Origin of the sequence: Mycobacterium ahvazicum, assembly GCF_900176255.2 — a bacterium.
GTDB classification, from domain to species: Bacteria; Actinomycetota; Actinomycetes; order Mycobacteriales; family Mycobacteriaceae; genus Mycobacterium; species Mycobacterium ahvazicum.
Genome location: NZ_FXEG02000005.1, coordinates 283635 through 339766, shown reverse-complemented (window position 1 = coordinate 339766; position 56132 = coordinate 283635). Strand labels below are relative to the sequence as shown.

At 66.9% G+C, this 56132-nt stretch carries 51 protein-coding genes, 1 tRNA gene and 5 pseudogenes (2 of these 57 cut by a window edge); 27 read left to right on the top strand and 30 right to left on the bottom strand.

The window, feature by feature from the left end; translation table 11 throughout:
* On the top strand, positions 1-466 hold the final stretch of the coding sequence (locus MAAFP003_RS22625) for an acetyl-CoA acetyltransferase (protein WP_096289925.1). The gene continues 1070 nt to the left of window position 1, outside the view; 466 of the gene's 1536 nt are visible here — the last part of the coding sequence; its start codon lies off the left edge, out of view; it ends in the stop codon at positions 464-466.
* Between the two features lie 14 nt (positions 467-480).
* On the opposite strand, the gene MAAFP003_RS22620 is transcribed toward MAAFP003_RS22625, so the two are convergent.
* Both MAAFP003_RS22620 and MAAFP003_RS22615 read right to left on the bottom strand, forming a co-directional pair.
* A complete protein-coding gene (locus MAAFP003_RS22620; RefSeq protein ID WP_096289924.1) occupies positions 481-1812 on the bottom strand; it encodes a PPE family protein in 1332 nt (443 codons plus the stop codon).
* A gap of 154 nt (positions 1813-1966) precedes the next feature.
* Positions 1967-2815 carry an LLM class F420-dependent oxidoreductase gene (locus MAAFP003_RS22615; RefSeq protein ID WP_096289923.1) on the bottom strand — a complete coding sequence of 283 codons (849 nt, stop codon included), beginning with the start codon at positions 2813-2815 and terminating at the stop codon, positions 1967-1969.
* 279 nt (positions 2816-3094) lie between these two features.
* Between MAAFP003_RS22615 and MAAFP003_RS22610 the strand changes: the two genes are divergently transcribed.
* From MAAFP003_RS22610 to MAAFP003_RS22585, 6 genes are all read left to right on the top strand, one after another.
* Positions 3095-3940, top strand: a complete 846-nt coding sequence (locus MAAFP003_RS22610; RefSeq protein ID WP_096289922.1) for a DUF5336 domain-containing protein — start codon at positions 3095-3097, stop codon at positions 3938-3940.
* A 39-nt stretch (positions 3941-3979) separates the two neighbouring features.
* The gene (locus tag MAAFP003_RS22605) at positions 3980-5410 is read left to right on the top strand and encodes a cell division protein PerM (protein ID WP_096289921.1); all 1431 of its coding nucleotides are present in this window, start codon (positions 3980-3982) and stop codon (positions 5408-5410) included.
* A gap of 175 nt (positions 5411-5585) precedes the next feature.
* On the top strand, positions 5586-6215 hold the full coding sequence (gene purN / locus MAAFP003_RS22600) for a phosphoribosylglycinamide formyltransferase (protein ID WP_096289920.1): 630 nt from the start codon (positions 5586-5588) through the stop codon (positions 6213-6215).
* Between the two features lie 7 nt (positions 6216-6222).
* Entirely contained in the window at positions 6223-7794 is a 1572-nt protein-coding gene (gene purH / locus MAAFP003_RS22595) for a bifunctional phosphoribosylaminoimidazolecarboxamide formyltransferase/IMP cyclohydrolase (RefSeq protein ID WP_096289919.1), read from the top strand.
* 54 nt (positions 7795-7848) lie between these two features.
* Positions 7849-9234, top strand: coding sequence for a sigma 54-interacting transcriptional regulator (locus MAAFP003_RS22590; RefSeq protein WP_096289918.1), 1386 nt, complete (start codon positions 7849-7851; stop codon positions 9232-9234).
* Complete coding sequence (locus MAAFP003_RS22585) at positions 9227-11209, top strand: vWA domain-containing protein (protein ID WP_096289917.1); 1983 nt, start codon at positions 9227-9229, stop codon at positions 11207-11209. Before MAAFP003_RS22590 ends, MAAFP003_RS22585 begins: the two co-directional genes overlap by 8 nt.
* Here MAAFP003_RS22585 and MAAFP003_RS22580 read toward each other — a convergent pair.
* The 9 genes from MAAFP003_RS22580 to MAAFP003_RS22540 form a co-directional block, all read right to left on the bottom strand.
* Positions 11206-12561 carry a WS/DGAT/MGAT family O-acyltransferase gene (locus MAAFP003_RS22580; protein WP_096289916.1) on the bottom strand — a complete coding sequence of 452 codons (1356 nt, stop codon included), beginning with the start codon at positions 12559-12561 and terminating at the stop codon, positions 11206-11208. The genes MAAFP003_RS22585 and MAAFP003_RS22580 overlap by 4 nt on opposite strands.
* 3 nt (positions 12562-12564) lie before the next feature.
* On the bottom strand, positions 12565-14043 hold the full coding sequence (locus tag MAAFP003_RS22575; protein ID WP_096289915.1) for a condensation domain-containing protein: 1479 nt from the start codon (positions 14041-14043) through the stop codon (positions 12565-12567).
* Between the two features lie 294 nt (positions 14044-14337).
* Entirely contained in the window at positions 14338-14940 is a 603-nt protein-coding gene (locus MAAFP003_RS22570; RefSeq protein WP_096291347.1) for a DUF1707 SHOCT-like domain-containing protein, read from the bottom strand.
* A 74-nt stretch (positions 14941-15014) separates the two neighbouring features.
* Positions 15015-15866 carry an enoyl-CoA hydratase family protein gene (locus MAAFP003_RS22565; protein ID WP_096289914.1) on the bottom strand — a complete coding sequence of 284 codons (852 nt, stop codon included), beginning with the start codon at positions 15864-15866 and terminating at the stop codon, positions 15015-15017.
* 16 nt (positions 15867-15882) lie between these two features.
* Complete coding sequence (locus tag MAAFP003_RS22560) at positions 15883-17049, bottom strand: acyl-CoA dehydrogenase family protein (RefSeq protein ID WP_096289913.1); 1167 nt, start codon at positions 17047-17049, stop codon at positions 15883-15885.
* Positions 17050-19062 (bottom strand): acetyl/propionyl/methylcrotonyl-CoA carboxylase subunit alpha, encoded by a 2013-nt coding sequence (locus MAAFP003_RS22555; RefSeq protein WP_096289912.1) that lies wholly within the window; start codon positions 19060-19062, stop codon positions 17050-17052. It lies immediately after the preceding gene.
* Positions 19063-19067: 5 nt separating this feature from the next.
* Positions 19068-20657, bottom strand: coding sequence for an acyl-CoA carboxylase subunit beta (locus MAAFP003_RS22550; RefSeq protein ID WP_207768623.1), 1590 nt, complete (start codon positions 20655-20657; stop codon positions 19068-19070).
* Positions 20658-20659: 2 nt separating this feature from the next.
* Entirely contained in the window at positions 20660-21808 is a 1149-nt protein-coding gene (locus tag MAAFP003_RS22545) for an acyl-CoA dehydrogenase family protein (protein ID WP_096289910.1), read from the bottom strand.
* Positions 21805-23526, bottom strand: a complete 1722-nt coding sequence (locus MAAFP003_RS22540) for an acyclic terpene utilization AtuA family protein (protein WP_096289909.1) — start codon at positions 23524-23526, stop codon at positions 21805-21807. The genes MAAFP003_RS22545 and MAAFP003_RS22540 overlap by 4 nt, the downstream gene beginning before the upstream one ends.
* 246 nt (positions 23527-23772) lie before the next feature.
* Between MAAFP003_RS22540 and rpmF the strand changes: the two genes are divergently transcribed.
* The 5 genes from rpmF (at position 23773) to MAAFP003_RS22510 (ending at position 28473) form a co-directional block, all read left to right on the top strand.
* Positions 23773-23946: a 50S ribosomal protein L32 gene (gene rpmF, locus MAAFP003_RS22535; RefSeq protein ID WP_036471323.1), complete on the top strand. Its 174-nt coding sequence runs from the start codon at positions 23773-23775 to the stop codon at positions 23944-23946.
* 63 nt (positions 23947-24009) lie between these two features.
* Positions 24010-24693 carry a two-component system response regulator MprA gene (gene mprA / locus MAAFP003_RS22530; protein WP_096291346.1) on the top strand — a complete coding sequence of 228 codons (684 nt, stop codon included), beginning with the start codon at positions 24010-24012 and terminating at the stop codon, positions 24691-24693.
* Positions 24693-26261: a HAMP domain-containing sensor histidine kinase gene (locus tag MAAFP003_RS22525; protein WP_096289908.1), complete on the top strand. Its 1569-nt coding sequence runs from the start codon at positions 24693-24695 to the stop codon at positions 26259-26261. Before mprA ends, MAAFP003_RS22525 begins: the two co-directional genes overlap by 1 nt.
* A gap of 74 nt (positions 26262-26335) precedes the next feature.
* Entirely contained in the window at positions 26336-27913 is a 1578-nt protein-coding gene (locus MAAFP003_RS22515) for a S1C family serine protease (RefSeq protein ID WP_096289907.1), read from the top strand.
* Entirely contained in the window at positions 27913-28473 is a 561-nt protein-coding gene (locus MAAFP003_RS22510; RefSeq protein WP_096289906.1) for a MogA/MoaB family molybdenum cofactor biosynthesis protein, read from the top strand. The genes MAAFP003_RS22515 and MAAFP003_RS22510 overlap by 1 nt, the downstream gene beginning before the upstream one ends.
* A gap of 32 nt (positions 28474-28505) precedes the next feature.
* Here MAAFP003_RS22510 and mscL read toward each other — a convergent pair whose 3' ends face one another.
* From mscL to MAAFP003_RS22490, 4 genes are all read right to left on the bottom strand, one after another.
* Positions 28506-28967: a large-conductance mechanosensitive channel protein MscL gene (mscL, locus tag MAAFP003_RS22505; RefSeq protein ID WP_096289905.1), complete on the bottom strand. Its 462-nt coding sequence runs from the start codon at positions 28965-28967 to the stop codon at positions 28506-28508.
* Between the two features lie 65 nt (positions 28968-29032).
* Positions 29033-29710 (bottom strand): SAF domain-containing protein, encoded by a 678-nt coding sequence (locus MAAFP003_RS22500; RefSeq protein WP_096289904.1) that lies wholly within the window; start codon positions 29708-29710, stop codon positions 29033-29035.
* A 66-nt stretch (positions 29711-29776) separates the two neighbouring features.
* The gene (locus MAAFP003_RS22495; protein ID WP_096289903.1) at positions 29777-30115 is read right to left on the bottom strand and encodes an FmdB family zinc ribbon protein; all 339 of its coding nucleotides are present in this window, start codon (positions 30113-30115) and stop codon (positions 29777-29779) included.
* Positions 30116-30204: 89 nt separating this feature from the next.
* Entirely contained in the window at positions 30205-30795 is a 591-nt protein-coding gene (locus MAAFP003_RS22490) for a 5-formyltetrahydrofolate cyclo-ligase (protein WP_096289902.1), read from the bottom strand.
* Positions 30796-30871: 76 nt separating this feature from the next.
* On the opposite strand from MAAFP003_RS22490, the gene MAAFP003_RS22485 reads away from it, so the two are divergent.
* From MAAFP003_RS22485 to MAAFP003_RS22465, 5 genes are all read left to right on the top strand, one after another.
* Positions 30872-31786, top strand: coding sequence for a UTP--glucose-1-phosphate uridylyltransferase (locus tag MAAFP003_RS22485; RefSeq protein WP_096289901.1), 915 nt, complete (start codon positions 30872-30874; stop codon positions 31784-31786).
* 107 nt (positions 31787-31893) lie between these two features.
* Positions 31894-33186: a molybdotransferase-like divisome protein Glp gene (glp, locus tag MAAFP003_RS22480; RefSeq protein WP_096289900.1), complete on the top strand. Its 1293-nt coding sequence runs from the start codon at positions 31894-31896 to the stop codon at positions 33184-33186.
* 21 nt (positions 33187-33207) lie between these two features.
* A complete protein-coding gene (locus tag MAAFP003_RS22475; protein WP_207768594.1) occupies positions 33208-33861 on the top strand; it encodes a GNAT family N-acetyltransferase in 654 nt (217 codons plus the stop codon).
* Positions 33862-34120: 259 nt separating this feature from the next.
* Positions 34121-35146, top strand: coding sequence for a divisome protein SepX/GlpR (gene sepX / locus MAAFP003_RS22470; protein WP_096291344.1), 1026 nt, complete (start codon positions 34121-34123; stop codon positions 35144-35146).
* Between the two features lie 50 nt (positions 35147-35196).
* Positions 35197-35269: transfer RNA gene (locus tag MAAFP003_RS22465), tRNA-Ala, on the top strand.
* 183 nt (positions 35270-35452) lie between these two features.
* Here MAAFP003_RS22465 and MAAFP003_RS22460 read toward each other — a convergent pair.
* The 3 genes and pseudogenes from MAAFP003_RS22460 to MAAFP003_RS22450 all read right to left on the bottom strand — a co-directional run.
* Positions 35453-35784, bottom strand: a pseudogene (locus tag MAAFP003_RS22460) (NAD-binding protein); the annotation flags it as partial.
* 63 nt (positions 35785-35847) lie between these two features.
* Positions 35848-36334: pseudogene (locus tag MAAFP003_RS22455) on the bottom strand (aldehyde dehydrogenase family protein); the annotation flags it as partial.
* Between the two features lie 224 nt (positions 36335-36558).
* Entirely contained in the window at positions 36559-37170 is a 612-nt protein-coding gene (locus MAAFP003_RS22450; RefSeq protein ID WP_096289899.1) for a TetR/AcrR family transcriptional regulator, read from the bottom strand.
* A gap of 117 nt (positions 37171-37287) precedes the next feature.
* Between MAAFP003_RS22450 and MAAFP003_RS22445 the strand changes: the two genes are divergently transcribed.
* The 4 genes and pseudogenes from MAAFP003_RS22445 (at position 37288) to istB (ending at position 41689) form a co-directional block, all read left to right on the top strand.
* Positions 37288-38451: an aromatic ring-hydroxylating oxygenase subunit alpha gene (locus MAAFP003_RS22445; RefSeq protein ID WP_423790951.1), complete on the top strand. Its 1164-nt coding sequence runs from the start codon at positions 37288-37290 to the stop codon at positions 38449-38451.
* Between the two features lie 61 nt (positions 38452-38512).
* Positions 38513-40135 carry an acyl-CoA synthetase gene (locus tag MAAFP003_RS22440; RefSeq protein WP_096289897.1) on the top strand — a complete coding sequence of 541 codons (1623 nt, stop codon included), beginning with the start codon at positions 38513-38515 and terminating at the stop codon, positions 40133-40135.
* Between the two features lie 255 nt (positions 40136-40390).
* Positions 40391-40882: pseudogene (locus tag MAAFP003_RS22435) on the top strand (Mu transposase domain-containing protein); the annotation flags it as partial.
* A pseudogene (gene istB, locus MAAFP003_RS22430) lies at positions 40882-41689 on the top strand (IS21-like element helper ATPase IstB). The pseudogenes MAAFP003_RS22435 and istB, both read left to right, overlap by 1 nt.
* 286 nt (positions 41690-41975) lie before the next feature.
* Here istB and MAAFP003_RS22425 read toward each other — a convergent pair.
* From MAAFP003_RS22425 to MAAFP003_RS22410, 4 genes are all read right to left on the bottom strand, one after another.
* A complete protein-coding gene (locus MAAFP003_RS22425; RefSeq protein WP_096289896.1) occupies positions 41976-42575 on the bottom strand; it encodes an RES family NAD+ phosphorylase in 600 nt (199 codons plus the stop codon).
* Positions 42572-43231, bottom strand: a complete 660-nt coding sequence (locus tag MAAFP003_RS22420; RefSeq protein ID WP_096289895.1) for a hypothetical protein — start codon at positions 43229-43231, stop codon at positions 42572-42574. The genes MAAFP003_RS22425 and MAAFP003_RS22420 overlap by 4 nt, the downstream gene beginning before the upstream one ends.
* 72 nt (positions 43232-43303) lie before the next feature.
* The gene (locus MAAFP003_RS22415; RefSeq protein WP_133160882.1) at positions 43304-43555 is read right to left on the bottom strand and encodes a hypothetical protein; all 252 of its coding nucleotides are present in this window, start codon (positions 43553-43555) and stop codon (positions 43304-43306) included.
* A 148-nt stretch (positions 43556-43703) separates the two neighbouring features.
* Complete coding sequence (locus tag MAAFP003_RS22410) at positions 43704-44189, bottom strand: hypothetical protein (RefSeq protein WP_133160881.1); 486 nt, start codon at positions 44187-44189, stop codon at positions 43704-43706.
* A gap of 118 nt (positions 44190-44307) precedes the next feature.
* Here MAAFP003_RS22410 and MAAFP003_RS22405 point away from each other — a divergent pair, with 118 nt between their 5' ends.
* Positions 44308-44928, top strand: coding sequence for a MerR family transcriptional regulator (locus MAAFP003_RS22405; RefSeq protein ID WP_096289892.1), 621 nt, complete (start codon positions 44308-44310; stop codon positions 44926-44928).
* 248 nt (positions 44929-45176) lie between these two features.
* Positions 45177-45377: a hypothetical protein gene (locus MAAFP003_RS22395; protein WP_096289891.1), complete on the top strand. Its 201-nt coding sequence runs from the start codon at positions 45177-45179 to the stop codon at positions 45375-45377.
* Positions 45378-45381: 4 nt separating this feature from the next.
* On the opposite strand, the pseudogene MAAFP003_RS22390 reads toward MAAFP003_RS22395, so the two are convergent.
* The 7 genes and pseudogenes from MAAFP003_RS22390 to MAAFP003_RS22360 all read right to left on the bottom strand — a co-directional run bounded on the left by MAAFP003_RS22390 (position 45382) and on the right by MAAFP003_RS22360 (position 53118).
* Positions 45382-46976 (bottom strand): annotated as a pseudogene (locus MAAFP003_RS22390) (molybdopterin-dependent oxidoreductase).
* 58 nt (positions 46977-47034) lie between these two features.
* Positions 47035-48063, bottom strand: a complete 1029-nt coding sequence (locus MAAFP003_RS22385) for a dihydrodipicolinate reductase (RefSeq protein ID WP_207768622.1) — start codon at positions 48061-48063, stop codon at positions 47035-47037.
* A 143-nt stretch (positions 48064-48206) separates the two neighbouring features.
* On the bottom strand, positions 48207-49256 hold the full coding sequence (locus MAAFP003_RS22380; RefSeq protein WP_096289889.1) for a cation diffusion facilitator family transporter: 1050 nt from the start codon (positions 49254-49256) through the stop codon (positions 48207-48209).
* A complete protein-coding gene (locus MAAFP003_RS22375) occupies positions 49253-49651 on the bottom strand; it encodes an ArsR/SmtB family transcription factor (protein WP_096289888.1) in 399 nt (132 codons plus the stop codon). The genes MAAFP003_RS22380 and MAAFP003_RS22375 overlap by 4 nt, the downstream gene beginning before the upstream one ends.
* 60 nt (positions 49652-49711) lie before the next feature.
* A complete protein-coding gene (locus MAAFP003_RS22370) occupies positions 49712-50557 on the bottom strand; it encodes a mycofactocin-coupled SDR family oxidoreductase (RefSeq protein WP_096289887.1) in 846 nt (281 codons plus the stop codon).
* A 53-nt stretch (positions 50558-50610) separates the two neighbouring features.
* Positions 50611-51093 carry a DUF732 domain-containing protein gene (locus MAAFP003_RS22365; RefSeq protein WP_096289886.1) on the bottom strand — a complete coding sequence of 161 codons (483 nt, stop codon included), beginning with the start codon at positions 51091-51093 and terminating at the stop codon, positions 50611-50613.
* Between the two features lie 75 nt (positions 51094-51168).
* The gene (locus MAAFP003_RS22360) at positions 51169-53118 is read right to left on the bottom strand and encodes a heavy metal translocating P-type ATPase (RefSeq protein ID WP_096289885.1); all 1950 of its coding nucleotides are present in this window, start codon (positions 53116-53118) and stop codon (positions 51169-51171) included.
* A gap of 99 nt (positions 53119-53217) precedes the next feature.
* Between MAAFP003_RS22360 and MAAFP003_RS22355 the strand changes: the two genes are divergently transcribed.
* Complete coding sequence (locus tag MAAFP003_RS22355; RefSeq protein ID WP_096289884.1) at positions 53218-53571, top strand: ArsR/SmtB family transcription factor; 354 nt, start codon at positions 53218-53220, stop codon at positions 53569-53571.
* Positions 53572-53680: 109 nt separating this feature from the next.
* The gene (locus MAAFP003_RS22350) at positions 53681-53932 is read left to right on the top strand and encodes a hypothetical protein (protein ID WP_096289883.1); all 252 of its coding nucleotides are present in this window, start codon (positions 53681-53683) and stop codon (positions 53930-53932) included.
* 20 nt (positions 53933-53952) lie between these two features.
* Here MAAFP003_RS22350 and MAAFP003_RS22345 read toward each other — a convergent pair whose 3' ends face one another.
* Positions 53953-54711: a class I SAM-dependent methyltransferase gene (locus MAAFP003_RS22345; protein ID WP_096289882.1), complete on the bottom strand. Its 759-nt coding sequence runs from the start codon at positions 54709-54711 to the stop codon at positions 53953-53955.
* A 152-nt stretch (positions 54712-54863) separates the two neighbouring features.
* Here MAAFP003_RS22345 and MAAFP003_RS22340 point away from each other — a divergent pair, with 152 nt between their 5' ends.
* Positions 54864-55826 carry a permease gene (locus tag MAAFP003_RS22340; RefSeq protein WP_165796471.1) on the top strand — a complete coding sequence of 321 codons (963 nt, stop codon included), beginning with the start codon at positions 54864-54866 and terminating at the stop codon, positions 55824-55826.
* Positions 55823-56132, top strand: partial view of a TIGR03943 family putative permease subunit gene (locus MAAFP003_RS22335; RefSeq protein WP_096289880.1) — the start only. 392 nt of this gene lie beyond the right edge of the window; 310 of the gene's 702 nt are visible here — the first part of the coding sequence; the start codon lies at positions 55823-55825; its stop codon lies off the right edge, out of view. Before MAAFP003_RS22340 ends, MAAFP003_RS22335 begins: the two co-directional genes overlap by 4 nt.

Here is a 56132-nt window from a genome sequence, read left to right as displayed (position 1 = left end):
GACCCTGACCGGTGGATTGCCGTACTTCGGCGGCCCCGGCAACAGCTACTCGCTGCACGGTATCGCCGAGACAGTCACGCAAATGCGAGACAGGCCAGGGCAATTCGGCCTGGTCGGCGCCAACGGAGGCATCATGAGCAAGTACTCGGTCGGCATCTACTCGACCAGACCGGTGGACTGGCGCACCGACAACTGCGCGGCGCTGGAAAAGGAGATCGATGCGCTGCCGAAGGTCGAGGTCACGAAAACGCCCGACGGCGCGGCGAGGATCGAGACGTACTCCGTGCGCTACGACTGGCCGATCCGCACCGGCATCATCGTCGGCAGGCTCGCGGCGGACAACAGCCGGTTCATGGCCACCACCGACGACGAGGATCTCGTCGCGTTGATGTGCAACGACGATCCGCTGGGTGCGGAGATCTCGGTGTGGACGACCGACAACGGCAACCGGGCTTCGCTGGGGTAGGTACGGCGCCCGAGTTAACCGGCAACTGGCGCCGCATCGGCGGCGAGGTCGGCGCCAGATACGCTGCGCGCCAAGTCCATGAGGCCATCCACACTGAGCTGCGGCTGGATGCCTGAGGTTCCCGCCAGGCCGGGTGCGCTCATGCCCGGCGGCGCGATTGCGCCGGGAGTCGCCGCTGCCGGCGCGACAGGGACAACAGACGAGCCGGTGGACGTGATGCTGAGATGACCCGCGGCGATCGCGGCTTGGATTCCGGCAGTGTCGGTGGCGCTAGCGGTCACGATGCCGCTGTGGATGCTGGTGACGGCTCCCCCGAGCTGAAGGTTCGCTCCACCAGAGACGGTGACCAAGCTATTGGCCAGGGCGAGCGAGCCGCCATGGACGGCGAGCACACTCTGGTTGACAGTCAGTGTCGCGCCGGAACCGACACTAAGGGAGCCGGTGTTGACGATAACGCTTCCGCTGAGGCCAGCGATGTTGAGGGCGCCTCCCGACGCTACGGTGAGAGATGCTCCCGCCTGCAGATGGAGGGTGCCGTTGACGATCAGGGTTCCGCCCTGTGCGATGGTCAAAACGTCGGTGGCGTCGAGGATCTGGATGATGCCGTTGCCGCTGAGGCTGCCCTCGATGGTGTACGTGAAGGGGCCGTTGGCATTGTTGATGATCGTGATGCCGCCGTAGGTGGCGATGTCCCCCGGGCCGACGGTGAAGCTCCCGGTGTTCTGGAGCTGCGCCAATTGGACCAGGGATTGGGTGCGGGCGGTGGTGGTCTTGGCGGTGGTTTGGGCCACCGAGCGGGCCTGGGCGTCCTGCCCGGCCGGGTTGGTGGTTTGCGGCGGCTCGGTGAACGGGGTCAGGGTGCTCGCGGGCGTCGACGCGCCGGCGTAGGCGTACATCGCGTCGGCGTCTTGGGCCCACATCTCCATGTACTCGGCTTCGGTGGCCATGATCGCTGCGGTGTTCTGCCCGAGGAAGTTGGTCGCCACCAGTGCCGTCAACTGCGCCCGGTTGGCTGCGATCAGCGGCGGGGGCACCGTCATGGCGTACGCCGTCTCGTAGGCGGCCGCCGCGGTGTAGGCCTGGTTCGCGGTTTGTAGTGCTTGGGCGGCGCTAGTGGTCAGCCATTCAAAGTAGGCGTTCGCTGCGGCCGTCATCAGCATCGATGAGGGGCCCGTCCATGCCTGGGCGGTCAGCCCGGACACCGCGGCGGAGTAGCCGTTGGCAGTGGATTCCAGCTCGGCGGCCAGCGCATCCCACTCCGCGGCAGCCGCCAACATCGGCCCTGACCCGGGGCCGGAATACAGCAACCCGGAGTTGACCTCCGGAGGCAACAACAACCAATCCATGGGCGCTCGATCTCGTCACAACATACGGCCTGCAAACGTGCCGGTAATTGTGCGCAGATTCGACGACGATTCGACCCGGGACTGACTACTGCAATTTATGTCCGGTTCGGAGACCGACTACTGCATGCACCGTACGGGTGTGCAGCTGACCGCCTCAGACCATCGACGAGAGCTTGCCCGCCAAACGTTCGACGTAGGCGGCGACCTCGTCCGCGGACTTGTCCGGCAGGCCGAACAGCACCTCGGTCACCCCGAGCTCCGACCAGTGCGCCAGTTTCTCGGGCACCGGCTTGAAGTCCAGCGCCACGATCTGGGGGGCGCCATCGCGCCCGGCGGCCGCCCAGGTGTCCTGCAACAGCTTCACCGGCTCGTCGATGTTGAAGTCGCGGGGTGTGGTGATCCAGCCGTCCGCGCTGCGCGCGATCCACTTGAAGTTCTTTTCATTGCCTGCGGCGCCCACCAGCACCGGAACGTGCGCCTGCACCGGCTTGGGCCAGGCCCAGCTAGGGCCGAACTTGACGAACTCGCCGTCGTAGGAGGCTTCCTCTTGTGTCCACAGCGCGCGCATCGCTTCGAGATACTCGCGCAGGCAGGTGCGCCGGCGTCCGGCCGGCACGCCGTGGTCGGCCAGTTCGTCGGTGTTCCAGCCGAATCCGACACCGAGGCTGACGCGGCCACCGGACAGGTGGTCCAGCGTGGCGATGCTTTTCGCCAGCGTGATCGGGTCATGCTCGACCGGCAGCGCCACCGCGGTGGACAGCCGCACGCGCGTCGTCACCGCGCACGCGGCGCCCAAGCTCACCCACGGGTCCAACGTGCGCATGTACCGGTCATCGGGCAGCGACTCGTCACCCGTGGTCGGGTGCGCGGCCTCCCGCTTGACCGGGATGTGGGTGTGTTCCGGCACGTAGAACGTCTTGAAGCCGTGGTCGTCGGCAAGTTTGGCGGCGGCCGCCGGAGAGATGCCACGGTCACTGGTGAAGAGCACTAGCCCGTAATCCATGCACAGAATTAGAACGTGTTCTACCTGTGCCGAGCAACCCGCCCCCCGCGGAGTCCCTCGCGGACGGGGTGCCGCGGCGATCCGCCCTGGTCGCACGCGGGGGCCGGTCGCTCCGGCATGCCCGCCCGAACGTGCGCTAGCGTGGTGGATCGATCGCGCGTAACGCAGGCGCGGGCACGTCTTGGCAGTCGAGTACGGCGGGCCTTGGAAGCACAGCGTCGCACCGCAAAGGTGGGGTGGCGCCTGTCGAGGTAAGGCACTGAAGCAACAGGAGGAGTCATGACCTACTCGCCCGGGAGTCCCGGTTATCCCCAAGCGCAGCCGGGTGGCTCCTACCCCGGTGCCACCCCTTCGTTCGCGAAGACCGACGACGGCGAGAGCAAGTTGCCGTTGTACGTCAACATCGCGGTGGTCGTGCTCGGCCTGGCGGTGTACCTGCTGAACTTCGGGCCGACCTTCGTGCTCAGCTCCGACCTGGGTCCGGCCGCCGGCGGACGCGCGGGCGACGCCGGCACCGCCGTGCTGGTCGCCGTCCTGGCCGCGCTGCTCGCCGGGTTGAGCCTGCTGCCCAAGGCCAAGAACTACTCGGGAGTCGTGGCCGCCGTCGCCGTCCTGGGTGCGCTGCTGGCGATCGCCGAGGTCATCAACACCCCGTCCGGGTTCGCCGTCGGCTGGGCGATGTGGCCGCTGGTTGCGGCCAGTGTGCTGCAGGCCGTCGCCGCGGTCGTCGCGCTGCTGCTGGACGCCGGCGTCATCACCGCGCCGCCGCCGCGGCCCAAGTACGACCCTTACGCTCAGCAGTACGGTCAATACGGTCAGTACGGTCAGTACGGCGGTCAACAGCACGGCGGCTACTACGGTCAGCAGACGCCGCAGCAGCACAACCCGCAGTCGGGATATGGATCGCAATACGGCGGCTACAACCCCTCGAGCCAGGCCCCGACCCAGGGTGCGATCCCGACCGGCGGCTTCGGCGCCCAGTCTCCGCAGTCCGGGCCGCAGCCAGCCGCGCAGCAGCAGGGCCCCTCGACACCGCCCACCGGCTTCCCGAGCTTCAGCCCGCCCCCCTCGGTCGCCGCTGAGCAGCCCGGGGACCAGTCGCCCTCTGGACCGGCCCCCTCCTAACCGCGAGTTCTCGCGCCTCGTAGGCCACGTGCGCCAAGAGTGAAAAGGGTGCCAGAGAGCGGGGACAACCGGGCAGCGGGCGCTCGCCAGGCGCGTGACCTCGTCCGGGTCGCGTTCGGCCCGGCGGTGCTGGCACTGGTCGTCATCGCCGCGGTCACGTTGCTGCAGCTGTTGATCGCCAACAGCGACATGACCGGCGCGCTCGGGGCGATCGCCAGCATCTGGCTGGGCGTGCACAAGGTGCCGATTTCGATCGGCGGCCGCGAGCTCGGTGTATTGCCGCTGCTGCCGATCCTGTTCATGGTGTGGGCGACCGCGCGTACCACCGCGCGGGCCACCAGCCGTTATTCCTCCTGGCTCGTGGTCCGTTGGGTCGTCGCGTCGGCGCTGGGTGGCCCGCTGCTGATCGCGGCGATCGCGCTGGCCGTCATCCACGACGCGTCCACGGTGCTCACCGAGTTGCAGACACCCAGCGCCCTGCGCGCATTCGCCAGCGTCGCGGTGGTGCACGCCATCGGCGCCGCGATCGGGGTGGGATCCCGGGTCGGCCGGCGGGCGCTGGCGGCGGCGTCGCTGCCCTTCTGGCTGGCCGATTCGGTGCGTGCCGCGGTCGCCGGCGTGCTGGCGCTGGTCGGACTCTCCGGCTTGGTGACGGCGGGATCGCTGGTTGTGCACTGGGCGACGATGCAGGATCTCTACGGGATCACCGATTCCATCTTCGGCGAGTTCAGCCTCACCGTGCTCTCGATTCTCTACGCGCCCAACGTCATCGTCGGAACCTCGGCGGTCGCGGTGGGGTCCAGCGCACATATCGGATTCGCGACGTTCAGTTCGTTCACCGTTTTCGGCGGTGACATTCCGGCGCTGCCCGTGTTGGCCGCCGCGCCCACGCCGCCGCTGGGGCCGGTGTGGGTGGCGCTGCTGATCGTCGGCGCGTCGTCCGGTGTGGCGGTCGGCCAGCAATGCGCCCGGCGTCCGCTCCCGCTGCTTGCAGCGCTGGCCAAGCTGTTGGTTGCCGCGGTGGTCGGAACGCTGGTGATGTCGCTGCTGGCATTCGGCAGCAGCGGCCGGCTGGGCAACTTCGGCGACGTCGGGGTGGACCAGGGCACCCTGTGGATCGGCACCTTCTTCTGGTTCGCGGTCATCGGCTGGGTCACGGTGGTGATGGCCGGCGGGGTCAGGCCGGTCCGGCTCGGCAGGCTCCGGCGGCCCAAACCGAAGCGTGCGCCCGTACCGCCGGCCGAAGAACCGAAGGATTTCGCGGACGTGTTTTCCGAGCCCGTCGAGCACGAAATGTTTCTCGAAGACGAGGAGGAGTTTGCGGAGCCTTCGTTGGACGAACCGCCGTTGGACGAACCGCTGCCCCGCGAGCCATTGCCCGGCGAGCCCGCGTTCGACGAGCCCGCGGCCGGGGTGCCCGAGCCCGACGAACCGGAGCGCAGCGCGACCGAGCGCGATCGTCCGGACTAGCCGGTTGCGGTGTTCGGCCGGTCGTATCGTCGGCCGGGCGCCGTCGTCGCGGCCTGATTGCCCGACTCCTCCCGCGTCGCGCGGCGACGCGCATCGTCGTCGGGCTGCGGCCTGATTGCCCGACTCCTCCCGCGTCGCGCGGCGACGCGCATCGTCGTCGGGCTAGGCTCGCGATGTGGTCGAACCGCTGCGCGTGCCCCCGAGTGCGCCGGCGCGACTGGTGGTGCTGGCGTCGGGCACCGGATCGCTATTGAATTCCCTGCTGGCCGCCGCCGTCGACGACTACCCGGCGCGGGTGGTCGCGGTCGGCGTGGATCGCGACTGCCGGGCCACCGAGATCGCCGCGGCCGCATCGGTGCCGACCTTCACCGTCCGCCTCGGCGACCACCCCGATCGGCAGGCCTGGGACGCCGCGATCACCGAGGCCACCGCCGCGCACTCGCCCGATCTGATCGTCTCGGCCGGTTTCATGAAAATCCTTGGACCGCAATTCCTTTCGCGATTCGTCGGCCGCACACTGAACACGCATCCGGCGCTGCTGCCGGCCTTCGCGGGAGCGCATGCCGTTCCCGAAGCGCTGGATTACGGTGTGAAGGTCACCGGCTGTACGGTGCACCTGGTAGATGCCGGCATGGACACCGGGCCGATATTGGCGCAGGAGCCGATTCCGGTGTTCGACGGCGACACCGAAGAAACGTTGCACGAACGCATCAAAGTCATCGAACGGCGATTGCTGGTGGACGTGGTGGCCGGGGTCGCGACCCGCGGCGTGACCTGGATCGGACGAAAGGCGACCTTGGGATGAGCACAGCATGAGCACCGACGAGTCAAGAAGGCCGATTCGCCGCGCGTTGATCAGCGTCTACGACAAGACCGGCCTGATCGAACTCGCTCAGGGGCTGAGCGAGGCCGGCGTCGAGATCGTCTCGACCGGGTCGACCGCGAAAACCATTGCAGACAAGGGGATCCGGGTTACACCCGTGGAGGAGCTGACCGGCTTCCCCGAGGTGCTCGACGGACGGGTCAAGACCCTGCACCCGCGCGTGCACGCCGGGCTGCTGGCCGATCTGCGCAAGCCCGAGCACGCCGCGGCGCTCGAGGAGCTCGGGATCGCCGCCTTCGAGCTCGTCGTCGTCAACCTCTATCCGTTCAGCCAGACCGTCGACTCCGGCGCGGGCCTGGACGAATGTGTCGAGCAGATCGACATCGGCGGGCCGTCGATGGTCCGGGCGGCCGCGAAGAACCACCCGAGTGTGGCGGTCGTGGTGGACCCGCTCGGCTACGACGGGGTGCTCGCGGCGACGCGCAACGGCGGATTCACTCTCGGCGAGCGCAAGAAGCTGGCGTCGCTGGCCTTCGCGCACACCGCCGAGTACGACATCGCCGTGGCGAGCTGGATGGAGTCGACGCTGGCGCCCGAGCATCCGGAGACCACCTTCCCGCGGTGGTTCGGCCACAGCTGGCGCCGCTCGGCGATGCTGCGCTATGGCGAGAACCCGCACCAGCAGGCCGCCCTGTACCTCGACCCTGCGGCGTGGCCGGGGCTGGCGCAGGCCGAGCAGCTGCACGGAAAAGAGATGTCCTACAACAACTTCACCGATGCGGACGCGGCCTGGCGGGCAGCCTTCGATCACGAAGACACCTGTGTGGCAATCATCAAGCACGCCAACCCGTGTGGGATCGCCATCTCGTCGGTGTCGGTCGCCGACGCTCATCGCAAGGCCCACGAGTGCGATCCGCTGAGCGCCTTCGGCGGCGTCATCGCCACGAATACTGAAGTGAGCGTTGAGATGGCGGAATACGTCAGCACTATTTTCACCGAGGTGATCGTCGCCCCGGCGTACGCGCCGGATGCCCTCGATGTGCTGACGCGCAAGAAGAACATCCGGGTGCTGGTGGCCTCCGAGCCGCTGGCCGGTGGCGCCGAGCTGAAACCGATCAGCGGGGGACTGCTGATGCAGCAGCGCGATCAGCTTGACGCGCACGGCGACAACCCGGCCAACTGGACGCTGGCGGCCGGATCACCGGCGGACCCGGCGACGTTGAGCGACCTGGTGTTTGCGTGGCGCACCTGCCGCGCGGTGAAGTCGAACGCGATAGTGATCGCTTCCGGCGGCGCCACCATCGGCGTCGGTATGGGTCAGGTCAACAGGGTCGACGCGGCTCGGCTGGCCGTGGAAAGAGGTGCTGACCGAGTCGGTGGTGCGGTCGCGGCCTCCGACGCGTTCTTCCCGTTTCCGGACGGGTTGGAAACGCTGGCGCGCGCCGGCGTCAAGGCCATCGTGCACCCCGGCGGCTCGGTGCGCGACGACGAAGTCACCGCGGCCGCCGCGCAAGCCGGTGTCACCTTGTACCTCACCGGCGCACGCCACTTCGCTCACTAGCGCGCACTAAAGCCGGTGCGCATGACGCACCTGTGTATCGCGACGTAGCGTGGAGTGGTGACATCACCGAGCAATCTGCCCCGAACCGTCGGCGAGCTGCGTGCGACCGGCCATCGCGAACGGGGCGTCAAGCAGGAAATCCGCGAGAATCTGCTGACCGCGCTGGCCGAGGGTGACGACATCTGGCCGGGCATCCTCGGATTCGAGGACACCGTATTGCCCCAGCTGGAGCGGGCGCTGATCGCGGGTCACGACTTTGTCCTGCTCGGCGAACGCGGCCAGGGCAAGACTCGACTCCTGCGTGCGCTGACCGGGCTGCTCGACGAATGGACGCCGGTGATCGGTGGCGCAGAACTCGGCGAGCACCCCTATACGCCGATCACGCCGGAGTCGATCCGCCGGGCGGCCACCCTCGGCGACGACTTGCCGGTGGAGTGGCGGCACCGCAGCGAGCGCTACACCGAGAAACTGGCCACCCCCGACACCAGCGTCGCCGACCTGGTCGGTGATATCGACCCGATCAAGGTGGCCGAGGGCCGCAGCCTCGGGGACCCGGAGACCATTGCCTACGGCCTGATCCCGCGCGCCCACCGCGGCATCGTCGCGGTCAACGAACTGCCCGACCTCGCCGAGCGCATCCAGGTGTCGATGCTCAACGTGATGGAGGAACGTGACATCCAGGTCCGCGGCTACACGCTGCGCCTGCCACTGGACGTGCTGGTGGTCGCCAGCGCCAACCCCGAGGACTACACCAACCGCGGGCGCATCATCACCCCGCTCAAAGACCGCTTCGGCGCCGAAATCCGTACCCACTACCCGCTGGAGCTGGACGCGGAGGTCGGCGTCATCGTTCAGGAAGCGCACCTGAGCGCACAGGTGCCCGATTACCTGAACCAGGTGATCGCGCGGTTCGCCCGCTACCTGCGCGAGTCCAACTCGGTCGACCAGCGCTCCGGCGTCTCGGCGCGGTTCGCCATCGCCGCCGCCGAGACCGTCGCCGCCTCGGCCCGCCACCGCGGCGCGGTACTCGGCGAGAGCGACCCGGTGGCCCGAGTTGTGGACCTGGGCACCGTGATCGACGTGCTGCGCGGCAAGCTGGAATTCGAGTCCGGTGAGGAAGGCCGCGAGCAGGCGGTGCTCGAGCACCTGTTGCGCCGCGCGACCGCCGACACCGCGTCCCGCGCGCTCGGCGGCATCGACGTCGCGCCGTTGGTCGCCGCGGTGGAAGCCGGCTCCGCGGTGACCACCGGCGAGCGCGTCTCCGCCAAGGACGTGCTGGCCGCCGTTCCGGGGCTGCCCGTCGTCGAGCAGATCGCCGACCGGCTGAATGCGGAATCCGAGGGCGAACGGGCCGCGGCATTGGAACTGGCGCTGGAAGCGTTGTACCTGGCCAAGAGAATCGACAAGGTATCCGGGGAGGGCCAGACCGTCTATGGCTAAAGGGCATTCCTCGCGATACTCGGCATACACCGGCGGGCCCGACCCGCTGGCGCCGCCGGTGGATCTGCGCGAGGCGCTCGAGCAGATCGGGCAGGACGTGATGGGCGGCACCTCCCCGCGCCGGGCGCTGTCCGAGCTGCTCCGCCGTGGTACCGAGAACATGCGCGGCGCCGACCGGCTGGCCGCCGAAGCGAACCGGCGCCGACGGGACCTGTTGCGCCGCAACAACTTAGACGGGACACTGCAGGACATCAAGAAGCTGCTCGACGAGGCGGTGCTGGCCGAGCGCAAGGAATTGGCCCGCGCGCTCGACGACGACGCCCGCTTCGGCGAACTGCAGCTCGATGCCCTGCCGTCCTCGCCGGCCAAGGCGGTCCAGGAACTGTCCGAGTACAACTGGCGCAGCCAGGAGGCCCGCGAAAAGTACGACCAGATCAAGGATCTGCTCGGCCGCGAGATGCTCGACCAGCGCTTCGCCGGGATGAAGGAGGCGCTTGCGGGCGCCACCGACGAGGATCGCCAGCGTGTCAACGACATGCTGGACGACCTCAACGACCTGCTGGACAAGCACAATCGCGGCGAGGACACCCAGCAAGACTTCGACGACTTCATGGACTCCCACGGCGAGTTCTTTCCGGAGAACCCGCGCAACATCGACGAGCTGATGGACTCGCTGGCCAAGCGGGCCGCCGCCGCGCAACGCTTCCGCAACAGCCTGAGCCCCGACCAGCGCGCCGAACTGGATGCCCTGGCGCAGCAGGCTTTTGGCTCTCCGTCGCTGATGAACGCGTTGAACCGCCTCGATGCGAACCTGCAGGCCGCCCGGCCCGGTGAGGACTGGATGGGTTCCGAGCAGTTCTCCGGCGACAACCCCTTCGGCATGGGCGAAGGCACCCAGGCCCTGGCCGACGTGGCCGAGCTGGAGCAGCTGGCCGACCAGCTTTCGCAGAGCTATCCCGGCGCCACGATGGACGACGTCGATCTGGATGCGCTGGCGCGCCAGCTGGGTGATCAGGCCGCGATCGACGCGCGGACCCTGTCCGAGCTGGAACGGGCGCTGGTTAATCAGGGCTTTTTGGATCGTGGTTCCGACGGCCAGTGGCGGTTGTCGCCCAAAGCGATGCGAAGGCTCGGCGAGACCGCGTTACGTGATGTGGCACAACAACTTTCGAGTCGCCGAGGTGACCGCGAGCTGCGGCGTGCCGGGGCAGCGGGCGAGCTGACCGGCGCGACCCGGCCGTGGCAGTTCGGTGACACCGAGCCGTGGAACATACCCCGCACCCTGACCAATGCGGTGTTGCGGCAAGCGGGAACCTCGACTCTCGACGGCCCGGACGCGCGGTTGAACATCACCGTCGACGACGTCGAGGTGTCCGAGACCGAGACGCGCAGCCAGGCCGCGGTGGCGTTGTTGGTCGACACCTCGTTTTCCATGGTGATGGAGAACCGCTGGCTGCCGATGAAGCAGACGGCGCTCGCGCTCAACCACCTGGTGTGCACGCGGTTCCGGTCGGATGCCTTGCAGATCATCGCTTTCGGCCGGTACGCCCGGACCGCGTCCGCGGCCGAGCTCACCGGCCTGGAGGGGGTTTACGAGCAGGGCACCAACCTGCATCACGCGCTGGCGCTGGCGGGCCGTCATCTGCGGCGTCATCCCAACGCGCAGCCCGTCGTGCTGGTGGTGACCGACGGCGAGCCGACCGCACATCTCGAGGATGTCGACGGCGACGGGTCGTCGGTGTTTTTCGATTATCCGCCGCACCCGCGGACCATCGCGCACACCGTGCGTGGCTTCGACGATATGGCGCGGTTGGGTGCACAGATCACGATCTTCCGGCTGGGCAGTGACCCGGGCCTGGCGCGGTTCATCGACCAGGTCGCGCGACGGGTCGAGGGACGCGTCGTGGTGCCCGATCTCGACGGCCTGGGTGCCGCGGTGGTCGGCGACTATCTACGATCTCGGCGCCGTCGCTAGCGCGATGCCGCGCTGGCGGTGCGCCAGCCCGCGATGGCGGTCAGCGAGAATTCGCTCAACGCGCTCGAGATGTGTTCTCTGAGATCATCATTCGAGTTGTTGCGGCCCAGCTCATAGGCCAGGAACGAGACGAACACCTGCCCGTGCACTCGCCCCGACAACAACGCGAGCGCGCCGTTGGTGTTGTACATCGTCGCGGCGGTGACGCCCGGGTACACCGACTTCATCGCGAAGTAGTCGGCGTCGGTGCCGTCCGGCCGGTTGGCAGCCGGGTCGATCGCGCCGAGATTGGACGACACGACGGTGGTGGCGCTGCCGGTGACCACACTGATCAGCCGCCGGAAGACCGGCTTAGGAATCAGGGGGATCAGCGGTAGCAATGCCCACCGCTCGTCGGGCAGCTCCTGACTGCGGATCAGCGATTGCTTGATCGCGGCGCGGATTTCGCCCAGACCGGTCGCCGCGGTCGGCGGTCTGACCGTGACGTCGACATTGATCACGGCGTTGGCGCGGGTATCGTCGGCGGCGCGCTCGTTGAGCGGCATCCCGACGTTGACCGAGCCGTCCGCCGCGACCCGGCCCACGCGCTGGGCGAGATAGGTGGCCAAGCCGGCGAGGAGCGCGTTGCTGGTTCCGCCGAGCGCCTCTGCGCGGGCGTCCCAGTCGTCGGCGTCGAAGAAGAGCATCGCCATGGGCAACGAGATGCTTTGGTCGGGTCCGCTGGGCGGCGCGGGGCGCTTCTTCGCCGACTTGGCGGGGGCACTGTCGTTGGCCTGTCGGGCCATTCGCGCGGCGGCGACGATGGCTCGCCCCATATCCGTTGTGTCGCGCGCGGTTTGGCGTGCGTCCTCGCGCAGCGCCTGCCACCGTCGCCGCGACGCCGCGGCCGGCCAGGTGATCGCGTCGTCGCGTCCGCACGCTGCGTCGGCCAACGCCTCGCAGAGCCCGACACCGTCGGTAAGGCAGTGCGTGACAACGAAACTCACTACCGCGCCGCCGTCGGTCAGCGGCAACATCGCCAGGTGCCAGCCGGGTCCGTGTTCGGCGTCCGGCCGGTAGCTCGCCTGCGTTTCGAGCCATGCGTCGATCTCGTCACGCGGCCGGGCCGTTGTGGCGATCTCGAGGCTGGGACGGTCGCCGGACCTCACCCAGCGGTGCCGGCCGAACGGCAAGGGGGACCGTTCGATTCGGCGTGACAGCCGTCCCCGGCCCAGGTGGTGGTGGAAACGCCGCAGACCATCGACGTCGATGGCGTGGTCGTACACCCAGATACATTGCAACACACTGGTGGTCGCGGTCGCCCGCTCGCCGAGAAAGAGCGTCTGGTCGGCCAAGTCCAGCACATTGCTCATATTCTAAGCCGCCTCGTCGTCGTCTTTCGTCGGGGAAAGGGCATACAGGCCACCCGAACTCGCCTCAGCCGCAACGACGCTCGACTGCTCCAGGGCCTTGCCCGCGATGCGGGAGAAAATCCGATTCAGGGTCTCGACGTATTGGTGCGCCGACTCCCTGGCGACCTCGTTGTCCGGGAACGAGATCGTGACCGTGGTTCGCTCGGCGTGCCGGTTGATCCAGACATTCACTCCGCCGTGAGACAGACTGTCGCCGTAGGTGCCGAAGTTCGTCTCTGCCCACAGCCCGGCCAGGGGAATCTTACGAAAGTCGAGGAAGGACAGCATCATCGGTAGCTGCGATGGCAGCTTGATGCCCAGCTCATCCGGTGTCGCGAGCTCCAAGACCCGCTCGACCGGCACATGAGCGAGATCCTTGGCCGCATCGAACGACTTCTGGGCGGCCCGGGCCGCCTCGGGGAACGAGCCGCCGGCGGTCGGCACGACAACCGGAACCATGCTTGCGAACCATCCCACCGTCATCGTGTCGATGCCCTGGGTCCGGGTGTCCCTGGCGGTGAATCCGCGATGAATCTCGTTGCCGGTCAATATATAGTCGGCCAACGCGGTGCACGCCAGAACGCCGCCGAGGAACCGGGCGCCGGCCGCGATGCAGGCGGCGTCGAACGCCTCCGTTCCGGCGGCGTCGAGCAACTCGACGGTCACCAAGTCGCCCGCGCTGCTGGTCCAGGTGTCGCCCAGGGGCAGCGGGAAACTCGGCCAGTTACCGTCGGCGTCGCGTGCGAACGCGATCCAGTCCTTGATCTCCGGCGATTCCAGGGTCAGATCCGCAACCTTCTCGCGCTGCCGCGTGGTGTAGTCGCGGTAGCTTCGGAGCTGGGGAGGTGTGGCGGGCTGGTGCGCCGCGCCCGCCGACAGCTCCTGATAGGTCAGGTGAATGTCGAAGAAGATGACGCCGGCGGACAAGCCGTCGATGTGCAGATGGTCGACGCTGGCGTAGAAGGTGAAGTAGTCGGCGTGCTGGATGATGCCGAAGCTGAAGCATCCCCATTCGAGCGTTTCGCGGGTCGTCGTCAGGACATGGGTGCGCACCTGGTCGGGGGTCATATGTCCCCACGACACGGGGACCAAATCAATGTCTTCCGGGTCCTCGATGGGGCGGCGCACGATCGCGCCGTCTTCGAATTCGAACCAGTTGTGATATGTGTCATGGCGACGGACATGGGAGTTGACCGCCGTCGTCATGATCGGAATGTCGCACGTGCCCGCGATATCCCAGGCCACGACCATCAGCCGCGGTAGCTGCCTTTCCATGGCCCTGCCGTGAAACGCGGCCCAGAGGTGTTGGGCCTGCTGGTAACTCGGGGCGAGAGCGCTTCGCTGGGCGGTGCGGGCCGCCTCATGCGCCGTCGGTACGGCGGTCCACATGGTCAGCGGACCGTGTGGCGGCTGCCATTCGTTGATGTTCCCCAGTGCGACCATTCTTGCGCCTCGCTGTGCGTGATGCCGGCATTCGTGGCGGCTCGGGAGGGGCGGAACTACCGTTGTCACATCGTTTTTCGCGCAGTCTTGATAAGCCTTTGCGCTGGAATTCGTGCGACGCGCGTTCCCGATACTTCGGGGCCCAACCCTGTGGCGTCGCTTGCACCCCCTGAGCCGCTGCTCTGGACGCTAGTCGACGGGCGTCACGTTTTCGTGGTTTTGCGAAGATACGCAATCCCACGCATTTGCGAAACGATGCCAGTAGCCTTGACGCCCTCAACCGGTCCGGCGGGTTTACCCATGGGGTCGGCGGGCTTTGCGCTTAATGCCCACACCGCCCCACAGCGAGAAGCCGTGGATATTCACCCGCGGCGCGCCCGGCGTACCCTGGCCGACGATATTGCGGTCGAAACCACCCATGACGCCGCGGCCGTGGATCTCGACATTGACCTCGGGCGGCAACAGGATGTTCTGCGCACCCATGATCGAGACCACGTGGATATCGACTTCGGTCGACGTGAAGTCGGCATAGCGCAGATCCACCACCCCGCTGCCCCACAGCGTGAACGTGGTCAGCTTCTTCGGGACGTTCCAGCGCCCCCGCCGCTCGAATCCACTCAGCAGCGCGAGCAGCAGGGTGGAGGGCGCCGGATTCTGCTTCCCGCCGCGGCGCGGGCTTATCGGCGCACCCGGCAGATCGGCCCGGAGCTGATCCAGTTCTTCGTACGTCGTGGCCGCATACGCCCTGGTCAGACGGTCTTCGTAGTCCTTGAGCTGCAGGCGACCCTGCTCGGCCGCGTAGGCGAGTAATTGCGCAATTTGTATGCGATCGGTATCGGCCGCACGCGAGAAATCCTCACGCGCGTCCTTCGCATCGTGCTGCGCTGAATCGCTCATCATCCACGAGCGTACGACGTACAACTTTTGCTGCAAGAGGGTTGGCTAAATCGCAACCAACCTCCTACGCATGCCTAATTGCGATCGGCATCGTCGGTGGCCGCGGGCGGCGCCCAACTCGGTGGACGTTTCTGCAGGAATGCGAGCATGCCTTCGCGGGCCTCGTCGGAGACGAACAGCCGGGCGGATTCCTCGGTGAGCCGCTGCGCGTCGCGGTCGAACCCGTCGAGCACCGCGGCCGTCGTGAGCGCCTTCGACGCGGCCAGACCCTGGGGCGATCCGCGGCCGATATCGGCGACCAGTTCGGCCACTGCGGCATCGACATCGTCGGCTGCGATCGTGACCAATCCGATCGCCGCGGCCGCGGCCGCATCGAACGTCTCGCCGGTGAGGTAATAGCGCGCGGCCGCCCGCGGCGACAACTTCGGCAGCAGCGTCAGCGAGATGATGGACGGGGCCACACCGATGCGCGCCTCGGTGAGCGCGAAGGTGCTGCGCGGTCCGGCCACCGCGATGTCACAGGCGCCGACCAAACCGAATCCGCCCGCACGCACATGACCGTCGACCGCGGCGATGACCGGCAGAGGCGAGGAGACGATGGCCCGCAGTAATGCGGTCATCTCGTTGGCCCGCGCCGCGGCCATGTCGTATGCCGACGGTGGCGACCCGCTTCGCCCGGCTTCGCCGCCCTCGCGATCGCCACCCGGGTTGCCGGCGCCGGCTTCGCTGAGGTCCGCGCCGGCGCAGAACGTGCCGCCGGTGTGCCCGAGCACCACCACGCGCACGGCCGGATCCGCCGCCGCGTCGCACAGACCCTGGTGCAGCTGGGTGACCAGGGTGGTCGATAGCGCGTTGCGGTTGTGCGGTGAATTCAGCGTCAGCCGGGCCAACGGTCCCGCGACGGCATATTCGACGAGGGTAGTCATTCAAAAGACCCCGTCATCAGTAGCTTCGGGGCAGGCCCAGGGAGGTCTGCGCGACGAAGTTCAGCACCATCTCGCGGCTGACCGGTGCGATCCGTCCCAGCCGGGCCGAGGCGAGCATCGCGGCGACGCCGTACTCCTTGGTCAGACCATTGCCGCCCATCGACTGCACGGCCTGATCCACCGAACGGGTAGCCGCCTCGGCCGCAGCGTATTTCGCCATGTTGGCGGCCTCGGCCGCACCGAAGTCATCACCGGCGTCGTAGAGCGTGGCGGCCTTCTGCATCATCAGTTTGGCGAGCTGGACCTCAATGTGGCACTGCGCCAACGGGTGTGACAGACCCTGGTGCGCGCCGATCGGGGTTCCCCACACCTGGCGGGTCTTGACGTAGTCGGAAGCCTTCTCCAGTGCGAAGCGGCCCATGCCTACCGAGCTCGCCGCACCCATGATCCGCTCGGGGTTCAGGCCCGCGAAAAGCTGTGCGATCGCGGCATCTTCGGCCCCGACGAGCGCATCGGCTGGCAGCCGGACGTCGTCCAGGAAGACCTGGAATTGACGCTCGGGGCTGATCAGCTCCATCTCGATCGGCGTGTAGCTGAAGCCGGGCGCGTCGGTGGGCACCACGAACAACGCCGGGCGCAGCTTGCCGGTCTTGGCCTCCTCGGAGCGTGCCACCACCAGCACGGCCTGCGCCTGATCGACGCCGGAGATATAGACCTTCTGGCCCTTGAGAATCCAGTCGCTGCCGTCGCGGCGCGCGGTGGTGGTGATCTTGTGTGAGTTCGACCCGGCGTCGGGTTCGGTGATCGCGAACGCCATCGTCATCGTGCCGTCGGCGATGGAGGGGATCCAGCGCTTCTTCTGCTCTTCGGTGCCGAACTTGCTGATGATGGTGCCGTTGATCGCCGGGGAGACCACCATCAGCAACAGCGCGCTGCCCGCGGCGGCCATTTCTTCCATAACCAAGGACAGCTCGTACATGCCGGCGCCGCCGCCACCGTATTCCTCCGGCAGGTTCACGCCGAGGAAGCCGAGTTGGCCTGCCTCTGACCACAATTCATCGGTGTGCTCCTGGGCGCGCGCCTTTTTCAGGTAGTACTCGCTGCCGTATTTGGACGCCCAGGCGGCCACCGACTTGCGCAGCGCCTGGCGCTCCTCGCTTTCGATGAAGCTGGTATCGGTCATTTACGAATCTCCTTTTACTTGGCCGTTCTCCGGCGCTTCGACTATTGCCAGGACGGCGCCGACTTCTACTTGCTGGCCGCTCGTGACGGCCAGGGAGCTGAGTACGCCGTCTGACGGCGCGGTGATGGTGTGCTCCATCTTCATCGCTTCCAGCCAGATCAGCGGCTGGCCGGCCGTTACGCTGTCGCCCACCTGTGCGCCGAGCCGGATGACGTTGCCGGGCATGGGCGCAACCAGCGATCCCTTGGCAACCGACGATCCCGGCTCCGGGAACCGGGGCACCGCGTTCAGATGAACCGGTCCGCGCGCCGAGTCGACGTAGACGTCGTCGAGGTTGGGGCCGTAGCGGGCAACCGCGAATCGGCATGCCACGCCGTTGGCGTCGGCCAGCACCACTTCGTCGGGTGCCGACGAGACCAGATGCACGGCCTCGTCCCCGGCGAGCACCAATCCGGTTCTGGTGAACCGGTATTGGATTCGGTGTTCGTTGTCCTGGTCGTCGGTGTACGTCTTGACCTGATATCCCGAAGTGAGGTTGCGCCAGCCGCTGGGCAGCGAGCCGAACGCCACGGCGGCCGCACGATTGTGTGCGGCATCGGCCAGGGCCGCGGCGATTGCCGACAACCGCACCACGCCTTCGTCGCTCAGCGGTGCCGACAGCTGCGCCAGGCCGTGCGTGTCGAAAAACGCGGTGTCGGTCGCACCGTCGAGGAATGCCGGATGCCGTAGCACGTTCACTAACAGCTCGCGGTTGGTGCGCAGCCCGTGCAGTCGTGTCCGGGCCAACGCGTCGGCCAGTACCAGCGCGGCTTGCCGGCGGGTCGGTGCATACGAGATGACCTTCGCCAGCATCGGGTCGTAGTGGATCGACACCACCGATCCGTCGACGATGCCAGAGTCCAGCCGGATGCCGGTGCGCTGTCCCAACGAGGCGAATTGTGCCCGGCTGCCGGGCACATCGATGGTGTGCACCAGGCCGGCCTGGGGTTGCCACCCGCGTGCGGGATCTTCGGCGTACAGACGAGCTTCTATCGAATGCCCTTGGGCGGCAGGAGGTTCGGCATCGAGGCGGTGGCCGTCGGCCACCGCGAGCTGCAGTTCGACGAGGTCGAGCCCGGTGGTCTCTTCGGTGACCGGGTGCTCGACCTGCAGCCTGGTGTTCATCTCCAGGAAGAAGAACTCGCCTTGTCCACCAGGCGAGTCGTCGGCGAGGAACTCTACCGTCCCGGCCCCGGCGTAGCCGATGACGCTGGCGGCCAGCCGGGCAGCGTCGAAAAGCTTGGCCCGCATGCCCGGAATGCGTTCCACCAACGGCGACGGCGCCTCTTCGATGATCTTCTGGTGGCGCCGCTGAATCGAGCACTCCCGTTCTCCGACCGCCCACACCGTGCCGTGGGTGTCGGCGAGGACCTGAACCTCCACATGGTGGCCGGTCGGCAGGTAGCGCTCGCAGAATACGGTCGGATCACCGAAGGCAGACTGCGCTTCGCGCTGAGCCGCGGCGACTTCGCCTGCCAGAGCGGATAACTCGTGGACCACCCGCATACCGCGGCCGCCGCCTCCCGCGGAGGCCTTGACCAGCACCGGCAACTGCGCCTGGGTGACCGCGTCGGGGTCGAGTTCGTCGAGCACCGGCACCCCCGCCGACGCCATCAGCTTCTTGGACTCGATCTTGGAGCCCATCGCCCGTACCGCGTCCACCGGCGGCCCGATCCAGGTCAGGCCCGCGTCCGCGACGGCGGCCGCGAAGTCGGCGTTCTCCGAGAGGAATCCGTAGCCGGGATGTATGGCGTCGGCGCCCGCGGCCCGCGCGGCGGCGATGATGGCCTCGGCATTCAAGTAGTCGTTGGTCTTCGCCAAGCGCACCCGGGCGTCGGCTTCGGCGACGTGCGGGGCCGCGGCGTCCGGTTCGGTGTAGACCGCGACGGTTCCCAGACCGAGCCGGCGGCAGGTGGCGAAGACTCGGCGGGCGATCTCGCCGCGGTTGGCAACGAGTACTCGAGTGATTCCCATGGGGCTCACATCCGGAAGACGCCGAAGTTCGACGTCCCCTTGATCGGGCCATTCGCGATGGCGGACAGACACATTCCCAGTACGGTGCGGGTATCGCGGGGGTCGATCACCCCGTCGTCGTAGAGCATTCCAGACAAGACCATCGGCAGCGACTCGGCCTCGATCTGTCCCTCGACCGCGGCTCGCATCGCGGCGTCGGCGTCCTCGTCGACCTGTTGGCCGCGAGCTTCGGCGGCCGCCCGGGCCACGATCGACAGCACGCCGGCCAGCTGGACACCGCCCATCACCGCGGATTTGGCGCTGGGCCAGGCGAACAGGAATCGGGGGTCGTAGGCCCGCCCACACATGCCGTAGTGGCCCGCGCCGTAGGACGCACCGATCAACAGCGAGATGTGCGGGACGGTCGAGTTGGACACGGCGTTGATCATCATCGATCCGTGCTTGATCATGCCGCCCTCTTCATAGTCCTTGCCGACCATGTATCCGGTGGTGTTGTGCAAGAACAACAGTGGCGTGTCGTAACGGTTGGCCAGCTGAATGAATTGGGTGGCCTTCTGTGATTCCTCGCTGAACAGCACACCGCGATGGTTGGCCAGAATCCCGATCGGGTAGCCGCACAACGTCGCCCAGCCGGTCACCAGCGACGAGCCGTACATCGGCTTGAACTCGTCGAATTCGGAGCCGTCGACGACCCGCGCGATCACGTCGCGTGGGTCGAACGGGATGCGCAGGTCCGACGACACGATGCCGATCAGCTCCTCCGCGTCGAACAGCGGCTCCGTCACGGGCCGCGGCACCGGCCCGAGCTTGCGCCAGTTCAGCCGGGTCACCACCCGGCGCCCGATGCGGATCGCGTCGAGCTCGTCGACGGCGAAGTAGTCGGCCAGACCCGAAGTGCGGGCGTGCATTTCGGCGCCGCCGAGGGACTCGTCGTCGGACTCTTCACCGGTGGCCATCTTCACCAGCGGGGGACCGGCCAGGAACACCTTCGAGCGTTCCTTGATCATCACGACGTGATCGGACATGCCGGGGATGTAGGCACCGCCGGCGGTGGAGTTGCCGAAGACGAGCGCGATGGTCGGAATGCCCGCCGCCGAGAGCCGGGTCAGATCGCGGAACATCTGCCCGCCGGGGACGAAGATCTCTTTCTGGGTGGGCAGGTCCGCGCCGCCCGACTCCACCAGCGAGATCACCGGCAGCCGGTTCTGCAGCGCAATCTGGTTGGCCCGCAAGATCTTCTTGAGCGTCCAGGGGTTGCTGGTGCCGCCCTTGACGGTCGGGTCGTTGGCGACGATCAGGCACTCCACGCCCTCGACGGCGCCGATGCCCACCACCACGCTGGCCCCCAGGGTGAAGGAACTGCCGTAGGCGGCCAGCGGGCTCAGCTCGAGGAACGGCGAATCCGGGTCCAGCAGTAGCTCGATGCGCTCGCGGGCGGTGAACTTGCCGCGGGCGTGGTGGCGCGCGGTGTACTTTTCTCCGCCTCCGGCCAGCGCCTTGCCGTGCTCGACGTCGATCTCGGCCAGCTTGGCGAGCATGGTTTCGGCCGCGTCGGCGTACGTGGACGCCTTCGGGTCGAGGGTGGACTGCAGCACGGTCATGATTGGAATCCCAGCAGTTTGGCGGACAGGGCGGTCAGGATTTCGGTGGTACCGCCGCCAATGCCCAGGATTCGCATGTCCCGATATTGGCGTTCGACTTCTGATTCGGCCATGTAGCCCATGCCGCCGAACAATTGAACGGCTTGATTGGCCACCCATTCACCGGCCTCGACGGCGGTGTTCTTGGCGAAGCACACCTGCGGGATCAGGTTCGTCTCACCGGCCAGCTGGCGCTGCACCACATCGCGCGAATAGACGCGGGCGACATCGATGCGCCGGGCCATCTCGGCCAGGGTGTTCTGCACCGACTGGCGCGAAATCAGTGGGCGACCGAACGTCTCGCGGTCGCGACACCAAGCCACGGTGATGTCCAGGCATCGCTGTGCACTCGAATACGCTTGCGCGGCAAGGCCGATCCGCTCAGAGACGAACGCCTGCGCGATCTGGGCGAATCCGCTGTTCTCAGCGCCGACCAGGTTGGCGACCGGAACCCGGGCATCGACGTAGCACAGCTCGGCGGTGTCCGACGAACGCCACCCCATCTTGTCCAGCTTGCGGCTCACCTCGAAGCCCGGTGTGCCCTTCTCGACCGCCAGCAGCGAAACCCCTGCTGCGCCAGGCCCTCCGGTGCGCACCGCGGTGACGACATAGTCGGCGCGCACCCCGGAGGTGATGTAGGTCTTGGCGCCGTTGACCACGTAGTGGTCGCCGTCACGCACCGCGCTGGTGCGCAAATGCCCGACGTCCGAACCGCCGCCGGGTTCGGTGATGGCCAGTGATCCGATCTTCTCGCCGGCCAGCGTCGGCCGGACGAACTCCTCGATCAGCCGCTGATCGCCCGAGGCGATCATATGGGGAACCGCGATGCCACAGGTGAACAGCGACGCGAAGACACCGCCCGGGCCGCCGGCCTGGTGGAACTCTTCGCAGATGACCACCGCGTCGGCGCCGTCGCCGCCACCGCCGCCGGCGGCTTCGGGTAACCCGGCGCCGAGCAGCCCGGCCGCCCCGGCGCGCCGGTGCAATTCGCGCGGCAGATCGCCGGTGCGTTCCCACTCGTCGACGTGCGGCAGAATCTCGCGTTCGGTGAAGGCGCGCACCGTCTTTCGCAGCTGTTCGCGCTCCGGGGTGTTCCAGATATTCACAAAAGCCCTTCCGGGATTTCGACGTGGCGGCTGCGCAGCCATTCACCCAGTCCCTTGGCCTGGGGATCGAACCGTGCCTGATAGGCGACGCCCTGTCCGAGGATGCCCTCGATCACGAAGTTCACCGCACGCAGGTTGGGCAGCACGTGACGGGTGACGTCGCAGTCCGCTGCCTCCGGCAGCAGCTCCTTGAGCAGTTCGACCGTCAATGTGTTGGCCAGCCAACGCCATTGGTCCTCGGTGCGCACCCAAACCCCGACGTTGGCCGAGCCGCCCTTGTCGCCGCTGCGGGCGCCGGCGATGCGGCCGAGGGGTGCGCGCCGGGTCGGCCCGGCCGGCAGAGGTTGCGGCAACGCCGGGGAAGCGGCAGGGGCCAGCTCCAAAGTCTGGCTGGCACAAGGGATATCGGTGCGCGTGCCGTCGGAGTGCACCGCGATATGCGGCACGACGGTGGCCTCGACGTAGCCCGCGTGGAAGACGCCGTAGACCTGGCCATCGCCCGGCGGGGCGGTGACGTGGAAGCCCGGGTAGCTGGCAAGCGCCAACTCGACTGCCGCCGAGGAGAATTGGCGTCCGACATTGGCGGGGTCGGGGTCGCGGACCACACAGTGCAGCAGCGCACTGGCGGCTTCCTCGGTGTCGGCATCGGGGTGGTCGGTGCGCGCCAGCGTCCACTGAAGCTCCGCGGGTTTGACGGTGAGCCCGGCCTCGAGCTGGCGGCGCACCAGCTCGGCCTTGGCCTCGATGTCGAGCCCGGTCAACACGAAGGTCATCGCGTTGCGGAATCCGCCGATGCTGTTCAGCGACACCTTCAGCGTCGGTGGCGGCGGCTCACCGACCACGCCGCTGATGCGCACCCGGTCCGGGCCGTCGGAGGACAGCTCGACGGTGTCCATCCGCGCGGTGACGTCCGGGTTGGCGTAGCGGGCGCCGGTGATCTCGTAGAGCAGCTGCGCGGTGACGGTGTCGACGCTGACCAGCCCGCCGGTGCCGGGGTGTTTGGTGATCACCGAGGATCCGTCCGCGTTGACCTCGGCCAAAGGAAAGCCCGCATGAAAAAGGCTAGACAGGTCGGGCACTTCGGTGAAAAACGCGTAGTTGCCGCCGGTGGCCTGCACGCCGCATTCGATGACGTGACCGGCGACCACCGCGCCGGCGAGTTCGTTGTAGTCGGTGCGGCCCCAGCCGAAGTGGGCGGCCGCGGACCCGACGATCACCGAGGCGTCGGTGACCCGGCCGGTGACGACGACGTCGGCTCCGTCGTTCAGGCAGTCGACGATGCCCCAGGCACCCAGGTAGGCGTTTGCCGTCAGCGGCGTGCCCAGCCCCAGTTCGGCCGCGCGCGGCTGCAGATCGTCGCCCTCGACGTGGGCCACTCGGGCGGTGATGCCCAGCCGTTGCGCCAGGGTGCGGATCGCGTCCGCCAGCCCGGCGGGGTTGAGGCCGCCGGCGTTGGCGACGATGCGCACCCCGCGGTCCCGAGCCTCGCCCAGACAATCCTCGAGCTGAGTCAGGAAGGTCTTGGCGTAGCCGCGCTCGGGGTGTTTCATCTTGTCGCGGCCCAGAATCAGCATCGTGAGCTCGGCCAGGTAGTCGCCGGTGAGGTAATCGACGTCTCCGCCGGTCAGCATCTCGCGCATGGCCGCCAGCCGGTCGCCGTAGAACCCCGAGCAGTTCGCGATCCGGACAGCACCGGATGAGCCAGAACCAGAGGCCATGGGCGTCCTCCATTCGGGATTTCCGGTGCTCAACCAACCAACCACCCGGTAGGTTAGCGGGTACCGCCGGTGTCACGTCAAGGATGCCCGTTCCGGCGCTGCCGTCATAGCCGCGCAGGCCGTACCGCCCATTTTGGCCACCAGCAGGTCACCGACTATTCTGGAGCGCAATCGTCGCCGTCGGCCGCAGAGGTCATGCCGCGCGACGGACGACCGAAACCCCAGACCGAGGAGTAAGGCCCGACCATGGCCACACCCAAGCGCAGGATGTCGCGCTCGAACACCCGCAGCCGCCGCTCGCAGTGGAAGGCGGAAAAGACCGAGCTCGTCGGAGTGACCGTGGCCGGCCAGAAGCACAAGGTGCCGCGTCGACTGCTCAAGGCGGCACGCCTGGGCCTGATCGATCTCGACCGACGCTAATCTCGGCAAATACCCGGCGCGCCTCTCAGGCCGCTCTCAGGCCCTAGGACGAAACTAGTGGCCGTGCGCATTCTTGTCGTCGATGACGATCGCGCGGTCCGCGAATCGTTGCGCAGATCGCTGTCCTTCAACGGCTACTCCGTCGAGTTGGCCCATGACGGGGTGGAGGCGCTGGAGCTCATCTCCAGCGACCGCCCCGACGCCGTCGTGCTCGATGTGATGATGCCGCGGCTGGACGGTCTCGAAGTCTGTCGGCAACTGCGCAGCACCGGCGACGACCTGCCGATCCTGGTGCTCACCGCCCGCGACTCGGTGTCCGAGCGGGTTGCCGGCCTGGACGCCGGCGCCGACGACTACCTGCCCAAGCCGTTCGCCCTCGAGGAGCTGCTGGCCCGGATGCGGGCGCTGCTGCGCCGCACCAAGCCCGAGGACGCCGAATCGGTCGCGATGACGTTCTCCGATCTGGCTCTGGACCCGGTGACCCGTGAAGTCACCCGAGGGCACCGCCGGATCAGCCTGACCCGCACCGAGTTCGCCCTGCTGGAGATGCTGATCGCCAACCCGCGCCGGGTGCTCACCCGAAGCCGCATTCTCGAAGAGGTGTGGGGATTCGACTTTCCCACCTCGGGCAATGCGCTGGAGGTCTACGTGGGCTACCTGCGCCGCAAAACCGAAGCCGAAGGTGAACCGCGCCTGATCCACACGGTGCGTGGCGTCGGCTATGTCCTGCGGGAGACCCCGCCCTGATGATCCGGTTCCAACGACGTCGGCGCGCGCCCCTGCGAGCCCCCAGTTCGTTGTCGTTGCGGTGGCGGGTCATGTTGCTGGCGATGTCCATGGTGGCGATGGTTGTCGTGCTGATGGCGTTCGCCGTCTACGCGGTGATCGCGGCCGCGCTCTACAGCGACATCGACAACCAGCTGGACAGCCGCGCGCAGCTGCTGATCGCCAGCGGTTCGTTGGCCGCCGACCCGGCCAAGGCCATCGAGGGCACGGCGTATTCGGACGTCAACGCGATGCTGGTGAACCCCGGACATTCGATCTACACCGCCCAGCAGCCGGGCCAGACCCTGCCGGTCGCCGAGCCGGAGAAGGCGGTCATCCGCGGCGACCTGTTCATGTCCCGCCGTACCGCCTCCGACCAGCGCATCCTGGCGATCCACCTGCCCAACGGCAGTTCGCTGCTGATCTCCAAGAGCCTGCGGCCCACCGAGGCGGTGATGACCAAACTGCGCTGGGTGCTGCTGATCGTCGGCGGCATCGGGGTCGCGGTCGCCGCGGTGGCCGGCGGCATGGTCACCCGGGCGGGGCTGCGGCCGGTCGCCCGGCTGACCGAGGCGGCCGAGCGGGTGGCGCGCACCGACGACCTGCGGCCCATCCCGGTGTTCGGCAGTGACGAATTGGCAAGGCTCACTGAGGCATTCAACTTGATGCTGCGCGCTCTCGCGGAGTCGCGGGAGCGGCAGGCGCGGCTGGTCACCGACGCCGGACACGAATTGCGCACCCCGCTGACATCACTGCGGACCAACGTCGAACTGCTGATGGCGTCCATGGAACCGGGGGCGCCGCGGCTGCCCGAGCAGGAGATGGTGGACCTGCGTGCGGATGTGCTGGCGCAGATCGAGGAATTGTCCACGCTGGTAGGCGATTTGGTAGACCTCACCCGCGACGACGCGGGCCAGGTAGTACACGAACCGGTCGACATGTCCGAGGTCATCGACCGCAGCCTGGAGCGGGTTAGGCGGCGGCGCAACGATATTCACTTCGATGTCGACGTAATCCCGTGGCAGGTCTACGGCGACAACGCCGGCCTATCGCGGGCGGCACTGAACCTGATGGACAACGCCGCCAAATGGAGTCCGCCGGGCGGCCACGTCGGTGTCCGGATGCGCCAACTCGACCCGTCGCATGCCGAGTTGATCGTCTCCGACCTGGGCCCGGGTATCCCGCCACACGAGCGGCGCCTGGTGTTCGAGCGGTTCTACCGGTCGACGACGGCGCGGGCCCTGCCGGGATCGGGGCTGGGGTTGGCCATCGTCAAGCAGGTGGTGCTCAACCACGGCGGGCTGTTGCGCGTCGAAGACACGGTTCCGGGCGGTCATCCTGCGGGAACATCGATCTACGTGCTGCTTCCGGGTCGGCCACTGCCGGTGTCGGCGTATCCGGCGGCCGGCACCGAGAGCGGGGCCTCGGTCGGTGAAGCCGCCGGCGAAGCCAAGACCGATCCCGCCGTTCGCACAGATGACGGCGCAGCGAACTCTCGGGAATCGGCGAACGTTATCTCAGTGGACTCTCAGTCCGCACGCGCAAGGTAGAGGCAGTTAGTGTTGACAATCGAGCCAAGTCGAGCTCGACAGCACCCCAATTAGAGGAAGAGCGACTTAGCGCTATGACGAATGACCCGAGGTATTCGCCACCGCCTCAGCAGCCGGGATACCCGAGCGCGCCTAACCAGCCCTTTGAACCGGGTGGAGCTCCCGCGTACGCCCAAGGGCATCAGCAACCGTACAACCAGCCGTACGACTGGCGGTACCAGCAAGGCCAGCAGTCACAACCGTCGCAGACCTCGCAATACCGTCGGCCGTACGAGCCGTTCGGTGACACCGGGGCGGGCGCGGTACCCAGCGGCACCGGGCCGGGCCGGATCCCCGGCGGTACCGGCGCGGGCCCGATTCCTGGAAGCACCGGCGCCGGACCCATCCCCGGCGGCTCGGGAGTAGGGCCGATCCCCGGAGCCACCGGCACGGGCCCGATCCCCGGCATGCTGCCGCCGATGGGGCCGCCGCGACCGCAGAAGCGAGGCCGCGCCGGCCTGCTGATGGCCGGTGCGCTGGCGATCGCGGTGGTGTCGGCCGGCATCGGCGGCGCCGCGGCCACGGTCGTCGAACTGGGGACGCACTCCACCACCGCCAGCGGTAGCAGCGGACCGTCGGGCGCCACACCCGGCGTTCCGGCGGCCAACATGCCGCCCGGCACCGTCGAACAGGTCGCCGCGAAGGTGGTGCCCAGCGTCGTGATGCTGGAGACCGACCTCGGTCGGGCATCCGAAGAGGGGTCCGGCGTCATCCTGTCGTCCGACGGGCTGATTCTGACCAACAACCACGTCATCGCCGCGGCCGCCGCCCCGCCGAAGGGACCCGGTGGCCCGACGCCCAGCAGCCCGACGCCCGGAAGCCCGCCGCCCGGCGGGCCGGGTGGTCCCGCGCCGAAAACGACGGTGACCTTCTCGGACGGCCGCACCGCGCCGTTCACCGTGGTGGGTGCCGATCCCACCAGCGATATCGCCGTCATTCGCGTGCAGGGTGTCTCCGGCCTGACCCCGATCGCGATGGGTTCCTCGTCCGATGTGCGGGTCGGCCAGCCCGTGATGGCGATCGGTTCCCCGCTGGGCTTGTCGGGCACGGTGACCACCGGGATCATCAGCGCCCTGAACCGGCCGGTGTCCACGACCGGCGAGTCGGGCAACCAGAACACCGTGCTGGACGCGATTCAGACCGACGCCGCGATCAACCCGGGTAACTCCGGCGGTGCGCTGGTCAACCTGCAGGGGCAGCTGGTCGGCATCAACTCGGCGATCGCCACCCTGGGTTCGGATTCGCCGGACGCTCAAAGCGGTTCGATCGGCCTCGGTTTCGCGATTCCGGTCGACCAGGCCAAGCGCATCGCCGACGAGCTGATCAGCACCGGCAAGGCGTCGCATGCGTCGCTGGGCGTGCAGGTGACCAGTGACAAGAGCACGCCGGGCGCCAAGGTCGTCGACGTCGTGACCGGCGGCGCGGCCTCGAACGCGGGCGTGCCGAAGAACGTGGTCGTCACCAAGGTCGACGATCGTCCGATCAGCAGCGCCGACGCGCTGGTCGCCGCGGTGCGCTCCAAGGCGCCGGGCGACAAGGTATCGCTGACCTTCCAGGATCCCGGCGGTGGCAGCCGGACCGTGCAGGTCACCCTCGGCAAGGCGGATCAGTGATGAGAGTCGACGAGCCTCTGAACGAGCCCCTGTCCGAGCTCGGATATACGGTTGCACCCATGGATACGGGTGCGGAATTGGTAGTCGGCCGGGCTCTGGTCGTGGTGGTCGACGATCGCACCGCCCACGGGGACGAAGAAGACCACAGCGGGCCGCTGGTCACCGAGCTGCTGACCGAGGCAGGATTCGTGGTCGACGGTGTGGTGGCGGTCGCGGCCGACGAGGTCGAGATCCGCAACGCGCTGAACACCGCGGTGATCGGTGGGGTGGATCTGGTGGTGTCGGTCGGCGGCACCGGAGTGACCCCGCGCGACGTCACCCCGGAGGCCACCGTCGAGATCCTGGACCGGGAAATCCTGGGCATCGCCGAGGCCGTCCGGGCCTCCGGGCTGTCGGCGGGAATCATCGACGCCGGGTTGTCCCGCGGTCTGGCCGGCGTGTCCGGCAGCACCCTGGTGGTCAACCTTGCCGGTTCCCGGTACGCGGTGCGCGATGGCATGGCGACGCTGAATCCGCTCGCCGCACAGATCATCGGGCAGTTATCGAGCCTCGAGATCTAAAGTCGCGGGCGTCTCGTGCAAGCCGCGGGGACCTACAGCGACTCGGCGTCCGCGCGCGGCCCGTATTCGGGCGGCGGGGTGGTGCCCGCCCCGCCGTGCCGGCCCGACGAAGCCCCGCCGTTGGTCTGCGCGAGTAGGTCGCGGATCTCGGTCAGCAAGACGACCTGGGCGTCGTCGGCCTGCTCGACCTCGCCGCGTTTGCGGAACGTGTTGTAGGGCAGCACGACCAGGAAGTACACCACCGCGGCGACCAGGACGAAGTTGATCGCTGCGGACACCAGCACGTTGAGGTCGATCGTCTGGCCGCCACCGATGCTGATTTTCAGGATGCCGACATCGGATTGCTGGTTGACGCCGATCCGGTTGATCAACGGCTGAATGATGCTGTCGGTGAACTTGGTGACCAGGCCGGTGAATGCCGTACCGATGACCACCGCGACGGACAGGTCGACGATATTGCCCCGCGCGAGAAACTCCTTGAACCCCTTGAGCATTCGACGTCCTTTCTGGGCTGGACATAGTTTGCTGCGGGTGCTCTGGCGAGCGGGGTGTCAGGCACTCAGTGCAGGGTGAGGGTGACTGCCTGCCCTAGCACCGAGCCTGCCACCGTGTTCGCCACGCGGGCCGGCAGCGCAACTAAGACTACGCGGTCATTATCGGCGGCCTGGACTTTCTGCTTCGGCGACACGAGCACGACGACGGCATCGGTGGCCACCACCACGCTGGTCGCCTGGGTGCCCGGCCGCGAATCGGTGGGCGCGGCGAGCACGTCGACCACGTCGCCGGCACGCACCAGGTCGATCAGCGCGCTGTCGGCCAGATGCAGCGGCACGATGCGCGCGCCCGGCCCGGTCTTCGATCCGATCGCGGCTTCGGCCAGCCGGCTGCCCAGCAGCCGGACGTCGGTGAGCACCTCACCCCGACGCGCCGGACCGGCCAGCATCGAACCCACCACCGCGCTCAGGTCTGCTTGTGACCCCTCGGGAAGTGTTGTCGCCAAACGCTTTTCGACCCGAACATCGTCGGAGGTCAACGCCGTGCCGGGAGTCAGGTCACGCGTGGCCACCACCGCGTCGACGCGATCGCCGTCCGGATTCGAGCGCACCGCCGCGACCGCGGCCAACACGACGAGCCCGCCCGCCGCCACCCGGCGGGCCAGTACGGTCCGGGTCCAGTCCGGGCGCAGCGACGCCGATAATCGCTGAAGTAGCGCCGGATTCAGCGATGGTTCTGCCACGCCGCAACGGTAGGCCCGGCGGGCAGCGCAACGCGCCCCAACGGGATGGGTGCTGTGGATAACCCGCTAGCTGGCCGCGGCCGACGTCGTGGATTTCTCGCTGGACGAGGACTTGTCGCTCGAGCTGGACTTCTCGCTGGACGAGGACTTCTCGCTCGAGCTGGAGCTCTCGGAAGATCCGTTGGTCGACGAGCCGTTGCTCGAGCTGGACGACGACTTTTTGCCCGACTCGCGGCTGTCGGTGCGGTAGAAGCCGCTGCCCTTGAACACGACGCCGACGGAGTTGAACAACTTGCGCAGTCGGCCCGAGCACTTCTCGCACGTGGTCAGGGCGTCGTCGGTGAAGGCCTGTACGACGTCGAAGCGATCATCGCATTCGGTGCACGCGTAGCTGTAGGTCGGCACTCCAAAACCTCCGTTAGATAAGCTTGTTAGCACTCTACAGTGCCTGAGTGCTAAAACAGCCATGAAATCCGTCTCATTCCCGGGCGTTATCACCCCGTGGGCAGCGCCACCACGCCGCGCCCGGGGGTGATCACGTGGGTCATCGGCACATCGTGCGGTTCGGCCGGCAACTCTTCGACGAACTCCTCGTCACGCACCATCGCGATCAGCCGTGCCTGCGGGTTTCTGGCATCCAGCGAGCGGTCGTAGTAGCCCCGGCCGCGGCCCAGCCGCACGCCCCGGTGGTCCACGGCCAGCGCCGGAACCACCACCATCTCCGCCTCGGCCAGGACAGACTCCGGCAGCCACGGCTCGGGCGGCTCGAGCAGGCCCCAGCGGCCGCGGACGAGCCCACCCGGCCGGTACTCGGCCCAGCGCAGCCGCATCGGGATGCCGTCACCGGTGGTGCGCGCGACGGGCAACAACACCCGCCGCGCGTGGCGCAGCAACATGTCCAGCATTTCGACCGAACCCGGCTCGGTACCCACCGGGACGTAGGCGCAGACGGTGCTGCCGCCGCTCACCGCGAGGGCAAGCTGCTCGTTGAGCATCCGCGCCTGGGCGGCGTGCACGTCGTCGGCGACCTGACTTCGAGCCGCCAGCACCTGCTCGCGCAGTGTGGCCTTGGTCGAAGTGGTCATGCATCAACGATGACAGCACGGGTATTCGGCCTGCCATGCAGCGGCGGCCACCCCTCTGAGCGCTATGGTGTGAACGATGTCACGGCCAGATGAAGTCCCGATCCCGTACACGGCGATCGTCCCCGCAGCCGGTCTGGGCACCCGTTTCCTGCCGGCCACCAAGACGGTGCCCAAAGAGTTGCTGCCCGTCGTCGATACGCCCGGTATCGAGCTGGTCGCCGAGGAAGCGGCCGCGGCCGGCGCCGAGCGGTTGGTGATCATCACCTCGGAGGGCAAGGACGGCGTGGTCGCGCACTTCGTCGAGGACCTGGTGCTGGAGGGCACGCTCGAAGCGCGCGGCAAGAAGGCGATGCTGGCCAAGGTGCGCCGGGCGCCGGCGCTGATCAAGGTCGAATCGGTGGTGCAGGCCGAACCGCTCGGGCTGGGACACGCGATCGGTTGCGTGGAGCCGACGTTGACGCCCGACGAGGACGCCGTCATGGTGCTGCTGCCCGATGACCTGGTGCTGCCGACCGGCGTGCTGGAGACGATGGCCAAGGTGCGCGCCGAGTACGGGGGCACGGTGTTGTGCGCCATCGAGGTCACGCCCGAGGAGATCAGCGCCTACGGTGTTTTCGACGTCGAGGCCATCCCCGGCGCCGGCAATTCCGACGTCCTCAAAGTCAACGGCATGGTGGAAAAGCCCAAGGCCTCCGAGGCGCCGTCGTTGTACGCCGCGGCCGGCCGCTACGTGCTCGACCGCGCCATTTTCGACGCGCTGCGCCGCATCGACCACGGCGCCGGCGGCGAGTTACAGCTCACCGATGCGATCGCGCTGCTGATCAAAGAGGGCCACCCGGTGCATGTCGTCGTGCACCGCGGATCTCGACACGACTTGGGAAATCCCGGCGGCTACCTCAAGGCTGCGGTTGACTTTGCATTGGATCGTGACGACTACGGCCCGGAGTTGCGGCGGTGGTTGGTGGCGCGATTGGGCCTGAACGAGCAGTAGCCGGCCGCCATACCGGGCCCGGAGAACCACCGGGCGATCGGGGTCGGTCTTTTTCACCGGGCCCGATACGGCGCGCCCGTCAGGGTGACGGCAGGGAGGCGCGGCGAGTGCGTTCGGTTGAGGAGCAGCAAGCCCGGATAACGGCGGCCGCGGTAGCCCCGCGCCCGATCCGGGTTGCCATCGCGGAGGCGCAGGGATTGTTGTGCGCCGAGGAAGGCGTGACCGAGCGGCCGCTGCCCGGCTTCGATCAGGCCGCGATCGGCGGCTACGCGGGGCGCAGCGTCGACGTACTGGGTATCGGCGAGGTGGGCGTCGACCTTGCGCTCGACGAACCCGGCGAGCCGATGGCCGACGAGGACAGCCCCGGCGGGCTGGTCCTGCCGGTGATGGGGACCATCGAGGCCGGGGCGCGAACGCCGAGCCGGCTGCAGCCACGCCAAGCCGCCCGGGTGCAGACCGGGGCGCCGCTGCCCACGCTGGCCGATGCGGTGCTGCCGTTGCGGTGGACCGACGGCGGCACGTCGAAGGTGCGGATTCTGCGCGGAGCACCGTCGGGTGCCTACGTGCGGCGCGCCGGCGACGACGTCCAGCCCGGCGATGTGGCGGTACGGGCCGGGACGATCATCGGCCCGGCTCAGGTGGGATTGCTCGCCGCGGTCGGCCGCGAGCGGGTCCTGGTGCACCCGCGTCCGCGGGTGTCGGTGATGGCGGTGGGCGGCGAGCTGGTCGACATCTCGCGCACGCCGAGCAACGGGCAGGTCTACGACGTCAACTCCTACGCGTTGGCGGCCGCGGCCCGGGATGCCGGCGCGGAGGTCAACCGGGTCGGCATCGTGCCCAACAACCCGCAGGAGCTCGGCGAAATCGTCCAGGGCCAGATCAATCGCGCCGAGGTCGTGGTGATCGCCGGGGGAGTCGGGGGCGCGGCCGCCGAAGCGGTGCGGGTGGTGCTGTCCGAACTCGGCGACATGGAGGTCGTCCGGGTCGCCATGCACCCGGGGTCGGTGCAGGGCTTCGGGCAGCTCGGGCGCGACGGCGTGCCGGTCTTCTTGTTGCCGTCGAATCCGGTCAGCGCCTTGGTGGTCTTCGAGGTGATGGTGCGGCCACTGATCCGGCTGTCGCTGGGCAAGCGCCAGCCGATGCGGCGGATCGTGCAGGCCCGCACACTGTCGCCGATCACGTCGGTGGCCGGGCGCAAGGGTTACCTGCGCGGCCAGCTGATGCGCGACCAGGACAGTGGCGAGTATCTGGTGCAGGCGTTGGGTGGCGCCCCGGGGGCGTCGTCGCATTTGCTCGCGACGCTGGCTGAGGCAAACTGTCTAGTTGTGGTTCCCAGTGGTGCCGAACAGATTCGCACCGGTGAGATCGTCGACGTCGCGTTCCTGGCCCAGCGCGGCTGACTCCGACGACTGCGCACGCCCGTGAACCTCTTGCGCTCTAGCGCCCGTCACCCCGGTTGGCCGTCGTCGGTGGGGCCGCTGCGGGTCGCGGCCGGTGTGGTCCGGCTGCGCGCGGTGCGGATGCGCGACGGCGCGCAGTGGAGTCGTCACCGGTTGGCCGACCGGGCGCATCTCGAGCCGTGGGAGCCCACCTCCGACGGCGACTGGGCGCTGCGGCACACTGTCGCGGCCTGGCCGGCGCTGTGTTCTGGCCTGCGTGCCGAGGCCCGCAACGGGCGCATGCTGCCGTACGTGATCGAACTCGACGGGCAGTTCTGCGGACAGCTGACCATCGGCAACGTCACCCACGGCGCGCTGCGCTCGGCGTGGATCGGCTACTGGGTGCCGAGCTCGGCGACCGGCGGAGGAGTGGCCACCGGCGCGCTGGCGCTGGGCCTGGACCATTGCTTCGGGCCGGTGATGCTGCACCGGGTGGAGGCCACCGTGCGCCCGGAGAATCTCGCGAGTCGGGCCGTGCTGGCCAAGGTCGGCTTTCGCGAGGAGGGCCTGCTGCGCCGCTATCTCGAGGTCGACCGGGCGTGGCGCGACCATCTCCTGATGGCGATTACGGCCGAGGAGGTCTACGGATCGGTGGCATCGACGCTGGTCCGTGCCGGATATGCGCGCTGGGCGTAAATTCTTCCCTTCTTGTGCGCGGCGAGATTGCCGTCACGGCTGTGATCGGCGCCTGACTGCGACCATGACCGCAATCTCGACGTGCGGGAACTCGCCGCCGAAGACAAATCGCAATATTTCTGTGGCTCACGTGACATATGTGGCGTGTGATGCTTGATTGAGGCAAATTACAGGTGTGTAATTGCGCTGGTCACAGGTCCCGACCGCGCAGGTCAACGATCGGCCTCGCGGGGATCCGGACCAGAAGGAGCAGGTCATCATGCCAAGCATCCCGCAGTCGTTGTTATGGATCTCACTGGTGGTGCTCTGGCTGTTCGTGCTGGTACCGATGCTGATCAGCAAGCGTGACGCCGTGCGACGCACCAGTGACGTGGCGCTGGCAACCCGGGTGCTCAACGGCACCGGGTCCCGCCTGCTGCGGCGCAGCGGTCCGGCCTCGGGCCACCGCAGCGACCCGCACTGGCAGCCGGAAGACTCGGCCGACGACGACGAGTTCGACGATGCGGAGCGTGACGACCTCGCCGGGACCGACGATGAACACGATGCCGAGACCGAGGAACTGCGCCCCGCCCGTCCGGTGGTGATGAGGATGGCGGCCGCCGAGCCGGCCGAGCCCGACTACCTGGACGTCGACGTCGTCGAAGACTCCGTCGCACTCCCGGTCGGTGCCAGCGCCGCGGCCACCGAACCCCAGCTCGCGGCCGTCGACGAGGACGAGCACGAGCAAGCCGACGATGAGCACCCCGACGACGAGTACGAATACGTCGAGGACTCGTCCGGCTTGGAGCCGGAGGCCGAGGACGAGGACCCGGGACTGCGCGAGCGGGTGGTCCCGTCGAGCGCCCAGCGTCGCCGCCGCTTCGACACCAAGACCGCGGCCGCCGTCACTGCCCGCAAGTACGCCTTCCGCAAGAAGGTGTTGATGGTGATGGCCGTCATCTTGGTTGGCTCGGCGACCGCGGCGTTCGAGATCAGCCCCACCGCCTGGTGGGTGTGCGGCGTGGCCACCGCGATCACGGTGCTTTACCTGGGCTATCTGCGCCGGCAGACCAAGATCGAGGAGAAGGTCCGTCGTCGCCGCACGCAGCGGATGACCCGCGCGCGCATGGGTGTGGAAAACACCCGCGACCGCAACTACGACGTGGTCCCGTCGCGGCTGCGCCGGCCCGGCGCGGTGGTCCTGGAGATCGACGACGAGGACCCGATCTTCGAGCACCTGGACTACGCGATGCCGCAGCAGCACTACGGCTGGCCGCGGGACCTGCCGCGCGCCGTCGGCCAGTAGTGCCGTTGGTGCTGGCGCCCTTGCAGAACTGGTAGCCTCTAGCGGGTCAAGGGGCTATAGCGCAGTTGGTAGCGCGTCTCGTTCGCATCGAGAAGGTCAGGGGTTCGATTCCCCTTAGCTCCACTTTGCGATGAGTGGAGTCATGGGTTACACCTGAGTCGCGTCATCGGTTACAGATCGCCCCGGCCATCGGCCGGGGCGTTTTTGTTGGTTGCGCCAGTAGTTGTGGTCGGGGTCGATGGATCAATGGCATTTTGAGCGACTTTGGTTGAGCCGTTTGACGGTCCCGCCAGCCCGCCAGTGGTGAAGGCCTCCGCTTCCGGCTATAGCGTTGAGCGCGAAGCTATTTCCGCTGCCGCGTGATACTACTTCGCTGCGACGGCCGGGGACACGTCGAGGGATTTGGCTAGCGACAGAGCGCTGGCCGCTGTGCCCAAGTTGGCGGTGAACAGCAGATTGTTCAGCACCTTAGTGATTTGCCCGCAGCCGAGGGCGCCGAGGTGCACGACAGAGTCCGCGTAGGTGTAACACCGGTCGGCACGGTCGACAACATCGGCATCACCACCGGCCATGACCAGCAGACGGCCCTGCGCCGCGGCCGGCCCGCCACCGCCGACCGGCGCGTCGATGAACGAAATATCCGGCGCGCCATGGGGCCGACCTGACTGCCCAGCCCGATGAATCCGACTCTCACGCAACGCTCAACTCATGCCAATGCGGATGTTTTTGATCCGCTGAAACTCACGCAGGCCATCGAGGCCGCCGGTGCGACCGAACCCACTGTGCTTGTAACCGCCATAGGGGCCCTGGGGTTCGATGTCGCTGAATTTGTTGACCCACACTGACCCGGCTTCGAGTTCACGCGCGACCCGATGGGGCGGTTGAGGTCGCGGGTGTGCACGAAGGCGTTCAAACCGTAGGAAGTGTCGTGGCGATCCGCACTGCTTCGTCGTCGTCGCGAAATCTGATGAGGGAGATCACCGGTCCGAATGTCTCGGTTTGCGCCAATTCCGAGGAGTTGTCCACGTCGCCGACGGCGGTGGGTTCGATGTAGTAGCCGCGCGCGAGTTCACCTTCGATGCGCTTACCTCCGGTGAGAAGCTCGCCGGCGCGGGCGCACACGGCGTCATCGAACGCCTGCAGGATGCGGTCGGCGGCGGCCTGGCTGATGACGGGTCCGAACATCACCGAGGCCCGTCTGGTCTGGTGACATTCTCTACGAAACCACCTTCGTCGGGATCGAATACCGCGACGGCGCACGGCGGACGCTGTAGCCAGACATCGAGGAGTGCACAGCCCTGCCGCTTTCCTATTGTATGAATTGTCCGGCGAGACAAAGGATTCAAGCAGGTGGAGCATTACCGCTACGACGACGCCCGTCCTATGTTAGCTATTTTCATGAGTGGTTGTGGTCAGTCGATGCCCGCTCGGCAGTGTGCTTGAACAGCAGGGGCAACCCAACGGTGCAAGTACGCACGCAGCTCCTCGCCACGACGTTGTGGCCGTCCGGGATCGATGATCAACGACTGCAGTATGCGCAGCATGAACTCGACGAGCTCTTGGAGGCTGTCGTCGTCGAATCCCGCGCCCGCCCAGTCGACATTGAACCGATTGAGGATCGATCGGCCGAAGGAAACAGATACCTCCGCCGTCACGCCGGCAGTGAAAGCGCTTGCCTTGCCGGGCTGCATGACCATGCCCAGGTATCTGTCGTGGGGAAGTTGCTCGAGCGTGTAGGCAATCCCCTCCACAACGGCGTGGGTGGGCGAAGTCAGAGGTTGCAGGTGAGCAGCGAGGTGATCGAGAAACGCAGAGACAGCCGATAGCGCTGTGGCGTGTAGTAGCGCCTCTAACGTGGGGAAGTACCGGTACAGGGTGGGTCGAGTGATGCCGAGGGATTCGGCCACCTGGGACACGCTGACCGTTCCCTCGGCGTCGATCGTGCGTCGGGCGGCCGCCCCCATGCGGGCGGCCGCCTCGTCGTCGTCGGCGGGAATGTCTCCGGCCCAGCCATGTCTGCGCATCCGTGCATCGTCGCATTCTCTTAGTCCGAGGCAATGAACCCACTTGACTTTACAGTTGGTATTAGATGTATTGTCCGAATAGGAGCCCGCATCAGCCAAGGAGCACCGATGACATCGATGATTGAGCCAACCGTCAACGGCCACGACGAGAGCCTGACCCGTCGGGCACTGCGCTTTGCACTGGATAAGACCACGCAGATGGCCGACAGCGAGCTGCGGGTGCCGCTGCACTACTACCGCGATCCAAAGATCACCGAGATTGAGGAGTCTCAGATCCTGCGGCGGGTGCCTCTGGCGATCGTGCCGTCGGCGCAATTGCCCAAAGCCAACGATTACGTGGTGCGATCGGTATTGGGCGATTCGTTGTTGGTCACCCGAGATCGTCACGGCGAGAGCCACGTGTTCCTGAACTACTGCCGTCACCGTGGCGCGATGCCTGCCTGCGGAACGGGCAACGCGTCACGATTCACCTGCCCGTATCACGCGTGGTCGTACAAGAACACCGGGGACCTGTTCGCGGTGCCCGGCAGCAGCGGCTTCGCCACGATGAACAAGGCCGACTACGGCCTAGTCGAGCTGCCCAACCAAGAACGCCACGGCTTCATCTGGGCGGTGTTGAGTGCCGATGCAGACATCGACGTCGACGCCCATCTCGGTGATATGGCACCCGAACTGGCCCTGATGAACTATTCCTCGTACGGCTATCACACTGAACGCGAGTTCGAGTCCGACGTGTCCTGGAAAGGCGCACTCGAGGCATTCGCCGAGGGCTACCATTTCCCATTCGTCCACGGGCAGAGTGTGATCGGACAGAACACCATCGCCAACACCTCGGTGTACGACGAGTTCGGAAAGCACCATCGGCTGGGGTTTCCCTTCAATTGGATCGTCAACCTCGACAACGACCCCTCGGGAGCCTGGGACCCGTCAGCGAACATGGGCGTGATCTATTGGATCTATCCAAATCTCGTCCTGGCCAACAGCCCGCTGGGTGTGGAAATCATCGACATCCTGCCGGCCGGCGCCCCCACCCGCTGCACCGTGCGGCACAGCTGGATGGGTCGCGTGCCCGCGGCCAACGACGAGATGCGCGCCGTCTACGACGAAGTCTACGAGAACGTGCATGCCGCCGTGCGTGACGAGGATTTCACCATGTTGCCCCAGTGCGGCGAGGGCGTTCGGCACGGACAGCACGACCATATGATCATCGGCCGCAACGAAATTGGTGTGCAACACATGATCCGGGTCTTGGCACAGGAACTCGGTGTCGCACTGCAATGAACACTTTCCTGACCGAGTCGAGTCTCTTGGTCCGCGCAAGGCGGCGGGGAGGATCCACGCAATGGCACTGAACATCGCAGATCTTTTCGAGCACGCCGTAGACGCAGTACCGGACCGCACCGCCGTCATTGCGGGGCCCCGCACCCTGACCTATGCCCAGATCGAAAACGAAGCCAACCAACTGGCGCATCTGCTGCAGTCGAACGGGATCGGTCACGGCGACCACGTCGGGGTTCTTGCCCCCAATACGGCTGAACACGTCGTTGCAATTCTCGCCCTGTTCAAGATTCGCGCGGTCCCGATTAACCTGAACTATCGCTACACCGCACCAGAACTGGCGTATGTCTTCGACAACGCCGACCTCGTCGGGCTGTGTTTTGACGACTCGCTCGGACCACTGGCGTCGCAGGTGCTGACACAGCGGGAGCCACTGCGGGTGCTGGTCTCCATGGGCGCCGGCATCGTCAACAACCCGATGCCCGAAGCGCTGGCCTACGCCTCAGCTCGTGACGAATTCAGCACCGAAAGAGACTTCGGTCAGCGTTCGCCCGACGATCTCTACGTTCTCTACACCGGCGGCACGACCGGATACCCCAAAGGCGTCGTATGGCGCCACGAGGACATCTGGCGAACACTCGGCGGCGGCACGAACTTCATGACCGGCGAGCTGCTCGACGAGTACGACCAATCCACCCAAGCCGCCACGAACCCGCCCATTATGGCCTTCGCGGTCAGTCCACTCATGCACGGTGCGGCCGTCTGGGGGACTCTCATGCATCTTTTCTCCGGTCACACCACCGTGCTGATCGATAAATTCGAGGCTCACGCCGTCTGGGAACTCATCGACCGCCACGGCGTCCAGACGGTGTTCATCACCGGAGATGCCATGGCACGCCCCCTTATCGAGGCTTTCGACACCGGGCGACACTCCGGCGCCTCGCTGGCCGCTGTTGCCAGCAGCGCCGCGTTGTTTAGTCCCGCGGTCAAGAAACGCTGGATCGATGCGTTCTCCCGCACCGTGTTCACCGACTCCATTGGCGCCTCCGAAGTCGGTTTCACCGGCACGACCATCCTCGAACGAGACAATCTCGCCGGCGAAGGACCGTTGGTCCAGATGGCGGCGCAGACCATCGTCGTCGATGACGATCTCAACATCCTCGACCCGGAAGAACACGTGGGACAAACCGCGCGCGTCGCCCGAGCCGGCCACATTCCGCTTGGCTATTACAACGATGAAGAGAAGTCTCGCACCACATTCTTCGAACGCGACGGCATCCGCTTCTCGGTTCCCGGCGACTATGTACGCATCGAAGCCGGGCGCCGGCTGCGGCTGCTCGGTCGCGGCTCCAACTGCATCAACACCGGCGGGGAGAAAGTCTTCGCCGAAGAAGTCGAGCAGGCTCTCAAATCCCACCCAAATATCTACGACGCCATCGTAGTAGCCGTACCCGACCCGCGCTGGGGCCAACGCGTCGCCGCCGTAGTACAGGCTAGAGATGGTCTCCGAGTGACGATCGAATCGATTCACACCCACCTGCGAACAATGATCGCCGGCTACAAACTCCCGCGAGACATCACATTCGTCGATGCCGTGCCACGCCACGTCACCGGCAAAGCCAACTATCCCGAAGCCCGCAAGATCATGCTGGCCAGTTTGGAACCCACCCAACAGCCGACTCACTGAGCTGCCCGCCCGGGAACGACCTGAAACACTCCGCCGTGGCGCCACCCTCATCGATGAACATCGTGGCGACATAAGGCCGACCTCAGCATCGACAGGCGCCCCGGCCAAAGCCATCGAACACGTTGCAGCACAAGAACCTACCAGCGCTGCGAGGGTAGCAGCGCTGACATCAACCGATGGGGTTCTGAGTGCATGGCCCGTCAAGGAAGCTCCGGAACACCACCAATCGAGCTTGCGCCTGCCTGGCCGCAATTTTTTGCCTCCCCGTCCGATTTCAACACCCAGATGACCGACTGGCTGGCCGTGGTCAACACCCGCAACCGTCGGGCGCTCGGCTGTGCGCCGACTGACCGGATCGAGGCTGATCGGGCAGCGATGCTCGGGCTACCGCCGGTGGCGCCGGCCACCGGCTGGTGCTCATCGCTGCGGCTGCCGCGGGATCACTACATTCGCCTGGACGGCAACGACTACTCGGTGCACCCCGCAGCGGTCGGGCGGCGGGTGCTGGTGCGCGCCGACCTGGATCGGGTGCAGGCGTTCTGCGATGGGCAGACCGTCGCCCAACACGACCGGGTCTGGGCGACGCATCAGACGATCTCCGATCCGGTGCATGTGGAGACAGCGAAGATGTTGCGGGGCAGACGGATCCAGATACCACCACCACCTTTGGAGTCCGAAGTGCCGGTACGGGATCTGTCGTCGTATGACATTGCGTTCGGAGTCGACCTCGATGGCGGGGCCGCCTAATGGCCACCACCAAGACCACCGCCACTGCAGGCCGGGACGTGACTGCTGAGTTGGCCTATCTGACCTGGGCGCTGAAAGCACCTACCTTGCGTGAGTCCATCGCCCGGCTGGCCGAACGCGCTCGCGCGAAGAACTGGACCCACGAGGAATACCTGGCGGCATGTCTGCAACGCGAAGTCTCAGCACGTGAATCCCACGGCGGTGAGGGACGAATCCGGGCCGCACGATTCCCCGCGCGAAAGTCGTTGGAGGAATTCGACTTCGACCATGCCAGCGGGCTCAGACGCGACACCATCGCGCACCTGGGAACCCTGGACTTCGTCACCGCCCGCGACAACGTCGTCTTCCTCGGCCCACCCGGAACTGGCAAGACGCATCTGGCGATTGGGCTGGCCATGCGGGCCTGCCAAGCCGGCCACCGCGTCCTATTCGCCACGGCAGCTGAATGGGTGGCCCGCCTGGCCGAAGCCAACCAAGCCGGACGCATCCACGCTGAGCTCACCCGACTCGGCCGCTACCCGCTCATCGTCATCGGCGAAGTCGGATACATCCCCTTCGAACCCGAAGCCGCCAACCTGTTCTTCCAACTGGTCTCGGCCCGCTTCGAACGCGCCAGCCTCATCGTCACCTCCAATCAAAGCGTTCGGCCGCTGGGGCGAAGTATTCGGCGACGACGTCGTGGCCGCCGCCATGATCGACCGCCTCGTCCACCACGCCGAAGTCATCACCCTGAAAGGAGACAGCTACCGACTCAAAGACCGAGACCTGGGCCGCACACCTGCCGCAGCGGCCACCACTGAGGAATAATCACCAACCACCACCGGACAGGGGGTCAATTTTCACCTGCCGCCAGGGGATCAATTTTCAGCCGCCGTCGACAATGCATACGAGCCGCGCACATTCGGGCCTTGTCGACAGTCTCCTTCGAGCGTTGAGGGTTAGGTGCCGCGACAAGCGTTCGATATCGGCTCCGAAAGCTATAGGAGACCTATAACTAAGCCTGGTACCCAGCTGATGTGGCTGGGGCAGGCGGAGGACGTCTCCGGGGCGACACAAATAACGTCTCCCGCTGCGGAGATGTTCGACGCTGCCGCTACCAGCGCGTTGCAGGCGGATCATCGAACAGATCGTATCGGCCTGTGGCGTTCCACTGGTCTGCCGCGCTGTGCGGGGTGCCGCGCCATCGGACGTGCGCCGCGACCTCGGCCGCTGGACGGGCTCCGTCTGTCAGGTGCCCGGTTGGAATGTCTTCGGGCGCGACGGGAAGGCCCAGAAACGGAATCAGCAGACGGACATCGAAGAGGATCAGATTGTGAGTTCCTGGAAGCGCGGCCGAAGGCACGATCATCGCGTCTGCTCCGTTGCGACGAACGGCCGCGGCTAATGCTTGTGTCGGGGCGTAATCGTCACCGACGAGCTCGTCGGGCGTGAGTCCGTAGGTGGCGCAGTCGTCGAAGTCCACACGTGTCGGCTCGATGTTGACGGTCGCTGTCCACAAATTCAGGAGTAGGTCGTCTGGATCTCCAGTTGGACCAATGTGGTGGCGGAGCATTTCAGCTGCAGGGCCGAATGGATGAAGGCAGAGGTACTGGACGGTGTCGAGGCTCGCGCGGTGGAAACGGCCGTCGCTTGGGCTTGGGAACGCCCACCATGGCGTGTCGTACGAGGCGTGCCGAAAGATCGTTAATCTCATGTGGTCATTGCGCGGGCCTCAGTCGCGATGGCAAGGAGCCGCGGGTAGCACAGTGGGTCATCGAGTAGGTCGATTGGTCGTTGGCCGAGCATTGGATGCTCCCGATAGAACCATGCGACTACTCCTGGGCCGGTAAATGAGTGGCGCAGCTGGTTTACGACCTGGCCGACTACGCGGATGCGGGCGGCGTCTTCGGCGGCAGGACCAGTCCCGTCATTTGCGAGCCAGCGCTGCAGTTGCCGAATGGACACTCCAAGTAACTCGGCGAGGGTCTTTTGAGGGGTTGCCAAGACTTCGGCGGTGTTTGCCAACACGACCCCGACTGGCGCGTCATCGCTGAAAGGCTGGTTTTCCACAATGTCGCGTAGCGCATGGCGGAACTGCTCTAACGCGATGCGCACATCTCGGCGCCGCTGTTCGGCGTCGTCATGGCGGAGCGCTTTCTCTGCACGGAACGCGGCGGCCCACAGACTCGTGGTCAGGTACGGGTCGGCTTTGAGACGTGACGGCCTCGCAGCATCCAGTCTGCGATCCAAGCTGTCGATCAGTAGGCCAACTTCTTCCGGCACTGTCGCAGAGCGCTGCAGCAGCTTGGTCGTGTCGTTGACACTCTGGAGCAGGTCACTGAGCTCGCTTTCCAGCAGTGTCGTAGTCATGTCGCCATGATACGACAAATTTACGCAAGCTGCATGCTCGTTTCGTGGAGGTCTTGCCGGTTTCGGCGACGATCACCTGGGCGAGGTCGTCGATGCAAGCGGCGATGATGCGGCGCCACGCGTCCAGCCGGCGCGGCGACCGGCATAGGACAGCCCGGACCACCAGTCCGACGCGGTCCGCGCTCGAGCGACGATGCGATCGACATCGGCCCGAGAATGTATGGGGTAGTTCGCCAACGCCGATCCGTCACGGGGGTCGAACGACGTGAACACGCTGTCCTGCAGCGCCGGGTCGTCCACCGACCCTTTCGTCGATGTGGTCATGGTTGCTTCGTTCTGCTCACGCGTTGCGCGGCTTGAGTTCCGTTGCGGTCACGCCTCACGGACGCCCGTGTTGATTCTGTCGCGCCCAACCGCTTTATACAACTAGTTGCAGAAAAATATTGATGCGCCGGGTGACCCTGATGTGGGGTCAGGCGGCGCTACGAGCCAACGACTGTGCGTATCCGATCGTCTCCTCGTCCACATGCGCCTGGATCGAGTAGCGCATGCCGGCGAAGAGGCCCATCACCCGCATCCACGCGGGCACCTCGAGCTCGACGCGACAAGTAAACCGTGATGTCGAGTCCGTCACCGGGGTGACCGACATGACCCAGCGCACGCCGAGTGTCGCGGGCAGCACGTGAGTCAGGTAGATGCGACTCTTCGGCGAAACCATGACCACCTCGGAGGGCTTGCTGGAGTCTTCGCGGTAGTGCTGGACCAGGAGGTGGCCGCCGATCGACTCGACGTTGACCATGCCGCGCGTTCCGCTTTCGACGAAGGTGCCCGCGGCGCGATGCCCCTTGGCGCATCGCTGGTACTCGCGGTCGGTCATGCCAAACAGCCACTTCGGGACGTCGAGGCGATTCGCCGGCAAGTCGATGGTTGTGTGCTGCTCAAACTCCATTAAGACCATGTGTTTCCTTTCAGAGACTGGCGCTGCGGACCGTGAGGTCCGCAGGGTGACGCCGACTGGATAGCATCACGATCCAATTATGGATAGTGATAGTATCCAATGTCAAAGGAGGAACGGTTTGCGTATCTCACATCTGTCCGCCCGCACCGGCGTGTCGATCCCGAGCATCAAGTTCTACCTGCGCGAAGGTCTGCTGGACGCGGGGGAGCGGACGTCGCGCACCCAGGCGGAATACGGCGAGCGGCACGTCGACCGGCTCCGAGTTATCAAGGCGCTCAGCGAGGTACCCGGCCTGTCGATCAACCGGATTCGAGACATCCTCGCGTTGATCGACAACCCCGGCGAGGACCTCCTCGGCGCGCTCGGGTCGGCGAGCAAGCAGTTGCCGCCCTACGCGGACGACAATGTGTCGCTGCAGGATTCGGCCAATGAAGTGCTCACCAGGCTGAGCGGGTCCGCCGATCGCGAGATCGACGCGCTCGGGCAATTGGGCCATGCGTTGCAGACCGCGCAGGCGGCAAACCTGCCCGTCTCCGATGAGCGGCTGGAGGTTTACCGTGAGCACCTCGGCGCGATCGCGGCCTACGAAATCGCCACCATGCCAACCGAACCGTCCGACGCGCTGACCTACGCCGTCATCGGCACCGTGTTGTACGAGCCGCTGCTGCTTGCGCTGCGGCGGATAGCACTGCAAGAGGAGGCTACCGCGGCGCTGAGCGGCCCGGGCAATGCCAAATAGGTTCGCCCATAGTCGCTGTCGTAGTGAGGGCGGGGGGTCTTAGTCACCGACTTCGGATGCAGACCGCCGGGGGGTCTGCTGCACGGACTGGTGACACTGGCCGCCACGGGGCGCCTGCGTGCCAACCACGTCAGCGAACGTGTGCACCTGTTGGTCGAGCGGTTTGCCGGCAGCGAGCGACCGTCGCGATAGCGGCGGCGGTTCCGGCGCGGGTGGGACGTCGACGCAATGGTGCCTAGGCTTCTGGTATGAGTAGGGGTTTCGTCGTCATGTTCGCGGTCGGATTGCTCGTCGCGGTGTTCGGTCTGATCTGGGCGCTGCAGGGATTCGGGGTGTTGGGTGGTAGCCCGATGAGCAACACCACAACTTGGTCGATCATCGGTCCGATCGCGGTGCTGATCGGCATCGCGATCGCGGTATTCAGTTGGCGCAAGCTTTCGTCGAAATAGCTCGTCAGTTCTCCGTCACGGTGAAGTTCACCGTGTGCCAGCCGGTGGCGCCGTCGGGGACACTGGGAACTTGATCCGCGGTTTGGGTAGCGCCGGAGTTGTCGGTGGCCCGCACTGTAATGCTATGATTCCCAACGATTTTCGCCTGCCAAGGGAAGCTCCACAATCGCCACGTCGCATTGGAATAACTGGCGCCAAGTTCGGCGGGCTGCCATCCACCGTCGTCGATGCGGACCTCCACGGCCCGCACCCCCCGATTCTGTGCCCACGCCACACCGCCGAACACGACGGATCCTCTCGGCAGTTTCTGGCCGTCCGCCGGCACGTCGACGCGCGACTCGGTCTTGATCGGCGCCTGCGCCGCCCAGCCGAACCGCGTCCAGTACGCCTTTGCTTTGTCGAATCGAGTCAGCTCCAAGTCGACGACCCACTTGGTGGCGGACACATACCCGTAGAGCCCGGGCACCACCAGCCGGGCCGGATACCCGTGCTCGACCGGCAGCGGCTGACCGTTCAGGCCCACCGCGAGCAGCGCGTCGCGACCATCGGTGAGGGCCTGCACCGGCGTGCCCGCGGTGAATCCGTCGATCGACGTGGAGAGCACCATGTCGGCGTTTGAATGCACCCCGGCCGCCGCAAGCAGGTCGGCCAGCCGGTAGCCCGTCCACACGCCCGTCGAAATCAGTTTTCCACCAACGGGGTTCGACACACAGGTCAACGTCGCCACCGTCTCCACGACATCGAAACGGGACAGGTCGTCAAAGCTGTAGGTGGCTTCGCGGTCCACCATGCCGTGAACGCGCAGCCGCCAGTCGCCGTGGCTGAGTTGGGGAACACTAAGCGCGGTGTCCACCCGATAAAAGTCGCCGCTAGCGGTGACAAAGCTCGGGAGCGTGACGCCTTTCGGTTGGACGTCGGCGGGGATGGGTGGAGCCGGTGCGCGGGGGGGGGGGGGTGGGGCCTGGCTGCGTCGGATGTGTATAAGAGCCGGGGTGGAGCCGGTGCGCGGGGGGTGGGGAGTGTGACGGCGTTGCGGTCGGCGGCCACCGAATGCACCAATCGTGTGACGACCGCGCCCACCACACCGCTCACCACGCCGAATCCGAGCAATCCGTACACCAGCACCGCGCGCCGGCGTGCGTCCGGCTCGTCGCCGTCCGGGTCCCGCGGGGCGAACCGGCGGGTGAGCAAGCGCAGGGCCGCGACGCCGCTGACCGCACCCGCGACCGTGGGGATCGTGTCGGGCAACGTCGCGCCCTGCCGGGACAGCACCGCGGCGCAGCCGAGGATGCCCGCCGCGGCGATGACCGCGCTGCCGACGGGACGCCGCTTGGTTTCGAAGCTGCCGGCGACCGCAGCGATGGTCGCGATCACCACGAGCACGACGATCCCCAAGAAGGCCTTGTCCAGCGAGCCCAAGGTCTGAATCGCCCATTCTTTGACGGGCCCCGGGGTCAGGTCGACGACCATGGAACCGACCGCGGCGCGCGCATCCGCCCGCGCGCCGAACGGGATGGCCACCAGCGCGGCGACCCCGAGCGAGACCGCCGCGGCGGCGACCCCCGCGATCATCCGCTGATTCGACGTCGCGGCAGCCATCGGACCAACTCTACTCGCGTTCACTCAGCACACCGCAAAAACCTTGCCGGGCAGCCGATCACGCCTTGGTCGTGTTGCCGAATCCGACGTGGCTGTGAATCAGGGGCAGCGTCGCCGCCGTGGCGAAGCCCGCTGGGGCTGCGCAGATCGCGGCCACGGCGTTCAGCACCTGCATGCCGGTGGCCACGCTTGCCGAGCGGACGTGCTCCTCCATACTCGCGGCGCGGGTGAAGCTGGCCAGGCAGAAGAAGTGGGTCCGCATCGAGGGGTCGCCCTCGATCGTCAGCGTCCACCCGTCCTGGGGTTTGGGCCAATCGTCCGGGTATTCGCCGCCGACGGTCCACAATGTTTCGATCTGGACCAGCACCTCGCCGTTGCGCCGGCCCGACCACTTCCACCGTTGCCCCGCAGTGGTTCCCGCGCGCAGCACATGATCGAAGATCTGATGATCCTCGCGGGCGGGAACGGCCTGCACGGTCGCGGTGACCTCGTCGATGTCGGCGTTGAGCGTGTCGGCGAGGAACCAGACCTGTTCGGTGAAGATCCCGCTGTTGAAGGCCAGGAACTCGCTGGCTTGCGGGCTGATCTCCTCGATGGGTTGGCCAAAACGCATGTTGTCGAACGTGATTGACGTGCTTTCGTAGACCGACCAGTCGGCGCGCTCCTGAAGCGTGATCTTGTCGATGGTGCGGCACATGCCGGACAGGGTCAGCGGCAGTGCGCCGGAGAGGTTCCCGGGGTTCAGCCCGCTGCCGTGCACCGTGGTGTCACCGGCCCGGCACGCCTCCAGCACCCGATGGCGGTCGGCCGGTACGATACGGCGCGGATGGAACAGGAATGCCGTCGTCGCAACGTTTTTCCCGCCGGCGAGCAGCTCGCACACCTCGTCGAGGTTGGTGTTGCGCGGCGTGTAGAGCACACAGTCCGCGTCGAGCTCCATGATCTTGTCGGCGTCGGTGGTCGCGGCGACGCCGATCGGGTCGCGGCCCACCAGGGTGCCGACGTCGACTCCGTCCTTCGCGTCGGAATACACCCGGGCGCCGACGATCTCGAGATCGGGTCGATGGTCGATGATGGTCGTGACCATCTCGGCGCCCACCGTGCCAACGCCCCAGGGGACGACGCGCAGTGGCCGATGTGGCTGGCGATCACTAGCTGGCGTCATTGCCGTCTTTCTGTAGCCGAAAGTGTGGTCGCCATAGACGATAGAGTGCCGCGGCACTTCACTGTTCAGTGGTGATGGGCGTGCGACGCGATGCTTTCGCGATGTTGCTGGGCCGCGTTGGTGCCGCCGGCGGGATAGGCATGAATCATCGCGGTGGTCAGCTTGGGCACGGCGTGAATCAGATCGTGTTCGGATTCGTGTGCGATTTGGTGTGCCGCAGCCAAACTCAGCGCCGGGTCGATGTCGAGTTCGGCATCGGCGTGTAGGCGGTGCCCGATCCAGCGCATCCGCACACTGCGCACTGCACGCACGCCGGGCCGGGCGGCCAGCGCGGCTTCGGCCGTGTCGATGAGCTCCGGATCGACGCCGTCCATCAAGCGGCGGAACACATCTCGCACCGCGGTGCGCAGCACCGCCAAGATGGCCACCGTGATCAGCAAGCCGACGATCGGATCGGCCAGCGGGAAGCCCAAGGCCACGCCGCCGGCACCGGCCAGCACCGCCAGCGAGGTGAAGCCATCGGTGCGCGCGTGCAGGCCGTCGGCGACGAGCGCGGCCGAGCCGACGCGGCGTCCGACCCGGATGCGGTAGAGCGCCACCCATTCGTTTCCGATGAAACCCAGAAGTCCGGCTACCGCGACCCAGCCGACGTGCTCGATGGGCCGCGGATTGATCAACCGCTCAACGGCCTCGTACCCGGCGATGATCGCCGACAGCGTGATCATCGCGACCACGAACAGTCCGGCAAGGTCTTCGGCCCGGCCGAAGCCGTAGGTGTAGCGGCGCGTTGCGGCCTTGGTACTCAACGCAAATGCGATCCACAGCGGCACCGCCGTCAGGGCGTCGGAGAAGTTGTGGATGGTGTCTGCGGCCAGCGCGATGGAGCCGGAGAGGACCACCACGACGATCTGCGCGATGGCCGTCGCGCCCAGGACCAGCAGGCTGATCTTGACCGCGCGGATGCCGTCGGCGCTGGACTCCAGCTCGCTGTCGAAGCTGTCGGCGGCGTCGTGGGAATGCGGCGCGAAGATCTCCTTGATCGCGGCCCGCAGTCCCTTCGGATGGCGGTGCTCGTGATCGTGTCCGCGCGAGTGGTCGTGCCCGTGATCGCTCATCGTGCGCGGGCCTTCCGTGGCCGGCGATCGGTCGTGATGCCCCGTACGTCGGGGTCGCCGCGGTGGTGGGATGGCACGCCGGGACCGGCATGTTCGGCGTTGTACACCGCGTCGATGACCAACTGGCGGACGTGCTCGTTTTCCAGGCTGTAGTAGATCGTGGTGCCGGCCCGTCGAGTGCGGACCAGCCGGGCCATGCGCAGCTTGGCCAAATGCTGGGACACCGACGGCGCGGGCTTGTCCACCTTTTCAGCAAGGTCGTTGACCGACGACTCGCCCTCGGTCAGCGCCCACAACACCCGAATACGGGTGTGGTCGGCCAACATCCGGAAGACCTCGACGATCAGGCTGACCTGATCCTCGGCGAGCGGCGGTGCAGCATTATCTGCATGCATACGTAGATAGTAGCCAATGCGGGCGCGCGCCGCTCGCGTGAAAGCGGGGGTCCGCCCGGGCTAGAACTTCGCGACAGCCCCCGCATCGATCGGCAGCGCGGCGCCGGTGATGTACTGCGACTCGTCGGAGGCGAGAAACAGCACCGCGTTACTGACCGCGCGCGCATCGATGACGGGCACCGGCAGCATATGGAAGTGGCCGAGCACGGCGGCCGTGTCGTCGATCGTGGGGTTGGGGAGGTCGGGCCGTAGCATGCGGTGGAACGGCTCGTTGTCGATCATCGGCGTCCGGATGTTGCCGGGATGAATCGAATTGACTCGAATCAATTGCGGCGCAAGCTCATTCGCGAGCGAATTCATCAAGCCGACCACGCCGTGCTTGGCCGAGGCGTAGTGCGCCATGTACCCGCCGCCGCGCAGCCCCAACATGGAGCTCACCAGGATGATGGACCCGCCGCGGCCGTCGGACATATGCGGTATCGCCACCTTGACGGTGTGCCAGACCCCGGTGAGATTGATGTCGAGCATCGTCTGCCAGGCGGCTTCCTCGATCATCGCGGCGGGTGCGGGACTGCCGCTGATGCCGGCGTTGGCGATCACCACGTCGGGGCGACCCAACTCGTCGATCCCGCGCTGCAACGCCTCACGCAGGCTCGCGAGGTTTCTGACATCGGCGGTGGCGGCCACGATGCGCCGGTCCAACTTCTCGACCAGCGCCACGGTTTCCTCGAGATCGGCCTCCGTGGCTCCCGGATAGCTCACGCCCTCGACGTCGCCGCACAGATCCACGGCGATGATGTCGGCGCCTTCCTCGGCGAGGCGGACGGCGTGTTCTCGGCCTTGGCCGCGCGCAGCACCCGTGATGAACGCGACTTTGCCGGCCACTCTGCCAACGGAGCTCGTCATGGGGACAACCATATCGCCGACCGTTTGGCGCGGGAACTCAGTAGTGGCAGGGGTTAGCGACCCAACGAGAACAAGCCCGGCGCGGCGGGGCCAAGGGACGGATTGGCGCCGGGAACTTGCAGCGGGAACGGCATCTTTCCGTTGGCCACTGATGTCATCATGCCCGGGCATTCCATCTGTATCGCCATGCTGGCGACCAACCCGGCCATGGTCGGCGAAAGTCCTTTGGTTGCACCCAGTTGCGACGCCACCGACGCGAGGGTTGCACCCGGCTTGACCAGCGATGGGCAGATTGACTGGCCGATGCCGGCAAGCGCGTTGGTCAGTGAGCCGTTGGTGCCGTTCCCTAGGCCGCCCAGCGCGGCGGTGATGGGGTCATTGGACGTGTCGGCCTGGGCGAGCGCAGGCAGCGTCGCTGCGGCCGCGAGGACGCCGGCCGCAACCGCCAATGGGCGAACCGCCCCGGAAGCCGCATTGATGAAATCTGCCCATGCAGCGGTGGAGTGACGTGGGCGGAACATCATCAGTGCGGTCATATCGCTCCTAGGATTCGGGGAAGTGCACAGCCATGCACTGCCCCTGTCTTCGGTAACGATCGGCAATCCGTTACATCACGATCCGGGCGCATCGGCAGCCGTCGGCCAGGCCCGCCCGCTCAGGAGTCGCAATCCGTTAAGCGCGACGACGATGGTCGAACCCTCGTGGCCCGCCACGCCGAGGGGAAGCGGCAGGTGGCCGAACAGGTCCCAGACGACGAGTCCGGTGATGAAGGCCGCCGCGATGGCCAGATTGGCGATCACCACCCGGCGAGCCCGACGGGCCAGCGCAACGACGGCCGGGATCGTCGTGAGTTCGTCCCGGACGGTGACGGCGTCGGCGGTTTCCAGGGTGAGGTCGGCGCCGTTGCGGCCCATGGCAATCGAGGCGTGCGCGGCGGCCATCGCGGGCGCGTCGTTGATGCCGTCGCCGACCAGCAACACCCGGTGGCCGTCGGCCTGCAGTTGGCGCACGGCGGCGACCTTGTCCTCGGGCAGCAGGTCGGCTCGGACATCGGTGATCCCGACCTGCGCGGCCAGCTGCTCTGCCGCGAGGCGAGTATCACCGGTCAGCAGGACCGGCGGTCCCGCGGTGATCGCGACGATAGCGCCGACCACGCTCTGGCTTCCCTCGCGCACGGTGTCGTCGAGTCCGAGAACGCCCACCGGCGCAGCATCGACGACGACGAGAACGGCCGTGGTGCCTTGGCGTTCGAGGTCGCTCGCCGCGGCGGGGTTGCTCTGAAATGCGCGCGGGCTCAGCACTTCGATGCTGCGGTCGCTGACACACGCGCGCACGCCCCGACCGGGCAGGGCCTGGAAATCGGTGGCTTCGGCAACGGGCAGCTTGCGTGCGCGGGCGGCGGCGACGATCGCGCGCCCGAGCGGATGTTCGCTGAATTGCTCTGCGCTGGCGGCTATTCGCAGCACGTCGTCGTCGCTGTAGCAGTCCTCGATCACGGCGATGCCGCTGAGTCGCGGCGTTCCCGTCGTCAGCGTGCCGGTCTTGTCGATCGTCACCAGGGTGGTGTCGGCAAGGTGCTCCATCGCAACCGCCGACTTGACCAGCACACCGCGGCGCCCGGCGTTGGCGATCGCCGAGAGCAGCGGCGGCATGGTCGCCAACACCACCGCACACGGCGATGCCACGATCATGAACGTCATTGCCCGAAGCAGCGTGGACCGGAGGTCGGCGCCGAGGATCAGCGGGACCGCGAACAGGGCGAGCGTCGCCACGACGACGCCGACGGAATAGCGTTGCTCGACCTTCTCGATGAACAGTTGCGTCTTGGCTTTGGTGGCCGATGCCGCCGCGACCAGGGCAACGATACGGGCGACGACGGTGTCGGAGGGGTCCTTGGTGACGCGAACACGAAGTGCCCCAGCGCCATTGAGGGTTCCGGCGAAAACTTCGTCGTGGGCTGCCTTCGCGACCGGCATCGGTTCCCCGGTCACCGACGACTGGTCGACATCGGAGGCGCCGTCGACAACGACACCGTCGGCGCAGACGCGCTCACCGGGGCGCACGCTGACGAGGTCGCCGACGCGCAGTTCGGTGGCGTGGACCGATTCTTCGATCCCGTCGGCGGCCAGGCGGATGGCGCGTTCGGGTGCCAGGTCGAGCAATCCCTTGACCGAATCCTCGGTGCGTTTGGTCGCCGCGTCCTCCAATGCACCGGACGTGGCGAAAATGACGATCAACAACGCGCCGTCGAAGACCTGGCCGATGCTCGCGGCGCCGATCGCGGCAAGGACCATCAGCAGATCGACGTCGAGCGTGCGAGAACGCAACGCCTGCAAGCCTTCCCAGGCCGGTTCCCAGCCGCCGGTCAGGTAGCAGGCTAGATACAAGACCCACCAAGCCCAGGTAGGAGCGCCCAGCAACTGAGCCGCGAGCCCGGCCACGAACAGGGCCAGGGCGACCGTCGCCCACCGGATCGACGCGACCGACCACAGACCCGAGACGGGTGAGCGCCGGGTGTCCGACGAGCGCGTGCGCGTCGGCTGCGCGGTTGTGCACGTCATCGAAGCGGCCTCCTTCTTGGGGCGATTCACCTATGCATGTATACATGTAAAGCTCTACATATGTCACATCAGTTTGTGGGCGCGTGCTTCAATGGGGAGATGGGGCACGGAGTCGACGGCAGGGTGACGCCACCGGCCACGCTTGACTCGGTCTCGGCCATCAAGATCGCCGAGACACTGCAAGCGCTGGCCTCGCCCAACCGGCTGATGATCCTGACCCGGCTACGGCAATCGCCATGCTCGGTCGGCGAACTGTCCACGGCGGTCGGCATGGAACAGCCGGCGGTGTCTCACCAATTGCGGCTGCTGCGCGCCCTGGGGCTGGTTGCCGGCGACCGCAACGGCCGCAACATCGTCTACCGCCTCTACGACAACCACGTCGCCCAACTGCTCGACGAGGCCGTGTACCACATCGAGCACCTGCGCCTGGGCGCCACCGAGACGACGGCGTAGCCGGTCGGGACCGCGATCGGCGGTGCGGTCGGAAAAATTTGGCTGAACATTCGATAAGAGCGTGTTTCGGCCGCGGATTAGAGACGGTCTCGGCTCTAATGTGTTGGGGATGAGCACGAAGTACTACTTGCAGAAGGTCCCGGTCGAATCCGTTCAGCCGGGCTTCTCACTGGCCGTCGGCGAAGACGGCGATTACCGGCTGTTCCAGGTGGAATGCACGCAGATGTCGCGGCGGGCCGGCTTGCCGGTCATGTTCAGGCTCACCTCTGAGCCCGTCAACGGTGGCGATCCGTGGGTCCTCGAGTGCGAAGAGGGCACGCCGGTGGTCCGGATTCTCGGTGTCGGCAAGGCGGCTTCCTAGGCGGCTTCCCAGGCCGTTTTCTAGGCCTCCTGGGTGGTGACCGCCGGCTTAGCCGCGACGACGAACTGCACCGCGCGCTGCGTCTGCTGTTCGATGTCGACGAGCCCGGCCGACGAGAACAGGTCGACGAAGTCGCGCCGGCCGAACACCGTGAGCCCGATGCTGCGCGCGACGGCGGTCATCAGTCGACGCACCGCGGCCGATTCCGGCGCATAGCTGGTCAAGATCGCGATCCGGCCACCGGGTTTGAGTACCCGCACCATCTCGGCGGCCACCCGGAACGGCTCGGGCATCAGGTACAGCGCACCGAAACAGAAAACAGCGTCGAAGGTTTCGTCGCCGAACGGCAGCATGCGGGCATCGCCGCGGACATAGCAGGTGTGCGGGCCGCTGTTGTCGGCGACGGCGCGGGTCAGCATCGACTCGGAGATATCGAATCCGACCGCCAGACCGCCGTCGGGCAGTTCGGCGGCCAGGGGGGCGGTGAAATTGCCTGGGCCGCAAGCGACATCGAGCAACCGGTGAGCGGTCCCCAGATGCAGGGCCGATGCCGCCCGGCGCTGTTCGGCCCGGTGGGTGAGGCCACTGGCCGCGTAGAAGGCGGTCGGCCGCCACAGCCGTTCGTAGACCGTTGCGACGAACGGGCTGTTCATGGCGCGTTGCGCCACGGTCGGCACCGGCGCACTGGTCGATTCACCCAACACGTCGAGAAAACCGTGTCGCAGCTGGGCGGTCTGGCTCATGAGGCCGCGGGTCGTCTCGACCGGATCCTGGCTCATTGTGTTTCGACGCTAGTGGACCGCCCCGCCGCGCCGGTGGCCCGGGTGCGGGCGCAGGGCCCGTCACAGTGATAATCATTTTCATCAATGGTCATGAAGTTCCAGGCCGGGTGCGGTAGATGAGGGCCGAGCGTCGAGCACGTTTCGGGTCCATGGAAGTCCTGGTCTTCGGTTTGGTGGGGTTCGCGATCGCGGGGACGTGGTTGCGCGCCGTCGTCGTCAACAGCACCGCCTTATCCACCGCGGGCACCGTGTTCTGTGGCGTCTTCGTCCAGGCCTTGCCGTTTCTGGGCTTAGGCGTGGTGGTCAGCGGATTGATCGCGGTGTTCGTGCCGCCCGAACGGCTGGCGCGCATGCTGCCGCGCCGGTCCGCGGCCGCAGTCCTCGCCGCCGGTGTGGCCGGGGCCGCCCTGCCCGGATGCGAGTGCGGCTCGGTGCCGGTGGCTCGCCGACTCTTCGGCGACGGCGGCGCCGCCGGAGCGGCGGCGTTGACGTTCATGCTCGCCGCACCCGCGATCAACCCGGTCGTGGTGGTCGCGACGGCCGTCGCGTTCCCGGGTCAGCCGAAGATGGTCGTCGCGCGGGTCGCCGCGTCGTTGCTGACCGCGGTGGTGATGGGCTGGGCCTGGTCGCGGTGGGGTCGCGCCGAATGGATCACCCGCCGGCTCGCGGCGCACGACTCGCACCGCCCGGAGGCGCGGTCGAAGTGGCTGGTGTTCTGCGAAGTGGCCCGGCACGACTTTCTGCAGGCGGCGGCCTATCTGGTGGTGGGAGCCGCCGCCGCGGCGGCCCTGCACGTGCTGGTGCCGCCGTGGATCTTCGAAAACGTCGGCGCGCATCTGGTGCTCGGCGTCGTCGTGATGGCGGCGCTGGCCGTCACGCTGGCCGTGTGCTCGGAGGCCGACGCGTTCGTGGCATCCAGCCTGACGATGCTGCCGCTGATTCCGCGGCTGGTGTTCCTGGTGGTCGGGCCCGCCGTCGACGTCAAGCTGCTGGCGATGCAGGCCGGCATGTTCGGCCGGGCGTTCGCCACCCGCTTCGGACCCGCGACCTTCGTCGTCGCCACCGTGGTGGCCACCGCGGTCGGCGTGCTGCTGCTGGGCGGTTCTCGATGAAGCGCGAAACCGAGAACACGATCCTGCTGCTGGTCGGGCTGAGCGTCGCGCTGATCGTGGCCACCGGCGTGTTCACCCGCTACGTCAAGCCGTCGCTGCTGCCGTGGCTGGTGCTCACCGCCGCGTTGCTGATCGCGCTCGCGCTGGTGTCCATCGTCGGCGACGTGCGCAGCGGCGGCCGCGATCACGACGACGGGCATGCCCATCGCGGCGGCGTGGTGTGGTTGCTCGCCATACCCATCGTGGTGCTGTGCTTCGTGACGCCACCGGCCCTGCGGCCCCAGGCCGCCACGGTGACCAACGTCT

What these genes read in the sequence shown, in the direction of transcription:
- mscL (WP_096289905.1), bottom strand. Translation starts at nt 28,967, where the DNA reads ATGCTCAAGGGGTTCAAGGAGTTTCTCGCGCGGGGCAATATCGTCGAC.
- sepX (WP_096291344.1), top strand. Translation starts at nt 34,121, where the DNA reads ATGCCAAGCATCCCGCAGTCGTTGTTATGGATCTCACTGGTGGTGCTC.
- MAAFP003_RS22490 (WP_096289902.1), bottom strand. Translation starts at nt 30,795, where the DNA reads ATGACCACTTCGACCAAGGCCACACTGCGCGAGCAGGTGCTGGCGGCT.
- MAAFP003_RS22620 (WP_096289924.1), bottom strand. Translation starts at nt 1,812, where the DNA reads ATGGATTGGTTGTTGTTGCCTCCGGAGGTCAACTCCGGGTTGCTGTAT.
- MAAFP003_RS22360 (WP_096289885.1), bottom strand. Translation starts at nt 53,118, where the DNA reads ATGACGTGCACAACCGCGCAGCCGACGCGCACGCGCTCGTCGGACACC.
- MAAFP003_RS22380 (WP_096289889.1), bottom strand. Translation starts at nt 49,256, where the DNA reads ATGAGCGATCACGGGCACGACCACTCGCGCGGACACGATCACGAGCAC.
- MAAFP003_RS22575 (WP_096289915.1), bottom strand. Translation starts at nt 14,043, where the DNA reads ATGGTCGCACTGGGGAACATCAACGAATGGCAGCCGCCACACGGTCCG.
- MAAFP003_RS22525 (WP_096289908.1), top strand. Translation starts at nt 24,693, where the DNA reads ATGATCCGGTTCCAACGACGTCGGCGCGCGCCCCTGCGAGCCCCCAGT.
- MAAFP003_RS22375 (WP_096289888.1), bottom strand. Translation starts at nt 49,651, where the DNA reads ATGCATGCAGATAATGCTGCACCGCCGCTCGCCGAGGATCAGGTCAGC.
- MAAFP003_RS22415 (WP_133160882.1), bottom strand. Translation starts at nt 43,555, where the DNA reads ATGACCACATCGACGAAAGGGTCGGTGGACGACCCGGCGCTGCAGGAC.
- MAAFP003_RS22485 (WP_096289901.1), top strand. Translation starts at nt 30,872, where the DNA reads ATGTCACGGCCAGATGAAGTCCCGATCCCGTACACGGCGATCGTCCCC.
- MAAFP003_RS22445 (WP_423790951.1), top strand. Translation starts at nt 37,288, where the DNA reads ATGATTGAGCCAACCGTCAACGGCCACGACGAGAGCCTGACCCGTCGG.
- MAAFP003_RS22355 (WP_096289884.1), top strand. Translation starts at nt 53,218, where the DNA reads ATGGGGCACGGAGTCGACGGCAGGGTGACGCCACCGGCCACGCTTGAC.
- MAAFP003_RS22540 (WP_096289909.1), bottom strand. Translation starts at nt 23,526, where the DNA reads ATGGCCTCTGGTTCTGGCTCATCCGGTGCTGTCCGGATCGCGAACTGC.
- MAAFP003_RS22515 (WP_096289907.1), top strand. Translation starts at nt 26,336, where the DNA reads ATGACGAATGACCCGAGGTATTCGCCACCGCCTCAGCAGCCGGGATAC.
- MAAFP003_RS22345 (WP_096289882.1), bottom strand. Translation starts at nt 54,711, where the DNA reads ATGAGCCAGGATCCGGTCGAGACGACCCGCGGCCTCATGAGCCAGACC.
- MAAFP003_RS22510 (WP_096289906.1), top strand. Translation starts at nt 27,913, where the DNA reads ATGAGAGTCGACGAGCCTCTGAACGAGCCCCTGTCCGAGCTCGGATAT.
- MAAFP003_RS22370 (WP_096289887.1), bottom strand. Translation starts at nt 50,557, where the DNA reads ATGACGAGCTCCGTTGGCAGAGTGGCCGGCAAAGTCGCGTTCATCACG.
- MAAFP003_RS22570 (WP_096291347.1), bottom strand. Translation starts at nt 14,940, where the DNA reads ATGAGCGATTCAGCGCAGCACGATGCGAAGGACGCGCGTGAGGATTTC.
- MAAFP003_RS22610 (WP_096289922.1), top strand. Translation starts at nt 3,095, where the DNA reads ATGACCTACTCGCCCGGGAGTCCCGGTTATCCCCAAGCGCAGCCGGGT.
- MAAFP003_RS22365 (WP_096289886.1), bottom strand. Translation starts at nt 51,093, where the DNA reads ATGACCGCACTGATGATGTTCCGCCCACGTCACTCCACCGCTGCATGG.
- MAAFP003_RS22450 (WP_096289899.1), bottom strand. Translation starts at nt 37,170, where the DNA reads ATGCGCAGACATGGCTGGGCCGGAGACATTCCCGCCGACGACGACGAG.
- MAAFP003_RS22410 (WP_133160881.1), bottom strand. Translation starts at nt 44,189, where the DNA reads ATGGTCTTAATGGAGTTTGAGCAGCACACAACCATCGACTTGCCGGCG.
- rpmF (WP_036471323.1), top strand. Translation starts at nt 23,773, where the DNA reads ATGGCCACACCCAAGCGCAGGATGTCGCGCTCGAACACCCGCAGCCGC.
- MAAFP003_RS22350 (WP_096289883.1), top strand. Translation starts at nt 53,681, where the DNA reads ATGAGCACGAAGTACTACTTGCAGAAGGTCCCGGTCGAATCCGTTCAG.
- MAAFP003_RS22440 (WP_096289897.1), top strand. Translation starts at nt 38,513, where the DNA reads ATGGCACTGAACATCGCAGATCTTTTCGAGCACGCCGTAGACGCAGTA.
- MAAFP003_RS22385 (WP_207768622.1), bottom strand. Translation starts at nt 48,063, where the DNA reads ATGGTCACGACCATCATCGACCATCGACCCGATCTCGAGATCGTCGGC.
- MAAFP003_RS22425 (WP_096289896.1), bottom strand. Translation starts at nt 42,575, where the DNA reads ATGAGATTAACGATCTTTCGGCACGCCTCGTACGACACGCCATGGTGG.
- MAAFP003_RS22395 (WP_096289891.1), top strand. Translation starts at nt 45,177, where the DNA reads ATGAGTAGGGGTTTCGTCGTCATGTTCGCGGTCGGATTGCTCGTCGCG.
- MAAFP003_RS22565 (WP_096289914.1), bottom strand. Translation starts at nt 15,866, where the DNA reads ATGACTACCCTCGTCGAATATGCCGTCGCGGGACCGTTGGCCCGGCTG.
- MAAFP003_RS22555 (WP_096289912.1), bottom strand. Translation starts at nt 19,062, where the DNA reads ATGGGAATCACTCGAGTACTCGTTGCCAACCGCGGCGAGATCGCCCGC.
- MAAFP003_RS22560 (WP_096289913.1), bottom strand. Translation starts at nt 17,049, where the DNA reads ATGACCGATACCAGCTTCATCGAAAGCGAGGAGCGCCAGGCGCTGCGC.
- MAAFP003_RS22615 (WP_096289923.1), bottom strand. Translation starts at nt 2,815, where the DNA reads ATGGATTACGGGCTAGTGCTCTTCACCAGTGACCGTGGCATCTCTCCG.
- MAAFP003_RS22420 (WP_096289895.1), bottom strand. Translation starts at nt 43,231, where the DNA reads ATGACTACGACACTGCTGGAAAGCGAGCTCAGTGACCTGCTCCAGAGT.
- MAAFP003_RS22585 (WP_096289917.1), top strand. Translation starts at nt 9,227, where the DNA reads ATGGCTAAAGGGCATTCCTCGCGATACTCGGCATACACCGGCGGGCCC.
- MAAFP003_RS22340 (WP_165796471.1), top strand. Translation starts at nt 54,864, where the DNA reads ATGGAAGTCCTGGTCTTCGGTTTGGTGGGGTTCGCGATCGCGGGGACG.
- MAAFP003_RS22580 (WP_096289916.1), bottom strand. Translation starts at nt 12,561, where the DNA reads ATGAGCAATGTGCTGGACTTGGCCGACCAGACGCTCTTTCTCGGCGAG.
- purH (WP_096289919.1), top strand. Translation starts at nt 6,223, where the DNA reads ATGAGCACCGACGAGTCAAGAAGGCCGATTCGCCGCGCGTTGATCAGC.